This is a genomic window from Bacillus salitolerans, assembly GCF_042680805.1.
Lineage (GTDB): Bacteria > Bacillota > Bacilli > Bacillales > SA4 > Bacillus_CJ > Bacillus_CJ salitolerans.
Genome location: NZ_JBHUEM010000005.1, coordinates 1 through 56286 on the forward strand (window position 1 = coordinate 1; position 56286 = coordinate 56286).

At 34.5% G+C, this 56286-nt stretch carries 72 protein-coding genes and 1 pseudogene; 4 read left to right on the top strand and 69 right to left on the bottom strand.

Translation table 11 applies throughout. From position 1 onward, the window contains the following. Positions 1–188 precede the first annotated feature (188 nt). The 12 genes from ACFSCX_RS05805 to ACFSCX_RS05860 form a co-directional block, all read right to left on the bottom strand. Complete coding sequence (locus ACFSCX_RS05805) at positions 189–725, bottom strand: hypothetical protein (protein WP_377927221.1); 537 nt, start codon at positions 723–725, stop codon at positions 189–191. 77 nt (positions 726–802) lie between these two features. Further along, positions 803–1249 carry a hypothetical protein gene (locus ACFSCX_RS05810; RefSeq protein ID WP_377927222.1) on the bottom strand — a complete coding sequence of 149 codons (447 nt, stop codon included), beginning with the start codon at positions 1247–1249 and terminating at the stop codon, positions 803–805. A 12-nt stretch (positions 1250–1261) separates the two neighbouring features. Next, entirely contained in the window at positions 1262–2338 is a 1077-nt protein-coding gene (gene xerS / locus ACFSCX_RS05815; protein WP_377927223.1) for a tyrosine recombinase XerS, read from the bottom strand. A 305-nt stretch (positions 2339–2643) separates the two neighbouring features. Beyond that, the gene (locus tag ACFSCX_RS05820; RefSeq protein ID WP_377927224.1) at positions 2644–3603 is read right to left on the bottom strand and encodes a DUF3800 domain-containing protein; all 960 of its coding nucleotides are present in this window, start codon (positions 3601–3603) and stop codon (positions 2644–2646) included. Positions 3604–4915: 1312 nt separating this feature from the next. After that, positions 4916–5365 carry a hypothetical protein gene (locus tag ACFSCX_RS05825; protein WP_377927225.1) on the bottom strand — a complete coding sequence of 150 codons (450 nt, stop codon included), beginning with the start codon at positions 5363–5365 and terminating at the stop codon, positions 4916–4918. A 367-nt stretch (positions 5366–5732) separates the two neighbouring features. Then, on the bottom strand, positions 5733–5945 hold the full coding sequence (locus ACFSCX_RS05830) for a hypothetical protein (RefSeq protein ID WP_377927226.1): 213 nt from the start codon (positions 5943–5945) through the stop codon (positions 5733–5735). Between the two features lie 51 nt (positions 5946–5996). Continuing rightward, on the bottom strand, positions 5997–7196 hold the full coding sequence (locus tag ACFSCX_RS05835) for a hypothetical protein (protein WP_377927227.1): 1200 nt from the start codon (positions 7194–7196) through the stop codon (positions 5997–5999). A 151-nt stretch (positions 7197–7347) separates the two neighbouring features. Continuing rightward, entirely contained in the window at positions 7348–8229 is an 882-nt protein-coding gene (locus ACFSCX_RS05840; protein WP_377927228.1) for a phosphoadenosine phosphosulfate reductase domain-containing protein, read from the bottom strand. 121 nt (positions 8230–8350) lie between these two features. Beyond that, positions 8351–8788, bottom strand: a complete 438-nt coding sequence (locus ACFSCX_RS05845; protein WP_377927229.1) for a hypothetical protein — start codon at positions 8786–8788, stop codon at positions 8351–8353. Next, positions 8781–9191, bottom strand: coding sequence for a hypothetical protein (locus ACFSCX_RS05850; RefSeq protein ID WP_377927230.1), 411 nt, complete (start codon positions 9189–9191; stop codon positions 8781–8783). The genes ACFSCX_RS05845 and ACFSCX_RS05850 overlap by 8 nt, the downstream gene beginning before the upstream one ends. 51 nt (positions 9192–9242) lie before the next feature. Next, positions 9243–9506: a hypothetical protein gene (locus ACFSCX_RS05855; protein WP_377927231.1), complete on the bottom strand. Its 264-nt coding sequence runs from the start codon at positions 9504–9506 to the stop codon at positions 9243–9245. A 123-nt stretch (positions 9507–9629) separates the two neighbouring features. Continuing rightward, positions 9630–9839: a hypothetical protein gene (locus tag ACFSCX_RS05860; protein WP_377927232.1), complete on the bottom strand. Its 210-nt coding sequence runs from the start codon at positions 9837–9839 to the stop codon at positions 9630–9632. Between the two features lie 403 nt (positions 9840–10242). Between ACFSCX_RS05860 and ACFSCX_RS05865 the strand changes: the two genes are divergently transcribed. Continuing rightward, the gene (locus ACFSCX_RS05865) at positions 10243–10590 is read left to right on the top strand and encodes a hypothetical protein (RefSeq protein ID WP_377927233.1); all 348 of its coding nucleotides are present in this window, start codon (positions 10243–10245) and stop codon (positions 10588–10590) included. Positions 10591–10798: 208 nt separating this feature from the next. Here ACFSCX_RS05865 and ACFSCX_RS05870 read toward each other — a convergent pair whose 3' ends face one another. From ACFSCX_RS05870 to ACFSCX_RS05975, 22 genes are all read right to left on the bottom strand, one after another. Further along, positions 10799–11323, bottom strand: a complete 525-nt coding sequence (locus ACFSCX_RS05870) for a hypothetical protein (protein WP_377927234.1) — start codon at positions 11321–11323, stop codon at positions 10799–10801. Beyond that, entirely contained in the window at positions 11298–11558 is a 261-nt protein-coding gene (locus ACFSCX_RS05875; RefSeq protein WP_377927235.1) for a hypothetical protein, read from the bottom strand. The genes ACFSCX_RS05870 and ACFSCX_RS05875 overlap by 26 nt, the downstream gene beginning before the upstream one ends. 23 nt (positions 11559–11581) lie before the next feature. Next, complete coding sequence (locus ACFSCX_RS05880) at positions 11582–12409, bottom strand: hypothetical protein (RefSeq protein ID WP_377927236.1); 828 nt, start codon at positions 12407–12409, stop codon at positions 11582–11584. Positions 12410–12474: 65 nt separating this feature from the next. Further along, positions 12475–12714, bottom strand: a complete 240-nt coding sequence (locus ACFSCX_RS05885) for a hypothetical protein (RefSeq protein WP_377927237.1) — start codon at positions 12712–12714, stop codon at positions 12475–12477. A gap of 28 nt (positions 12715–12742) precedes the next feature. Then, the gene (locus tag ACFSCX_RS05890) at positions 12743–13597 is read right to left on the bottom strand and encodes a DNA methyltransferase (RefSeq protein WP_377927448.1); all 855 of its coding nucleotides are present in this window, start codon (positions 13595–13597) and stop codon (positions 12743–12745) included. After that, positions 13587–13781 (bottom strand): hypothetical protein, encoded by a 195-nt coding sequence (locus tag ACFSCX_RS05895; RefSeq protein WP_377927238.1) that lies wholly within the window; start codon positions 13779–13781, stop codon positions 13587–13589. Before ACFSCX_RS05895 ends, ACFSCX_RS05890 begins: the two co-directional genes overlap by 11 nt. A 57-nt stretch (positions 13782–13838) precedes the next feature. Further along, positions 13839–14459, bottom strand: coding sequence for a hypothetical protein (locus tag ACFSCX_RS05900; protein ID WP_377927239.1), 621 nt, complete (start codon positions 14457–14459; stop codon positions 13839–13841). Positions 14460–14480: 21 nt separating this feature from the next. Then, the gene (locus ACFSCX_RS05905) at positions 14481–14885 is read right to left on the bottom strand and encodes a hypothetical protein (protein ID WP_377927240.1); all 405 of its coding nucleotides are present in this window, start codon (positions 14883–14885) and stop codon (positions 14481–14483) included. Positions 14886–14998: 113 nt separating this feature from the next. Next, complete coding sequence (locus ACFSCX_RS05910; RefSeq protein WP_377927241.1) at positions 14999–15172, bottom strand: hypothetical protein; 174 nt, start codon at positions 15170–15172, stop codon at positions 14999–15001. Between the two features lie 244 nt (positions 15173–15416). Continuing rightward, a complete protein-coding gene (locus tag ACFSCX_RS05915) occupies positions 15417–15545 on the bottom strand; it encodes a hypothetical protein (RefSeq protein ID WP_377927242.1) in 129 nt (42 codons plus the stop codon). After that, positions 15538–15777 carry a hypothetical protein gene (locus ACFSCX_RS05920; RefSeq protein WP_377927243.1) on the bottom strand — a complete coding sequence of 80 codons (240 nt, stop codon included), beginning with the start codon at positions 15775–15777 and terminating at the stop codon, positions 15538–15540. Before ACFSCX_RS05920 ends, ACFSCX_RS05915 begins: the two co-directional genes overlap by 8 nt. A gap of 615 nt (positions 15778–16392) precedes the next feature. After that, positions 16393–17103 (bottom strand): hypothetical protein, encoded by a 711-nt coding sequence (locus tag ACFSCX_RS05925; protein WP_377927244.1) that lies wholly within the window; start codon positions 17101–17103, stop codon positions 16393–16395. 14 nt (positions 17104–17117) lie between these two features. Further along, positions 17118–17843: a hypothetical protein gene (locus tag ACFSCX_RS05930; RefSeq protein WP_377927245.1), complete on the bottom strand. Its 726-nt coding sequence runs from the start codon at positions 17841–17843 to the stop codon at positions 17118–17120. Between the two features lie 121 nt (positions 17844–17964). Beyond that, complete coding sequence (locus ACFSCX_RS05935; RefSeq protein WP_377927246.1) at positions 17965–18630, bottom strand: hypothetical protein; 666 nt, start codon at positions 18628–18630, stop codon at positions 17965–17967. An 11-nt stretch (positions 18631–18641) separates the two neighbouring features. Continuing rightward, a complete protein-coding gene (locus tag ACFSCX_RS05940; RefSeq protein WP_377927247.1) occupies positions 18642–19496 on the bottom strand; it encodes a hypothetical protein in 855 nt (284 codons plus the stop codon). Positions 19497–19510: 14 nt separating this feature from the next. Further along, the gene (locus tag ACFSCX_RS05945) at positions 19511–20473 is read right to left on the bottom strand and encodes a hypothetical protein (RefSeq protein WP_377927248.1); all 963 of its coding nucleotides are present in this window, start codon (positions 20471–20473) and stop codon (positions 19511–19513) included. 129 nt (positions 20474–20602) lie between these two features. Beyond that, positions 20603–26218, bottom strand: a complete 5616-nt coding sequence (locus ACFSCX_RS05950; RefSeq protein WP_377927249.1) for a fibronectin type III domain-containing protein — start codon at positions 26216–26218, stop codon at positions 20603–20605. A gap of 209 nt (positions 26219–26427) precedes the next feature. Then, positions 26428–27930 (bottom strand): hypothetical protein, encoded by a 1503-nt coding sequence (locus ACFSCX_RS05955; protein ID WP_377927250.1) that lies wholly within the window; start codon positions 27928–27930, stop codon positions 26428–26430. A gap of 79 nt (positions 27931–28009) precedes the next feature. Beyond that, positions 28010–29542 (bottom strand): CAP-associated domain-containing protein, encoded by a 1533-nt coding sequence (locus tag ACFSCX_RS05960; RefSeq protein ID WP_377927251.1) that lies wholly within the window; start codon positions 29540–29542, stop codon positions 28010–28012. 37 nt (positions 29543–29579) lie between these two features. Beyond that, complete coding sequence (locus tag ACFSCX_RS05965; RefSeq protein ID WP_377927252.1) at positions 29580–29954, bottom strand: hypothetical protein; 375 nt, start codon at positions 29952–29954, stop codon at positions 29580–29582. A gap of 86 nt (positions 29955–30040) precedes the next feature. Beyond that, positions 30041–30205: a hypothetical protein gene (locus ACFSCX_RS05970; RefSeq protein ID WP_377927253.1), complete on the bottom strand. Its 165-nt coding sequence runs from the start codon at positions 30203–30205 to the stop codon at positions 30041–30043. Between the two features lie 106 nt (positions 30206–30311). Beyond that, entirely contained in the window at positions 30312–30512 is a 201-nt protein-coding gene (locus ACFSCX_RS05975) for a hypothetical protein (RefSeq protein WP_377927255.1), read from the bottom strand. A gap of 276 nt (positions 30513–30788) precedes the next feature. On the opposite strand from ACFSCX_RS05975, the pseudogene ACFSCX_RS05980 reads away from it, so the two are divergent. Then, positions 30789–32023 (top strand): annotated as a pseudogene (locus ACFSCX_RS05980) (IS110 family RNA-guided transposase). Positions 32024–32217: 194 nt separating this feature from the next. Here ACFSCX_RS05980 and ACFSCX_RS05985 read toward each other — a convergent pair. The 21 genes from ACFSCX_RS05985 to ACFSCX_RS06085 form a co-directional block, all read right to left on the bottom strand. Beyond that, a complete protein-coding gene (locus ACFSCX_RS05985; RefSeq protein ID WP_377927256.1) occupies positions 32218–33198 on the bottom strand; it encodes a hypothetical protein in 981 nt (326 codons plus the stop codon). A 73-nt stretch (positions 33199–33271) separates the two neighbouring features. Next, positions 33272–34288, bottom strand: coding sequence for a hypothetical protein (locus ACFSCX_RS05990; protein ID WP_377927257.1), 1017 nt, complete (start codon positions 34286–34288; stop codon positions 33272–33274). 405 nt (positions 34289–34693) lie between these two features. Continuing rightward, entirely contained in the window at positions 34694–34930 is a 237-nt protein-coding gene (locus tag ACFSCX_RS05995) for a hypothetical protein (protein ID WP_377927258.1), read from the bottom strand. Between the two features lie 54 nt (positions 34931–34984). Continuing rightward, complete coding sequence (locus tag ACFSCX_RS06000) at positions 34985–35377, bottom strand: cysteine peptidase family C39 domain-containing protein (protein ID WP_377927449.1); 393 nt, start codon at positions 35375–35377, stop codon at positions 34985–34987. A 58-nt stretch (positions 35378–35435) separates the two neighbouring features. Further along, positions 35436–35828 (bottom strand): hypothetical protein, encoded by a 393-nt coding sequence (locus ACFSCX_RS06005; RefSeq protein ID WP_377927259.1) that lies wholly within the window; start codon positions 35826–35828, stop codon positions 35436–35438. After that, entirely contained in the window at positions 35828–36043 is a 216-nt protein-coding gene (locus tag ACFSCX_RS06010; protein WP_377927260.1) for a helix-turn-helix domain-containing protein, read from the bottom strand. The genes ACFSCX_RS06005 and ACFSCX_RS06010 overlap by 1 nt, the downstream gene beginning before the upstream one ends. 47 nt (positions 36044–36090) lie before the next feature. Continuing rightward, entirely contained in the window at positions 36091–36654 is a 564-nt protein-coding gene (locus ACFSCX_RS06015) for a hypothetical protein (protein ID WP_377927261.1), read from the bottom strand. Positions 36655–36767: 113 nt separating this feature from the next. Continuing rightward, on the bottom strand, positions 36768–37685 hold the full coding sequence (locus tag ACFSCX_RS06020; protein WP_377927262.1) for an ATP-dependent DNA helicase: 918 nt from the start codon (positions 37683–37685) through the stop codon (positions 36768–36770). Continuing rightward, on the bottom strand, positions 37664–37921 hold the full coding sequence (locus ACFSCX_RS06025; RefSeq protein ID WP_377927263.1) for an AAA family ATPase: 258 nt from the start codon (positions 37919–37921) through the stop codon (positions 37664–37666). The genes ACFSCX_RS06020 and ACFSCX_RS06025 overlap by 22 nt, the downstream gene beginning before the upstream one ends. Before the next feature lie 62 nt (positions 37922–37983). Next, positions 37984–38217, bottom strand: coding sequence for a hypothetical protein (locus ACFSCX_RS06030; RefSeq protein WP_377927264.1), 234 nt, complete (start codon positions 38215–38217; stop codon positions 37984–37986). A 37-nt stretch (positions 38218–38254) separates the two neighbouring features. Beyond that, positions 38255–39010, bottom strand: a complete 756-nt coding sequence (locus ACFSCX_RS06035) for an LPD28 domain-containing protein (protein ID WP_377927265.1) — start codon at positions 39008–39010, stop codon at positions 38255–38257. Beyond that, positions 39003–39278 carry a hypothetical protein gene (locus ACFSCX_RS06040; protein ID WP_377927266.1) on the bottom strand — a complete coding sequence of 92 codons (276 nt, stop codon included), beginning with the start codon at positions 39276–39278 and terminating at the stop codon, positions 39003–39005. Before ACFSCX_RS06040 ends, ACFSCX_RS06035 begins: the two co-directional genes overlap by 8 nt. 69 nt (positions 39279–39347) lie before the next feature. Next, positions 39348–39536, bottom strand: a complete 189-nt coding sequence (locus ACFSCX_RS06045; protein WP_377927267.1) for a hypothetical protein — start codon at positions 39534–39536, stop codon at positions 39348–39350. A 53-nt stretch (positions 39537–39589) separates the two neighbouring features. Next, a complete protein-coding gene (locus ACFSCX_RS06050) occupies positions 39590–39982 on the bottom strand; it encodes a DUF4257 domain-containing protein (RefSeq protein ID WP_377927269.1) in 393 nt (130 codons plus the stop codon). A gap of 254 nt (positions 39983–40236) precedes the next feature. Beyond that, positions 40237–40830 (bottom strand): hypothetical protein, encoded by a 594-nt coding sequence (locus ACFSCX_RS06055; RefSeq protein WP_377927270.1) that lies wholly within the window; start codon positions 40828–40830, stop codon positions 40237–40239. Further along, a complete protein-coding gene (locus ACFSCX_RS06060; protein ID WP_377927271.1) occupies positions 40793–41239 on the bottom strand; it encodes a hypothetical protein in 447 nt (148 codons plus the stop codon). Before ACFSCX_RS06060 ends, ACFSCX_RS06055 begins: the two co-directional genes overlap by 38 nt. 23 nt (positions 41240–41262) lie before the next feature. Continuing rightward, the gene (locus tag ACFSCX_RS06065) at positions 41263–41496 is read right to left on the bottom strand and encodes a hypothetical protein (RefSeq protein WP_377927272.1); all 234 of its coding nucleotides are present in this window, start codon (positions 41494–41496) and stop codon (positions 41263–41265) included. A 251-nt stretch (positions 41497–41747) separates the two neighbouring features. Beyond that, complete coding sequence (locus ACFSCX_RS06070; RefSeq protein WP_377927273.1) at positions 41748–42788, bottom strand: nucleotidyltransferase family protein; 1041 nt, start codon at positions 42786–42788, stop codon at positions 41748–41750. Further along, entirely contained in the window at positions 42748–43395 is a 648-nt protein-coding gene (locus ACFSCX_RS06075) for a Cap15 family cyclic dinucleotide receptor domain-containing protein (RefSeq protein ID WP_377927274.1), read from the bottom strand. Before ACFSCX_RS06075 ends, ACFSCX_RS06070 begins: the two co-directional genes overlap by 41 nt. Positions 43396–43741: 346 nt before the next feature. Further along, entirely contained in the window at positions 43742–44863 is a 1122-nt protein-coding gene (locus ACFSCX_RS06080; RefSeq protein WP_417281895.1) for a thermonuclease family protein, read from the bottom strand. Between the two features lie 210 nt (positions 44864–45073). After that, entirely contained in the window at positions 45074–45796 is a 723-nt protein-coding gene (locus ACFSCX_RS06085; RefSeq protein ID WP_377927276.1) for a restriction endonuclease, read from the bottom strand. A gap of 433 nt (positions 45797–46229) precedes the next feature. Here ACFSCX_RS06085 and ACFSCX_RS06090 point away from each other — a divergent pair, with 433 nt between their 5' ends. Further along, on the top strand, positions 46230–47108 hold the full coding sequence (locus tag ACFSCX_RS06090; protein ID WP_377927277.1) for an SMODS domain-containing nucleotidyltransferase: 879 nt from the start codon (positions 46230–46232) through the stop codon (positions 47106–47108). Then, a complete protein-coding gene (locus ACFSCX_RS06095) occupies positions 47086–47673 on the top strand; it encodes an SLATT domain-containing protein (protein ID WP_377927278.1) in 588 nt (195 codons plus the stop codon). The genes ACFSCX_RS06090 and ACFSCX_RS06095 overlap by 23 nt, the downstream gene beginning before the upstream one ends. A 287-nt stretch (positions 47674–47960) precedes the next feature. On the opposite strand, the gene ACFSCX_RS06100 is transcribed toward ACFSCX_RS06095, so the two are convergent. From ACFSCX_RS06100 to ACFSCX_RS06165, 14 genes are all read right to left on the bottom strand, one after another. Next, positions 47961–48140, bottom strand: coding sequence for a hypothetical protein (locus ACFSCX_RS06100; RefSeq protein WP_377927279.1), 180 nt, complete (start codon positions 48138–48140; stop codon positions 47961–47963). 17 nt (positions 48141–48157) lie between these two features. Then, positions 48158–48430 (bottom strand): hypothetical protein, encoded by a 273-nt coding sequence (locus tag ACFSCX_RS06105; protein WP_377927280.1) that lies wholly within the window; start codon positions 48428–48430, stop codon positions 48158–48160. Between the two features lie 77 nt (positions 48431–48507). Continuing rightward, entirely contained in the window at positions 48508–48723 is a 216-nt protein-coding gene (locus tag ACFSCX_RS06110) for a helix-turn-helix domain-containing protein (protein WP_377927282.1), read from the bottom strand. A gap of 353 nt (positions 48724–49076) precedes the next feature. Further along, complete coding sequence (locus ACFSCX_RS06115) at positions 49077–49859, bottom strand: thermonuclease family protein (RefSeq protein ID WP_377927283.1); 783 nt, start codon at positions 49857–49859, stop codon at positions 49077–49079. Continuing rightward, complete coding sequence (locus ACFSCX_RS06120) at positions 49786–50055, bottom strand: Spo0E family sporulation regulatory protein-aspartic acid phosphatase (protein WP_377927284.1); 270 nt, start codon at positions 50053–50055, stop codon at positions 49786–49788. Before ACFSCX_RS06120 ends, ACFSCX_RS06115 begins: the two co-directional genes overlap by 74 nt. A gap of 242 nt (positions 50056–50297) precedes the next feature. After that, positions 50298–50699 (bottom strand): hypothetical protein, encoded by a 402-nt coding sequence (locus ACFSCX_RS06125; RefSeq protein ID WP_377927285.1) that lies wholly within the window; start codon positions 50697–50699, stop codon positions 50298–50300. A gap of 589 nt (positions 50700–51288) precedes the next feature. Beyond that, positions 51289–52149 carry a hypothetical protein gene (locus ACFSCX_RS06130; protein WP_377927286.1) on the bottom strand — a complete coding sequence of 287 codons (861 nt, stop codon included), beginning with the start codon at positions 52147–52149 and terminating at the stop codon, positions 51289–51291. Positions 52150–52448: 299 nt separating this feature from the next. After that, on the bottom strand, positions 52449–53531 hold the full coding sequence (locus ACFSCX_RS06135; RefSeq protein WP_377927287.1) for a hypothetical protein: 1083 nt from the start codon (positions 53529–53531) through the stop codon (positions 52449–52451). 185 nt (positions 53532–53716) lie between these two features. Then, a complete protein-coding gene (locus tag ACFSCX_RS06140) occupies positions 53717–54046 on the bottom strand; it encodes a restriction endonuclease (RefSeq protein WP_377927288.1) in 330 nt (109 codons plus the stop codon). Then, positions 54046–54318: a hypothetical protein gene (locus tag ACFSCX_RS06145; RefSeq protein WP_377927289.1), complete on the bottom strand. Its 273-nt coding sequence runs from the start codon at positions 54316–54318 to the stop codon at positions 54046–54048. Before ACFSCX_RS06145 ends, ACFSCX_RS06140 begins: the two co-directional genes overlap by 1 nt. 60 nt (positions 54319–54378) lie before the next feature. Then, complete coding sequence (locus ACFSCX_RS06150; RefSeq protein WP_377927290.1) at positions 54379–54564, bottom strand: hypothetical protein; 186 nt, start codon at positions 54562–54564, stop codon at positions 54379–54381. Positions 54565–54640: 76 nt separating this feature from the next. Further along, entirely contained in the window at positions 54641–54859 is a 219-nt protein-coding gene (gene hfq, locus ACFSCX_RS06155) for an RNA chaperone Hfq (protein WP_377927291.1), read from the bottom strand. Continuing rightward, positions 54860–55858, bottom strand: coding sequence for a helix-turn-helix domain-containing protein (locus tag ACFSCX_RS06160; RefSeq protein ID WP_377927292.1), 999 nt, complete (start codon positions 55856–55858; stop codon positions 54860–54862). A gap of 58 nt (positions 55859–55916) precedes the next feature. After that, complete coding sequence (locus ACFSCX_RS06165; RefSeq protein WP_377927293.1) at positions 55917–56210, bottom strand: hypothetical protein; 294 nt, start codon at positions 56208–56210, stop codon at positions 55917–55919. Between the last annotated feature and the right edge of the window lie 76 nt (positions 56211–56286).

The following is a 56286-nucleotide window of genomic DNA, read 5'->3' on the forward strand; positions in this document are numbered from 1 at the left end:
ATTACTTGTTAGATAGGCTCTTTTTGTGTTTTTAGAAAATAACGTCGTGGGATCACATTTTGTATTAAAAAAATTTCCAATTAAGTGTGTCATTTATTTGAGCAAAAGCTGTGTCATTTTACTTGGCGGTCACAAATGGTCGTTTAAAGTGTAGAGTAGACATTAAAAACATATCATTTTTTGGGATTTTAATATAATTGTTTTACTTGAAAAGTACCACTCGCTTTGTATCTTAATAATACATTCTTGTTAACCAAGGGCAGAGCTTTAAAAAACAGGCATATGTCGCTTAATGATCCAACAAAATAATATACAAATAGACAACTTAAATAAATAAAAGAGTCTTCAAATAATAAATAGCAAGTGATCCAAATAATTCCCTGAACAACACTCGGGAAAATTACAATTATTAAAAATTGATTAGGTGTTAATGCTTTCAAAGGGATACAACGTCTCTTTTTAATCGAGACAAATGTTTTAATATTAAATATAAATCTTGCAGCAAAGTAATGTGAATACTCATGAACATAAGTTCCAGTTTTTAAAAGTAACAAAAACCACACTGTTTGTATTAGTAAAACATTCGTTTGCAATAAAAATGACTCCATCACCAAAGTCCAATTCAAGATCAAAAATAGAATTAAAGCAATAAAAAAAGATGCCTGAAAGTAGTTATTGTCAATTAGTCTTGGAGAACGAATAAAATTACTATTTTCTACATTCATTTACCAACCATCCCATTAAATTTTTCCGATTATAAAATGCTTAGCTAAAAAATGAGTCAATAATATATAGATTAATTTTAATGTTTTATCAGGCCAGGTGTAAAAATATCATCTAAGATTTTCTTATCATAGTTTAGTAATTCAACTAACAATTTTAATTTTCCATATTGAATGAGTTTTTCTTCATGTTCTAATGTATTCGTTACAGTATACTCAAATATCTCATTAAATTCATTTTGTAGTTTCGATTTTTTAATATAGGTATCATCAAATACATGAATGTAATGTTTTTTATTATGGCTGCTATTATAATTATCCGGTGCAAAAGCCGGAATTGAATTTATGAAAATTTGAATTTGTTCATCCGTAACCACTTCTAGTTTGCTAATACAAGTGGCACAGGTAACCTCTGATATTTCACCTATATACTGTCTATCTTCAACGGGTTTAAAGAAATCACACAAAGTAAATCCTGAATCAGTAATTAAATGAACACCTAAAAATCCATCGTCATGCAGCTTCATTCTAACCTCCTATTATTCATCTGCTTTATCAATACTTTCTTGAACTTCTGAATCAAAGATTTTTGCATAGATCATCGTTGTATTAGGGCTAGCATGATTTAATATTTTTTGTAAGATAGGGATACTGTTAACCTTTTTCATATGATTTGTAGCAAAACTATGTCGTAGTTTATGTGCTGTTACATCAGGCTTCCCGAAATAAAGGGCATACTTTTCAATCAACTTTTGCATCGCACGTTTTGTAAGAGGTTTACATTGACCTCCATAGGTACTTACAAATAAGGCATCTACACCTTTTGCTTTGTACCTAGTCTCACGAATTTCTAAGTAATTCAATAAATCTTGCTCTGCCCGTTTTGAATAAGAAATATATCTGAAATCATTTCCTTTTCGTAAAACCTTCATTTTTCTACCCACTTTATCGATATCATCGAGGGTAACATCAACCAATTCCCCAATTCGAAGTCCTGTACCGAGTAGAAGGGAGATAATAGCCGTATCTCGTTCTTTATTGTCTTTCCAATTGTTAAATAGGCGTTTGCTTTTAGATACTTCCTCTTTTATCCCAAACCCCTCAGCTACAAACTCTCGGAATATCTGGATCTCTTCTTCAATCAAGATATTATTTTGGATATTATCTATTCGAATGTCTTCACTAGAACTATTCTTTTGTAATTGTATCTGACTCATGACATTACGCTCTATATAAGGTCTACGAACTTTAGGAACATCCGTGACATTTAAAAATCGAAAAAGCGATTTAAGAGCAGAAATCTTTCGATTGATGGTAGCAGAAGAGAGGGGAATACCACGACCATTCTTTTGATTTTTTAACTGGAGAATAAACATATCTATTTCATCACGATCTAAATCGTTTAACGTCAAAACCTCAATATCTTTAACTGTCTTTGATTTGGATATTCCTTCAGCTATGAGCCAATTAAAGAAATCTTCAATGTCACTACTATATGCTAAAAGGGAAGAGGGGGCCATATGTGAGTTGGACTCAATGAATCGAATAACATAATAAGGGAGTCTCTCGATTTTTTGTTTAAGTAACTCTGCGTTCACGAGGTTTTGTGTCTTCAAGCTATCAACTCCAATCAATTCGACTAATTTCGACAACTGTTCACAGAAAACAGTTTATATGTACTAGTTTACATAATTTAATTATGGTGTATTAAGAAATAAAAACCCGTTTTTTATTATCTCTTACTTGAATATTAGCAAAACAAGACTCGACATAAGGTTCATTCATATTCCTTAAAATTCCCTTGTGAAAATCTGTATCTTCCTCAGAATTAAAGAATTCCGCATGGGAAGGGTGGTAATACCCTCATGAGAATAAAAGCCGTTTTGAACCTCTATAACCCATCCTGATTTATTCAGAACTATCACTCCATTTTTCTATTTCTACCACGTACTGTTCTTCGGCCAGTAGACATACTCTTTGATATAAATTTACGGTAACGACGAGTTGGAACACGCCTTGTAAAGTTTTCCTCTGGTTTTGCGTTCTCAAACTCTCTATGGTGAGAAGCGACAAAGAGGGTAAGATACTCAGCAAAATTGATCTCAGTAAGCTCTTTTTTACCGTTCCATTCGTAATATTTGATATTTGATAAGAACGTGTAAAAGTCTTGATTATGAAGCAAGGCAACGACTAGTTCATTTTTTCGATGCTTACTTTGAAGAGATTGCCGTTTTAGTTCTACATCCGAAATTCCAAAGGGTATTTGCACATTAGTAATAATAGTTCGTATAATTCCTAAGAGTAAATCAACTAACTCTAAGCCAATCCTTTTTCCTTTAGGCTCTAATTCACAATTAAGAACACTGTATTGCTCGCCACGATACAAGGATTGTGTGTTTAATTGCTCAATCATTCTTTGAGGAAGATTTAATTTTGTATACTTGGTAGCTTCTTCAATATAAATATTAGCTTTAATCCAGACATCAGAACCATAATTTCGCAGCAATCCATAGAAAATACGTTCTGGAAGTTTAGTGTAAATCATCAGATCCGAAAAGTCTTTACCATTAAACATTGTATTTCTTTCATTTAAGGTATGTGGATTATAATTAATGACATTCATCTTAGTGAATTTAGCATATCTAGAAAAAATATGGATGGTTTCAGTAATATCGTCACGTAATTTAGAATACCCTGCATAATCGGTCCAATGAAGCTTCATTTCTTTATTTCGTAATTTCTCTGATAGTCTATTAAACTCATATGTATTATAAATTCGTGTAGGGAATAAGAGTCCGCCCATCGTTGTAGGTTTGTCTTTATTCCGTCCACTTTCATCAAAGAATATATCCATCAATTCAACGTTAAAAACCTGTAGCATATAACACCTCATTTCAAATTATATAAATTATTATTAGTTAACCTTAAATAATCTTACTTAACTTCGGTTTACATTTTGCTCTTTTAGTAGTATTATAGAAATACGATAACCAACCCGTTCCTAGGAACGACTAATGTATCGAGGATCGATGAGTACCCGTCTCAAGGGACGATCAAAGTCATCCGACTAACTTTTAACACAATATTTTCATTAGGCAGCTGCTCGTTATGAGGAGCATTTTTTTTTGCTCTTTTTCTAATTTTACCATTATTTACTTGATTAGTAAATTAATTGTTCACAAAATTAATATTATGTGAACAATTATGAATGTTAATTTTTAGAGAAGGGATTACCCTTCTCTTGTAAGTGTTCACACGAATTATAGTTGTGACATATGTATTAAAGTAGTGATATGGATATTAAAGTAGTGATATGGATATTAAAGTTATGACATGCGAATTAAAGTAGTGATATGAATTAAAAGATATGAAATTGGTCCATATATCGAACACTTGAAGATGTTTTTAGAAGAATAAAAAGTAACAGATAGTCCTCGTATGTAGTTACAAGGACTATCTGCAGGAATATTATCAATCTAACCTTCCTTAAAAATGTTTATCTTTGGAGATGGATTGATGTCCCGTTGAATAAGTGAACACTATTTGAGATAATAAGGTGAGCTTTATATATTTTTAGGTTCTAATACCTTATTTACTCTCATAAGGATAGGAACAAGCGAATGTGGTTACGACACTTCGCCTAGACCTTTGATACTCTATACATTGGTCGGCTCATTTTTTTGCTACCTTTTAGGTGGCTTTTTTTATTAGTTTAAAACTTCAATCATGCTAACAACTAAGGTTAGAAGTAACACAACAAATGTCATAGCAGCAATAACAGTATTCAATTCTCCATTATGATTCTTCATCGTTTACTGGAATCCCCCTTATTAAAGATTCCAATGTATAGAAGTATGACCTTTATTAACTATATTCATATCAGGTGGAATATATTCCTACTATTATTCTAACATGTTAAAAATATATTTTACTGACAATAGTTTCAGTATTTACTTCCAATATGCTACCTGTATTTGTAGTTTTTTTAGAACAAAAAAAGAAAATCTCCATAGTCTGATAACCAAACTACGGAGATTCGTCATTAATTTTTGCTATTTGCCGTTTAATATGGTGGATCTGCTAATACAACATCTATTTTTGTACTAGTGGATTACATATTATCTTTTGAAGGTGAATTAAATTAACATTCATCTACTTTAATGTAACTTGTCAAATCATGGACAAATTTCATCTCAAAACCGTTCTACTAGTAATGAATCAATAGCAATCCGTTTTCTAAGACTTTCCATCGTAGGTGTTAACTCATCTGGATATGGATCTAATCCTTCAGGAATACCTAATTTCGACATTGAATCGAAATTGGCTAATGCTTGTACGCCTCTCCATAAAGAATGATGTTCATTGATGGCATTTACCGCTTTTGGAACAAATTCTTGTAACCAAAGGAAAGCTTGTTGTTTGGTTGTACCTGTAAAGGTGACTCGTAGTATGTTTTCTACTAAATTAATGGCATGTTTCTGCTTATCCGTAACTGGATTTAGTACGGTAGTCTTCTTCGCTTTGGGAACATGCTCTCTTAACCAAAGGAACGCTTCTTGTTTTGTATTCCCCTCGAATGTTATTTGTAGAACATTTTCTACGACATTAATTGCATTCTGCTGCTTATCCGTAATTGGATTCATCTCATACCTCCGTAAGTTTATTCATAAGCCTCTGAACTATTGGATAAGAATTTTCATAGATTTGTTCAAATAACCTCAAATCCTACCAATATTGCTTTAATCTCCTCCGTGTTAGACGGATTGAATCTTTTTGTAACGCCCCTTGCTGAAAAAGAAAGTTCCTTACCATTTTTTAAGAATGATATGACGAAACTAGCCCAACTTGGATGAAGTATTACTTTGTTCCCTTTAAGTTTCTTTTCTTACCATGTAAGAGTATGTGTATCTTCCGTTAACTCCGAAACAGCTTGTATTATTTGTGCCTGTGTCATTTTCATTTCTATATCCTCTTTTCTTAATTGAAATATATTTTTACTTACCAAATGACCTAATTCGATAGGATTTTCACATCTTTGGCCCGATACGTGTTTTTGGTGCCGTCGTCAAATTCAATATGAAATGCACGATATGTATATGGATGCCAAAAATCATTAAGGTAATACCCCGTAATCGTTCCTTTTTTGGTCATTCTTCTTTTCTTCACGTTTATTAGAAAATAGTCTGTTACTTCACAACGTTTTTCAATAATCGTATCCCTCATAACACTACACCTCTACTTATCTAGTTTTTATTCGCCCTCATAGTCATCTAATTATGCAATGTTTAACATATTCTCAAAGGATAGCTGCTTATCCATTTTTCTTTTCTCCAGACCAGATAAAAATTCAAGGTTTTGAGTCATAATGGATACGGTATCCATGTCCATGGGTGCTTCTACTCGATGTCCGCTTGGTACATATACTTTTCGGTCACCATTCTTTCTACAATTCAGAAAGGCTGTTGTGTCCGTCGAAAAGAACGGGTATTCCAGCAGCATTGAGTTAGCGCCCCCTAAGAAGTGGTAATTTCCTTGTGGGTACTTGGCAAAGATATGGTTCAACAAGTCTCGAACAAATTCTTGTCTGTTGCTTAAGAATGGAACCAGGCCACCTATTCCCACCACTTCATTACTAGGATCATTCACCAACTGCTCTAATTCCTCGAAACTATCAGTACATTGCCATACAGGATAGATTTTTGCATGAGGAACTAGTTGCCTTAACTTATTGAAATTCTTTTTAGTTTCAATTGGATTATGAATGACATCCAAATTAAAGAAACCGAGAATTCGTTTGTTATGACAATGTTCCTTGATGAAAGCAGCATATTCTTCTAAGGAGATATAATCGACTTCTCCATCTTCAAAGAGCTCCATTTGAAACGGTTCATGGAGTTGAATCGCATGATTCTGTTTAGTTTTCAGTAACTCTTTTCTTTTAAAGACGCTGAATGCCCCGCTATCGATCACGCAAAATAGATTTTCACTTTCTAATACCTGGTGAAAGTGTTTATCCTTTCGTATGTGAAAGTAGTTAAATAAAACGTACTTACCTGATACTTTTTTTAGTAGGGTTCGAATGAACGGATCTCTTTCAGTTCCGGAAGCATGGAATCTCACGCCTGTAAGTGTCAGCCGAAGTAAACCATTTTTTAACCTCTTTACATGTGCCGTCCCATTAAAACATTGAAAAAGGATTGCTAGCATGGCAGAAGTAAACTGCGTGTACGTCTCTAAATCCTTACGAATAGCTGTTCTTCTGTAAAAGATATAGGAAATGGCTTGTCGTAAACGGGTTCTGGATAATTTCCATGCTTTCGCACCTTTCATGGTTTTAATGGTAAGGTGGCACTTCGAGATCTCCACAACTGTATTTACGGCTCCAGTCACGGTATGGAAATACTCTTGTTTTTTTAGACTCCTCAAGAATTTTCTTTCTTGTTTTCTTGCGTCAATTTGAAATTCTTTGAACATACAACGTCCCTCTCTTTGTTTGATATAAATAAAGAGGTTACTGACTTTTTACGTCAATAACCTCTTCTTGTTCTACTCAAGCTCAATGGTTGTCTTATGATTAAATACATAACGATTTAGGAATATGTCAGTTATATATTTGTTTGTATCATTAGACAACAGATTGGCAGGGTAGTATATATTCATCGAACGATATTTGATCATAATCTCGCTCGGCTTTTGCTACATACTCCCTTAGTGTAATAGGTTTCCCTTTTTCAAACCTCATGGTGTGGCCCATTTCTTCTTCAAGTTTGCAAAGTGCTTCAAATTCTTCAGGAAATGCCTTAGAAACACTCAGCATTTCTTTTGGTGATAAGTAGAAACAGAATTTACAAGAGCATCTGCTCATATCGTATTTTGTGTAACACGGATGAGGTTCGATACCCGCATGTTCCATTAGTGTCCACACGTCCGTTTCGGTCAAATGGTGGATTGGTCTATACCAGTCAACAAATCTTCCTTTCGTAGGAGCATTTGCAGCGGGATATTCACGAAATACACCTTTTGACAAAATCTCCAAACGCCTTGAACTTTCTAAGGATCTTTCACCACTCAAGCAAAGGTAATGACCAGGACCTTTTTTTCGTACCCATTTCGCATAGACATCCCTTTTTAAAGAGGACGTACAATATTGGGCATTCGGTGCTGGAAACTTCCCTCTCTCCACAATTCTTTGTTTGAATCCTTTATCAGATGCAATCATCACTAATTCCAAGCCTAATTTTTCAGCTGCATAGGTAAGATAAGCATCTGTTTCGGGATAATCAAAATATGCCTCTTCGCTTTCCGGACCATCCACCCTCATATGAACAAACTTTACTTTATGTCTCGGTACTTTATATCCATAAAGCATTAAAAGGGCGAGGGCGATTGAATCTTTGCCTCCGCTCGTGTTGAAGTGAAACTCCGTAAAGCTTTCTAAAGGTGGCATTTCACTCGGTAATGGAATGGCTAATCTCTCTGCAAGCTTGATTAACTTGGCTCTGTTCATAACAATACCCGCTAATAGGTAAAGAAGGACGCACCCTCTCTACACTACTAGAGGGCGTTCCTCCCTTCACTATTGCGTTTTCTCATACTGATGTTTTATAACCACTTCTCCTCATACACCATTAACGTAAAAACTCTATCACTTTAAAAAGATGAATATTTCTGTTATTACAACCCTCTTCCCATACTTTACATTTCGGACATTGGATTGCATATACATCCCATAGATTTTCGTTACTGATATGTTGCTGATTACAAGTTAAACATTCTAAAATCATTTCCCCTTGCTTTTCCTCGGTAGTATTATCTAAAATCATTTCAACAGCAATAAAATAGCCTTTCATTAGCTGGTGAAAAAAGTCCAAGACATCAGCATTGTGAAAGTCTAAATGAATGACTTTCGCCTTTATGTTCTTTGCATTTTCTTCACCTAAGCTATCCATATACTCAACAAACATATCCATGCTTACTGTATGAGTAAAATCTTCCTGTTGAACGATAATTTCTTCGTCCTTCCATCCCTTTTCTTCAATGAAGGTTGTAAGCCACTCCTTAAACATTTGTAGCCCCTCCATCCTGATAAGACTCAGGGATATTTATTTTTGTATTGTCGGGTTGTTCAATATGAGTAAAGATGACCTCAATACCTAGATACTTCAAGATATTGTGTGTCGCTACTTCATCGTCAACATCAGAAAACCCTAGTTCCTCACATTGATCATAATACGATTCGTATTTCTCGTAGTTTTCTTCATCTTCCCAGTTATCAGAATGCATAAAAATCTCAAGTTTATCTGTGTCTTCATTCCAATGCTCTTGTAAGGTAGGAGAAAATTTGAGCTCACTATTTAATAAGAACTCATAAATGTGCTCTCTAACCTCACATGCTGATAAATCCGAAAATAGAGTAATGCCGTCCTTCATAATCTTAAATCTCACAAAATTTTCTATTAACATTACCATGTAACATGTCCTCCGATTCTTTTCTAATGTAGTTCACCAAACTTCTGAAGATTAATAGTTAGCTGCAAACTCCTTAAAGGCCCCCTGGAATTTCTCATATTGAGTAAAAGAAATAATATGATCAATTCCATAACGGTTACATTCTTTTAATGGTGTTCCACCTAACATTCCTTCCATTTGGTTAATATCTAAGGATTCATGGTGAACGAGCCAGTCCTCTAAGTTCTTATCCGACATCCAACTAACAGTAATCGATTCGAATTTGTGGTACGTTTCTGCTTCCTCGTTGCGCTTATATACAGCATATTCTTGCAAGATATAAGGCTCCGTTCCAGTTGACACATTAATTAAAAGTAATGAGCCATATTGGAAATACTGGTGAGGGATTTGAGACTCCTTAGTTAGCTTATGCACCAATTTTCTAATAGGTAATGTTCCTTATTCCTTCTCTGAAAATGGACCTTGATACGTCCATAAATCTTGTTCAGGGTGAATGACTTGAAATACATGTAACTCACCGTTACGGTCAACGACTACTTTACTACCTCTCTTTGTTTCAACAGCATTACATATAGCCTTCTCTGTACAATCTGTGAAGCCTAATTCTGTAAATGTTTGTCCTGTGAAAACCTTGTTTACTTCTACCATTTGAAAACACTCTCCCTATGTTTAATATCACGAAAAAAAGACCATTAGCTTTGCTAATCGCCTTTCATCATGCCACTCAATGTTTCCTTTCTTTCCCGATAAACACAAAAAAGGAGTCATTGGGAAAGAACATACTAAAAAATAGTATGATTCTAAGTCCATAGACTCCTGTGTTTACTCATTAACCCGCTAACTTATAAAAAATAAGTTGCCTAGAAAAAAGAAAAAGAAAAGAATTACATCTAAAATTATAGCATATTTTTACAATAATCCATAGATAATTTCAATTCAGTTTAAAATAACTTACCTCAATATGGAGTCATAAAACATAAAGTCTAAAATATGTATAATAAGATGAATGTAACAAGGTTTTGAAGAGAGTCTTTAAAAGAGGGACCAAACTTTGAAAAGATATTCGATTATTAGTGGGCTCTTATTAATGCTACTACTAGGTAGTTACCTAGTATATATGGTTTATATCAAACAACCAGTAGTTAAACCATCAGTAGTCTACCAACATAAATATGATGAAAAAGTTCACTTTAATATCAAATTTATTATATTAGAAAAGACTAATGATGTAGATGTACTACAAACTATTAAGATACAAGGTATTGATGTATTAGATGTACTAGTAGTAGAAGAGATTTCAAATAAAAAACCACGAGAAATCCTAATGTCAAAAATTGGGGAATTACCTTTAGAAGAGTTAGAAGAAGGTAAGGAATATTCCATTACTGATAACTGGTGAAAGTGAAATCAAAGATCAAATTCCTCCTATTACGTTAGAATTTAATAATCATAGTATGATTTTTGATTAAAAAATTAAAAGACAGGAAAAATATAAATTTCCTGTCTTTTTTTTCTATTTATATATGCTGATTCTTCTAAATACTTACGTTTCATAGTCTTCAATATCAGCTCGACCATAACTTGCATGGATTCACTAATAGCTTCTCTTACAGAAACAAACTTAATTGACCTAATGGCTGTTCATCAAGTTTGATATCCAATTCATCCTGAATAGGGTCTTGCTTTAGATTTTGGTCTGTTTGAGAGATATCTAAATTTTTCTCAATGGAGAAGTCCTCTTTACTAAAGCACCCGAGCCATTTGCCATCTAGTGAGTAAACGTAAAAATGAGTCCCGATGCTTAGATTGGTAGATTTTAAAATATAGGATTGACCTCTCTTAAGAGCCTTTCCTGTGGAATCAATTAAGCTGATACCGACTAGATCACCAATTGGCTCTACTGTTTTCCTTACCGGTGTCACGGACACTTTTTCTTCTGTAACAACCTTTTTCTCAATTACTACTTTTTGAGGGGGAGAAGAATGGTGTCGTTGATAACAACGGCAGTAGTCCTTAACCTCCGTGTCTTTTCCAGTAACATCATAGTAGCAATCTCCTTTTCCGAGGTTGCAATATTCCCAAAATCCACACGCAGATAAGGTTTGACTAAATCCTAGCGTAGTTAGACTCACGGTGTTTTTCCCCCTCTATTTTTGTTACTTTTTTTATTTCGTGTTCATGCATCTCTACAATTTTATAACGATCTCCATCTTCCCAGAAAATATAAGTACATGAATATGTCGCTTCATCAAATATCTCACCACGGTATAATAAGTTATGAACCTCTCCAATACTGTCTGTAATCTCATAATATGCATTAACTTCTTTTAATTTTTGAATTTCAAGTACGGTTCTATTTGTTTTCATGCTAAATACCACCTTTTGAATTTTTACTCTTCTTCAAACGATTCAAAGGCCTCAGCTAATCCAATGGCTTTCAAGTACTCATCCTCGATATGCCATGTGCAGTAAGGATCCGTAACCATGTGTAAATCGAGTTTCGTACAAGGGTTTGAAAAAGAACTCCATGCTTTCAAATTTTTGTTTTTCATTTCCTCTCGCAAGTCTGCTAAAATTTCAAGTTGATTTTCAGCTTCCTCTTGAAACCACTCGGCTTCCATAAAATCACCATCTCTTAAGGCAACCACAATCATATGCTTACAATATTCGAGGTAATAAACTACGCCCATTTCTTTTAATACGAGGTCTAAGGCAGCTTGATCGGTCTTGTAGCAAATAAGACCTTTACTACTCTTTTTAGGTTGCTTCACAAAGCCACTCTTCAAGTAACAATACCCTGGGTTATGATTATGCGTTGTTCCTACCTCTTCACTATCGATATAGGTAATGAAACCATCATGAGGGAGTTCACCGAATTCCTTCACCGTTGCAAACATGGCCATCTTGATTAATTCACTACTTAGCTGAGTAGATTCGTTCCTAAAAATGACATTTTCCCATGCATATCCATAAGAATCCTTACGCTTATACTTGCTCCGCCAACTCACCCAAACAGCTGTACAATCCGCATTTCGTAAAATGAGATTATCACCGGGCCGAGTCCAATGTGGACTACCTACTGTACCGTACTTTATACGGTTGTAATGCCGATCAGCTAACTTTCGGCAATCTTGATCTCCTTTGTATGAGACAATCCAAGAGCCGTATGTTCGGTCTGTCTGTACTTCAGCTAAATCAAGCATAGGTTGAATGTGCATCATAATTCCTCCCATTAGAAAGAGCAATTACCTCAACGTTCAAAGTAATTGCTCCGCTTCTTTTTCTATTCACAATCAGTTCCAAATAGTTTATTCCAACAATCTTCACATGTACCACTTATCAGCACTTCTCTAACCGATGCTTTTACGTGAGGGAACGCTACTTGTACGTGAGCTCCCTTTTTGTACAGCTGGACTTGTTCCTTTGTGACATTTGGAATGTCGATAATCTGATTGCAACATCTAGTGCTCACTTGAAATGTAATCGTTTTTTGAGTTGTTTTTACTCCCTTTGTCCTTATCATATATACCTCTCCCTTTATCAAATAGTTTTTATAAGAACGCTAATTGTTCTACTACTTTAGGTTTATTTAAAGACTTCTCTTCACGTTTTGGTTGTTCATCCATTAATTCCGTAAGCTTCAGGACATTTTTCGCACCTAAGCGGGATGCAATATTGACTATATTGGAATGGAGAATCTCAAATAGAATGCCAATCCGTTTTTTATAAAGGATAGATTCTCCACTAGATCCTGAACCCGCATATTGATCAATCACCACTTCACCAGGTAGGGTTATGGCTTCCAAAATCAGATTCCTTAGGCTCACTGGCTTTTCCGCTTGATGAATTCGTTCCTTTTTGCTTGGAGGCTGACAATCAAATTCTTTTATGTCTAATAGTGGTTCTTCCTCTTCACTGGTAAAGGCGGTCGGTAACATATAACTCGTACCGGACATTCTTGCATCCTTTTCACCTGATAAGATTTTTTTGGCATCAGGTCGTAGACTTCGTGCTTGCCTTCCTTTAGCAAAGAAACACACGTCCTCCACATTTTTTGATTTCCTTCCTGTATTGCTTACAACATTCCCTTTTTTCCATGGAATTTTTGTATAGTAATACAATCCTGCCTGTTCTGCCATCTTCTTTATTTGATAGAGATACTCAAAGTTAGAAGCATTTTCTTCGGGCAAAATTTCAACCAAAAAGTGACCTGGTTTTAAGACTCTCGCTTTTTCTTCAAAATCACTTAGTTCATAGCGAAAACAATCATAGTCACTTGTGAAATTCTGATTTCCACCTTTGTTAGACTTAGGATCTAGCCAAGGATGGTCTGAAATGATAGCATCCACGCTATTGTCCGAAAACAAACGCATTCCATCTTTACGACCATCCCCCTCAATGACCACGCAAGCCAATCCAATAAACGCCCCTAGCAATCTTTTTAAATAGTTTCCCAAGATTGTCATAGATTCGTCCTCGAATAGAGGATATCGGTTTGTCCTCAATGGCTTGCTGGATATCGGGTAGTGGCATTGGTTCACCTTTTGATGCTATAACCTCATAAATTCTCTCTGCTAATGTTTGATTCATTATTGTAACCTCTCCTTGTATTTAAAATAAGGGAAAACCTAAGCTCTCCCTTTCCCCCTAAACGAATACTTGTGTCGTTTTTAACTGTGTTAGAAGACGATTCACAACACGATATATCGTATAGTACATCTCATCTTCTGGTTCTCTAGGTAAATTTCCAGCTTGGTCTACGGAACAATCGATATGTGAAAAATGAAATGTATCATCCTTCATGTAACATTTGATAGGACCATAACTTCTCTCTTCGGTGATAAAAAGTTCGTATGTACCATATGGAATCAAACCTTTTTCATATAATGGATTTACAAGACAGAGTGCATCAAATTCTTCATGATCTTGCAACGGACCACCTATGCATTCACTAATCTGTTGTAGCCATTGCCAAATGAAAAAAACGTCCATCGCGGATTTAGTGAGTTGTATAGTTTCGTTAAATCGCACTTCAATCTCTCTTATTTTTTGTTCAGCTGTATCTCTCATTAAATAACCCTTATAGTAGTCTCGATATACAAGTACCATATCCATAAACTTCATGAATAAGGTGGAGGGATAATATTGAGCTCGTCGTTCTTCTTCCCAATCACGACTAAAATGTGACTTTATCCCTTCAACTGCCCATTGATGTGCTAGCTCTTTAAAATCGTGAAAGTTATCTACTTCAAAGATATTCTTTTGCATGTTAATACCTCCATTTACACATTAAAATAGTGTAGATTGCTTTCCTGGTGTGGAATAACAAACCTTTCCCTCAAAATGAACAATAGGTGCGTGTTCCACGATTTCTTTCGTTTCAGCATCTATAAAGTGTTCATTGGTATAAGGATTGTAATAAATGACTCGGCTCATTTCTTCAGTTCGAGGTTGATCTGCATGAACAAACTTCCCTCGCACAAAGGCATGAACCCGCTTCTTTTGTTCCTCCACTGTTTTTCGTCGTCCGGTCTGTTGCACAATAAATCGACAATCAGACAGTGTAACTTGATCAGCATGAGCTAATACTTTTCCACTCTTTGCCTCTCGAATGCTAAAACCACCATGATGTAGATTGCGATAACAATCCACCTGCATTCCGTTGGTTACCATTCTGTTTTTAAATGCTTCCATTCTCTCACTCTCCTGTTTTCATTAAAAAAGACCGAGAATATGTACAAGCGTACAATTTTCGGTCTCATCTCAAGGCAGAAGCCTTATTCATAATAAATTACTTTCTCTTGTGACTATGCAAAAAATACATTGATAGAAACAATGCTTGTAGCAATGACATATACAATGCAAAAGCCTAAATGCATAAGCCATCTGGAATTACCCTTCTTTCTTTCACTTTGCAAATATGCCCAATGATAGAAAAAGGCAACGAAGCAAAGAACAAACAGTAACTCAACAAGTTTCACACCTTCATCCTCCCTATTCGTTTAATTAAATAAAAAAAGCAGCCACGCGGAGTTTGATAAAAAAGAACAGACGAATGCCTGTGTCTTTAAAATCAGTCCACGGACTGCATTGTTTCATACATTAACCGCTAAATCCTGCATAGGATTTGCCAAGAAAAAAGAAAAGAATAAACTAACACCTTTATTATACTTTATTTTATTGATTTTAACTATGATAAATTACTATTTTTACCTTCAGTTTTGTTTATAATAAGGTTTTATTAACTATCATATTTGATGGAGCATCCTTTACTTTTGATACATTTTCAAACGAATATATAATGCCACTTGCAAGACATATGATAAAAGTACCGATAAGTACTCTCTTAAACATAATTTACCGCCCTTCTATGGAAGTGTTTTTTTGTATGTCCACTTAACCCATCGATGCTGTACTTGACTAATGTCACGTCACCAGTGTTCTGATGGTTCACAGTTCCACACAACAGAATTGAGTTCTTTCCATTAACTTCAGATAATATTTGAGTATCGATTGTTGTTATGTTTATAGTAGGTGTCACATTCGCTTTTTTAGCATATACAATATCTTGCCAGTCGTAAAACAAGTAATCTTAATTATCCTCCTCATAAACTATCCTCCTTTATGGCAATAATTTGTCTTGGTGGCCGCTTACCCCTTCGATTGAGTACTTGATTTGAAGTAAATCACCATTATCAGAATCTTGTACACTACCATTCAATTGAAGGTAGTTCTTTCCGCTGACCTCTGACAGTACTTGATTGTTAATAGTCGATAATATTATGGTAGGTTGTGCATTTTTTAGTTTCCTTTGAGAACAATATAACTATTGGTTGATGGAATTAATACATCTCCACTATAACCCCTATATATCATACTGGTTGTAGAACCACCTAGATTGTCATGTACAACAACTCAGTAATTATACATATTAAAATTTAAGTTAGTATCATTGATATATTCATTAAATGACCACTGGTACATATTTAAGTAATTCTGACCATTTAAATTAATGCTAGGATAGAAATTTAGAGCATAACTAGACCCACCATTAACATTCGGATAATCTAATAAGTACTCTTCCCACACTGTACTCGCTTCTACCTTCTTGACATGGTTATTATAAGAAAGTATTATAAAAACTCCAATCACCAACAAAATTAAAGATGTAATCTTATTAAACTTATTCATTACTCACCACCTATGGTAATACTTTACTTTGATAGCCCGTTGTGCCATCAATGCTGAATTTTACATTAATGGTGTCGCCAATATCTGTATCTAGTACATTACCATTCAATTGGAGTACATTTTTCCCGTTAACTTCTGATAAGATTTGATTATTAGAAGTTGTGAGATTGATAGTTGGTGTATTGTTTACTATCGAACCTTTAACATACCAATACCCATCCGAATGTTTTCCGTTATTAGGATAAGTTCCATCAACTCCTACAACATTAGACTGAACTAAAGTCCCTCTTCTTTCACCTGTACTAACACTTACTACCTTTTTATCAACATATATCCATCCACCAGAATTACCAGTTATTTTATAAAGAGTATTTTTGGAGAAGTTATTATCTACATAATAACTTCCAATGGGATACCACTGCATATTTGCGTAATCTCCACCTACTAAGGTTCCAGTTTCAATATACCTTCCTTGTACTGAGGCAAATGTGTAGCTAGAATATTTGTCGGAAGTCGTATAATTTGGATCACCTTCCATACCATCAAAGCCTCCGCCATTCATCCAACTACTTTCAGAATATATTTCATAGGATTGGACAGTGTATTTATTGTAATAATACTGTGTTCCAGCAGCATGAACATCCTTATCATTAATTGGAGTTACCTTAAGAACTCCAATCATAAAAAATATTAAACAAGTTTTCTTAAAAAAATTTTTCATTCACTATCATTCCTTTATGGCAATACTATATTTTGATAGCTGGCCAAACCATCAACGCTATATTTGATTAATAGACTATCACCACTGTTTTGATCCTTAACATTCCCGGTTAATTCAATCAAATTCTTTCCACTGATTTCTGAAAGAATTTGATTATTAGAGGTTGATAGAGATAATGTAGGTGCTGAATTTAAGTTAATTGTTCCTATTTCCGTAGCAACTACTTGGCTATAATTAGTACCATTTTGAGAAGTATATCCTCTACTTTCAAAATGAAAATTCAGACTACCATTTGATGTAGGAAACCATGTATTAGTATCGGGATACCATTCTGCCCACTTAGCTACTGAATTGTAGCTATTACCATTATTACCGGTGATTAAGGGTAAATAATTATTATTAAGTTTCGCAGTAAAAGTTGTGTTGAGGTAGGATTGAGAGCCTGCTCCGTAGGAACTGTAATTTAAAGTAACATACCCTGAAAATCTCACTTCGGTTACACCATTATCTACTCTCATATCAGTAATCTTTAAGTTGCCACTATATACTTGAGCTGAATGATTCCACGAATATTCGTTGTTCCATACCCCACTACTGGTTTTGTTAGCAGTTATTGTTATAGGTAATGAATTTACAGAAGTATAGGAAAATGCTTCAACATTTTTTATGTCAAAATATTTAGGCGTTATAATTACAACAGCTAACAATATAATAAAGATAGGTATTAATCTTTTTTTCATCTGTATCACCTTTCTTAAGCTATTAACCCTCATACCCTGTTTTAAGGCAATACCTTATTTTGATAGTTTACTAGACCGTCTATTGTGAATTTAACATTAATGCTGTCGCCAATATTTGAATCTAGAACACTACATTCAAATAGAGACCATTCTTTCCACTAACTTCCGATAGAATCGTATTGTTAGGTGTTAATAGATTGATTGATGGAGAAGTATTAAAAGTTAACACATATGGATCAGAGATAGTACCACTTCCACTTTCGACTTTTAAACCACTATGAAGTTGCATGATAACTCTAATCCCTTGTGAAACGTCACCAGAATCTACTGGGATTGAATCTCCACTAGAATTAGCAACGACATAGTAGTACGGATTATGATCTCTATAAGATGTCCACCAATAATAAGGATATTGTGATGAATTGATTTTTTTTAACTCAGTAGGAAGCCAAGACGTATAATTTGCATCTGGAATAAAGGAATTAATTACTGCTCCTGAATTACTAAAATTATTTTTAAAGTTTGTCCCTACACTAATGGCTGTATTTCGTGAACCCTCTCCAACGATATCTGTGAATACTTCCGTACCTTGATAAAACCTTGCAGTAATCCATTCATTAGTATTGTTTTTAATTTTTATGTAGTCTAACTGTTGTAAACTTGCTATTGGCGTTCCAATAGGAGCTCCAATGGCATTCGCAGTTTCAATATTTGTAAACCTACAAGCTAATAGAATTAACCCAAGCAATAATATGAAGCTGCTGAAAATTTTCTTGTTTTTCTTCACCTACTCACCACCTATGGCAATACTTTGTTTTGATGCGTTGGCAATCCATCAAGAGAATAACGGATATTAATTTGATCTCCCGCATCTGAATCAAGAAATGTCCCTTGTAATTGAAGGGCATTTCTTCCGTTTACCTCTGATAGAATTTGATTGTTACTTGTTGTCAGATTTAAAGTAGGAAATCTGTTTTTCTTTAATCGTTGTACGGTTACCTGTGTATTCTTAACAAAATAGTTTCCTGATGGAAGTACTTCGTCAAACATCATCCACTTTTCTCTATCATAATCAGGATTTTCTCTCCCGCTAACTTGATAGATCATTCCTACTACGGGTCCCCAAGGTCCTCCACTTTCTTCTCTGAATTGAGTGTAAACTGGTTCCCCGGAGGACCATGTAACTCTATATCTGTACCAATATTGGTCAGTATTAATAGGGAAATTGACATCTGGATTATACGTTCCAACCGTTTCCCATGTGTTACTCTTTTTTAGTCTTTGAATAGATATGGTTTGGTGAACAGACCAATAATTCGTTGAAGGTAGGTTTTCATCAATCATCATCCATTTATCTCTATTTGATGATGTATTTTCATAAGAGCCAATATTATAGATGGACCTATGTGTATTTCCCAAATCATCGTAAATATTAGTCGTTTTGACATCATATACATGTGTATCATCTGTAATTCTGAATCGATACCAATATTCATTCGTATCAAGAGCAAATTTGACATTTGGAGCATAATCATCTATGTATTCCCAATCCGAAGCACTTGCATTAACATTATTAAGTTGGATGTTAGCTATTTGAATAAAAAGACCTATTATGATGATTAGAGCACATAGAATCTTTCCTCTCCTATTCATAAAAATTTCACTCCTCACGGTAATTCCTTATTTTGATATCCACTAAGCCCATCAATTGTAATCTTGACTATTACGTTATCACCTACATTGTTATCTTTTATCTCTCCACTTAGTTCGAGAGTGTTCCTTCCTTCTACATTAGAAAGAATTAAATCGTTTGAGGGATTAGTAAGGTTGATAACAGGATCATCGTTATTATTCACTAGTACCGTAGTAGTGATTGGTGTCATAGCTTGGGTGTAGGAGTCACCTTTGGTTCGGACGTAGATCGTTTTCCTTCCATTGGTGGTCATAGTCGTATCCATTTCTACTTCCAATAAGTCATATTGAGAATTTAATGGACTATTATTTGTAATTATTCCGTTATGCCAGGTTGTATTATCGAAGCTATATTCAATGTTATAAACGTCTTGATCATCAATCATATGTTTTAGTTTTAAGACAACTTTATTGGCAGAGTCAGGTAAAGGTGTTTCATATAAGCTTACAGCTCCTGAACGCACTTGACCGTACCTCGGTCCTACAATATAGATATACATGGTATCATCTCTCGCTTGGGAAACTTGATAATTAAATTGTACGAGTTGACCTGCCTCTAGATATACACTACTACCATAATATTCTTGTTCGTAATTAAGGGGAGGACCATCATAAACCCATGTACCAATATTTAAAATATGAGCATAAGAAGGAGATGTCGTCCAAATCTGACCTACTCCCACATTCATAGTCCCTCCATATCTACTTAGACGACCAACACCAGAGTAATAACCACTTATCGGAACGGTAAAAGCAGAGGAACCACTTTCAGCACATGTACCTTTAGTAACACAGTTTACACTTTGATAAAAAGGGGTATTTTGATAGTAACTAACATAATCTAAATCTGGTGTTGCTGCCGATACTTCTTGAAAGTAAATTAAAACTCCCCCGATTAGAAGACATATGGACATCATTGTTCGTAGTAAAAATTTCATATATTTTCCCCCCTCTAAAATTCACTCTTATTTTAAAGAAAAGATTAAAATTGTTTGAATCTTTTCTTTAAAATAAGAGAAAAGATTCATATTAATACAAAGCCATCAATATGAATCTTTTTCTCAAGTTTACTTATTTACTGGAAAGTCATTTCTTAACTCGGAAAGTGTAAGGGTTTCATATAGAACCTTAGTCATTTGTGAACGTGTTAAGGACTCGTTCGGGCCAAATGTTCCGTCTGGTTTCCCTGACATAATACCTAGATTGAACAACATTTCCACATCATTTACTGCCCATTCTCCAATGTGTTGATGATCTTTAAACGAATTTTCAACGGATGAAGCTGCGTACATTTCTTGATTAAAACCAAGATACGTTAAGGTTCTAGCAAACATAGACGCTGCTTGAGTACGATTCACTGCTGCATTTGGCGCAAACGTGCCATTTGCTTTTCCTCGAACAATTCCTTCATCTGCTGCAGACATGAGTTCATTTACAAACCATTCTTCTCCTAAAACATCTTTGAATCGTCCATCGTATGCTTTGTTTACTAAGTCTAAGCTACGAGTTAGTAAAACTGCTAATTGTACACGAGACGTTGTTTCATTCGGACCAAATGTTCCATCTTGTCTTCCTTGTACAATAAAACGAGAAGCTAGATCTTCAATCTGATCTTTGTTCCATACCTTTTCGATATCTGAGAAGGTTGCATGGTTTTGAATAGTTGTAAACGTACCTGGTCTCTTCGCTTTTATTTTGATTTTGTTGTCCCCCACATAGAGGAATGGTATAGAACTGTAACTCTTATTCTCTGAAATTCTTGTTGCAACTGGATACTTATCCTTATACGGTGTGTGAATAACTTCTAGCTCAATATAGTCGCGCAAATGGTCAACATCACGTTTTCCAAGCTTACTTTCTGCCCATATCCCGACTGTATATTCAGGACTTAATGCCTTTGGTTTCGTACTTGGTTTAAACGTAATTTCGAATACAAGAGAGTGTCTATCTAATTCACTAGAGAGCTTATTAAAATCAATGCTATGGAATGGAATCGAAACATTTACATCCTTTAATTTCAGGACAACTTTTAAGTTACTATCCGTTTCTTTTTTCAGCATTTCTACTTGTTCTGGTGTGAAGACTACTCGGTAGCCATCTACAATTTCTTCAAGATACTTAGCATTTAACACTAATTCTTTCATCTTTGGTGTGCGGTTTTGTTTAATAATGTTTTCTAAGTTATCTTGTCTCAACTGAATAACAGCGATTTTTTTACCTTTTTCGTCAGTAAACGTAATTTCATCCTCTGTAATATTAACAATCACTCGTCCTGCTATATCATCAGGAATAGTTAGATTAAACCCAACAGGATCACTCCTTTTACCATCCTTCATCTCAAGTGTTAGTTCGTAATAATACGTTTCACCTGGTCTAACCCCTTTGTCATCGTAATAAGGGTTATTCCCTTTATAGATGTTTTCATGATTACGGTCTAGGTGGTATTCCTTCACGTTAGGAACGGGTTGCCAGATAATACTTACGTGTTCTTTCGAAATTACTTTAGAATTCTCTTCTTCTTTAAACGAAGGAGGCGTTACCTTCTCCTCAACTTTTGGTTGAGATGGTGTCGGACTCGGACTAGGGATCGGGCTTGGTGCTGGCGGTGGAGGTGGTGTATCGGTAGTCGCAGTTAGCGTTGTTACCGTACTCGTAACTCCTGTACTGTTTTCGGCCCAGACATTAAATGTATAGTTTGTGCTAGGGTTTAACCCTGTTACTTGAAATTGTGCGTTTTTCCCTCTATAAATCTCTGTGTTGGATTGATCTTCAATGACAATGACATCGTTACCTGTTTGTGTCCATGTAATCGTGATAGTGTCTGTTGTCTTAGGACCAACCGCAAAATTCATAGATTCAGATGGTAACGTTTCAAATCTTGGTGCGACAACCGCCTCTGAGTTTCCGCCTTCATTAAAGGATATGACCTTAATGTCACCATACTCCGTTGCTGTGTCTAAACCTGTTAAAGTCACTGTATCACCTGTCGTGACAGTCGTTAACAAGGTGTTACCATTATAGACTCCATAGCCATCACTTCCGGCTACTAAATCCCACTTTAAACCAACCGTTGTAGAAGTTGGAGCAGTTGAGATGACTAAATTTGTAACTGGATCTGTGATTGTATTAACGGTTATCGGTAATCTAGCACTCTCGCCTTCCGCACTATTTGTTGAAATTTCATAGAGATAAGCTGTCCCTGCATTAAGTCCTGTGTCTACAAAATCTGTATCACTTAATAACGGTCTAGCAATCTCAACACCATCTCGATATAGGATATACTCTATTCCATCCGTCACATTCGTTTGTGTAAGGTCAAACTTTACACTATTTTTTGTTACTTCAAGAATTGGTAAATCGTCAGGTGCTTTAGGCAAAGTCTTTTCTGTAAATTGCTGTACGGTACTCTTAATACCTGCGCTATTTTCTGCCCAAATATCAATACTATAAGTGGTTGATGGTGACAATCCTGTAATTTGAAAAGTAGGATCTTGACCACGATAGACTTCTGCCCCATCAACTTCAATTACAAATACATCGTTACCTGTAATAGACCATCCTAAATCAATCGTCTCATCGCCTTTGAATAGTACCGAAGGACTGAATGTTTCAGAAGGTAAGGTTTCAAAGGTTGGAAGTGCAATTTCTGCTCCCTCACCCGATGCATTGTATGGACGAATCGTCACATTATCATAGATTGTTGCTGTTAATAGCCCTGTTAAAGTAACCGTGTTCGTCGGAATATCGTCAACTAGATTTCCATCAATATAGATTCTGTATCCGTCCGATCCTGGGGTAGGGTCCCAATCATATGTTACGCCTGTTGGTGTCGGTTGACCGTCTAAAACAGGGTTCGATACAGCAGATGGAAGAGTTAGTACAGCAATGGAACGTGCTGGACCTTGACCACTTGCATTTTCCACGAAAATATCATAATTATAATTTGTTCCACCTGTTAATAAAGTGTCTGTGAATGTAGGTGTATCCACTGGTACTCTTCCCACCTCTGCTCCATCACGCATGATCACAAATTCAGTTCCTCTTGCAATGCCTGAACTTGATAAATCAAACTCTACTTCGGTCTCAGAAATCGTAGTTGGAATGATGGATGGTTGCTTTGGTTTAGTCAGAATTGTTACATCTGTTCCATTACTTACAATGTCATTTGCATTTTCAGCAAAGATCGTAAATTGATAGTTAGAAGCATCATCTAAACCAGTAATGGTCGCATAATTGTTTGTTCCTCGATACAATTCTGAACCATCTTGTGCTTCAATTACGTATTCGTCGGCACCATTCACAATATCAAACGTGATATCAGCCTCAAATGTATCAGGTGTTGCTACTACATTTGTTGGTGCTAACGTTTGGGTAATCCATGAGAATGCTGTCTTTGTACTTTGCCCTGTTGGATTTACCGCTCGGACAGTTATGTTGTAACCTGTACCAGCTGTAAGCCCTGTAAGGCTAGCATTATTTGATTGAACGGTTGCAACATCTAGACCTTCAAGCTCGACAATGTAGTCGGTAACTGTTGGTATGCTGTCCCAAGTGATATCAAGAGTTGTCTCACTATGAGAAGTCATAGCCACGTTATTCGGCTGATAAGGTTTTGTAAGGAATGTAGAAGATGTAATTCCACTGAATCCTGAACCGTTACCCGCTCTTACATCAACTGTATAGTTTTGAGCTCCAGTTAATCCTGTAACATTTAGAGAAGTACCACCTACGGTTTGTGTTGTTCCGTTGACAGAAATTTCGTACTGGCTTGCTCCAGGCATGGAATCCCATGAGATTGTTGACGTCGATTCTTCTATGGAAGAAACCGTTAAACCTGTTACATCGGCTGGTATTGTTAAGAAACTAGTCGTTGCCGGAGTTCCACTTCCACTTGCATTTTCTGCATAAACTTCAATGTTTTGTATTGAACCTTCTGTTAATCCGTTTAGGGTTGTTGAAGTTGAGCTACCACTATATGCCTGAATTCCTCCAACTTCGACAATGTAATTTGTCGCACTTGGTACACCATTCCAAGAAAGATCGGCTGTTGTTTGTGTTACGTTAGAGTGTGTTAAGCCTGTTACTTGCGAAGGTAACGTAAGAACGTTTAAGGAGCTGTACTCCCCTACTCCTGTTGCATTTTCAGCTGCAACTTCATAGGTGTAATTCGTTCCACCAGTTAGACCCAAATCTGAGAAGCTAGTACTATTTGAATTCATGATCTCAACGGCATCTCGATTTAATAGATAATTGATGGCTGATGGAACACTATTCCAAACTAAATCCACCTCAGTTTCATGGATTGTAACCGAAGTAAATCCTGTTGGATTTGCTGGTAAGGTTAAGTATTGCTGACTCTTAAAGGGCCCGTTACCACTTAAGTTTATCGCACTAACTAATACAGTATATCTTGTTCCTGGTTCTAGGTTTGGTATTCTTTGAGATGTTGCGCCTCCAGTTAGCTCTCTATATACTGCAGGAGAGATAGCGGGAGGACCTTTATGGATGCTTATTTCATAGTCAGTTGCACTATGCACCGGATCCCAACTAATATCTATTGTTGATGCCGATACCGAACTTATATTTACGTTTTCTGGTGCTGAAGGTACAGTTAGAATTGAAATTTGTGATGTGCTGCTTGTTCCTACATGATTATTTGCTTTTATGGTAAAGTCATAATTTGTTCCACCGGTCAGACCACCAAAGATAAAATAGTCTGTTGGATGTGAAACAGTACTAGATGTACCTAGAGTTACATTCTCAAGCGTATAGGTGTATCCATTTGTGTAACCTCCAACTAAGTCCCAATTCACTTCAACGCTTATATCATGATTAGAGAGGGTTCTAAAGTTAGTTGGTGCTTGTGGTAAATTTTGTAGTTGATACACATTGGAAACTGTCTGTACCGTATTCCCTGCATTATCCTTTAATAGTGCATGAATATAATATTCTCCTTCTGAAGGAAGGGTGACAGTTTCGATCATATTCGTTGCTGTATCCCATGTAGCAGGTGGAGTCGTACTTGTCGTTACTTTATACTTTCTTTCATTTACATCAACACCCGATAATGAATCACTAAATGTGATATCAACCGAGATAGAAGGTGTCGTCCACGGCTGTCCATTAGGACTAATTGAGATGACAGGATTTCCATTGTCATGTCGTAAAGTTTTGCTTACTACCGCTGATTCATTTCCACCTTGGTCAACGGATTTAGCAAAGATCGTTGTTGCTTGATTGGCTGGTACAGAACCCGCTAGAGGAGTGCTTCCATTTTGGAAAGAACTTTCTGTCCAAGTAGCACCATTGTCTAGTGAGAACATATACTTTAATTGAGTAATAGCATCTGTACTCCCGCTAACTGTAAAATTAGTGGAACTGTTTTGCCAGTTCTCCGTTGCGAGATTGATAGTCGGTGCAGAAGGTGGTGTTTTATCTACAGTAAATGTTCTAACTTGTTGAGTAGATACCCCCCCTTTATTGTCCTCTGCCCAGATTCTGATAGTATGATAGCCTTCTGGAATGCTAGAATCGATGGGTAAGTTGTAAGAAAACGGTTGATTTGTCCCATTTGCGGTTATAGCTGCTTCTGTTTTTTTGTAAAATAGATCGCTAGGTTGATAGAGAAAGTTAACAGCTACGAGTAAAAAACAAATTGTGATTTTTAGAGCTTTTCCGACCATTATTTACTCAATTCCTCCTTATTCATTTTTATTAGCAAGTGATAATAAATAACGAACACCTCCTGAGAAACGCAAAAAACCCCAGAGAAAGCCTATTTTAAGAAACTTAATAGACTCACTCTGGGGTATTCCCATCTCGTGATATATAATATTTGGTTATTTCTACCTATTTATTATACAAAATATTACGTAAAGTAACAATCCTTTTTTTAAATTTCTAATTCGGACTTGGTTTCTTTCGCAATATAATGTAGATATGACTTAAGAGGATAATGAACCAAACTCTCATTTTGAGCAAATTCTATCCCGTTCTTCTTTAGCAAAGTGATGAGCTCTTGAAAGGTCATCTCCTTACGCTTGATCTTGTTGAAATGTGTGAGAACAAGTTCCTTCCACACAAGAGGACTTCCCTTAATATAGGATTCCCCTTCTACATGATGATGTAAGATTCTTTCCTTCATTTTCTCTCGTTTTATTCGCTTAAGCTTTTCTTCTGCTGTTTCATAGGTTTCGACCTTAGAAGCATTACTTCTTCTACCTGGAGTTCCCCATTGACGTTCAACTCGGTCCTCCATCTCTTGTATTTGTTTATAGCGTTCTTCTTGAGTTTCTTCAAGTGATTTTGAGGATTGCGACAGTCTATCCCTTTTTGTCTCAAGATAGTCACGATACGCCTCCTCGTTTTTTTGCCTTATTTCTTCTCGTTCTTTCCGCCTAGCTTCTTCTAGTTTTTCATTCTTCTCTCTTTCAGCAGCTTCAATTTGTTCTTGTCGGACTAAGTATCGAATGTGTTCAGTCGTATCCATTTGAAGCTGTGTTTCATTTTCTCCATATAACTTAAATTCCATTTCTTCAAGTTCAATGGTAAGGGCTCGTTCTATCGGAATACGTATAGGTGCTGTAAGAAGTCTTGCGTTTTTAAAGTCTTGTTGAAGTAATCGAATAATAACAGCTTCTCTCTTAGTAGGATTCAAGTACGTTAAGCTGGTTGTGTCAGTATGAAAGTTTTCTTTGAGTAGGAAGAAGTGTTCCGATAATTCTTTTGGTAAGCCTTCTATATATCGTTTCCAGTGAAGATCATGTGCAGATGTCCGACTAGCTGATACTTCCGACGTAACTAGAGTGGTAAATAAGTGTCCTGGCTTATAAGCAAGCCAATCTTCATCGATAAAGAAAATGGGTTTGAACCCGTTTTGTGTATAGATGTTTTTACGTTGGCTAACATTTTTAGAATAGGCAGGGTTACTTCGTAGTCCTGTTAAATAATCAATGGCCCACGTTTCCCCATTACTATGTGTAATGATGTAGTCTGGAACAATAGAAAGAGTGGATTTATAGTGATATCCTTCTTCTATATTTATATGGAGAGGTTTTGCTTGACCTTCTAAAATCGTTCGTATAATGGTTTTACCCAAAGCGTGTTTCTTCGGTACTTCATGAGTACCAATTTTTCTCTCATACTTTCGGTAATTCTCACTATACGAACATTCTGATTGATCCCAGTGGCGAAAATAGAAGGTACGTTCCATCGGGAGAACCATCTCAACAGGGCTATTACAACATAAACAATGAAATGCTTGTTTCTTGGAGAAGGTTCGATAATCATTTTCAAGCTTTTCCTTTATCGCGCTCCGATCAAAACCGTCTTCTTCATATATTAAACGCTGTTCCTCAATGTTAATCTGTTTATTGTGTAAGATAGCGATGTTCAAGTATACTCCTCCCATTCTTTAAAAGGATAAAATTACGTAGTTTATCTAAGTGATAGGTTTTAATCTGAATAAAAGTTATTTACGGTCTTGTGATAAAGTTTTGGGTGAAATATGGCCATGTCCATTGCTCTTTTTCACCAAAATAAATGCCTACTCCAAGCCCCTCGTATATACCTCGCAGCATATTTTTTCGGTGTCCCGAGGAATTCATCCATGCTTCAATGACAAAGAGTGAATTGTAGTAACCAACGGCAATATTCTCTCCCACAGCACTAAATGGAATGTTAGCATTATCAATTCGGTGTGCAGGTGCTAGACCTTCCAAATTAATATGCTCAAAGTAATCCTTGATTGCCATATCTTTACTATGAGCACGAGCGACTTCCGCTACTTCTTCATCCCACTGTAATGTATGAAGGTTATGCTGCTTTCGGTAACTATTTGTCAGGTCAAATACCTGGTATTCATAGGATCGGTATAAGTCATCGGTTATGGTGCCGAAATGACCATTACGACCTTCTTCAATGTCTTTTCTAGCCAATAATAGAGATGTTAATGTATTGTCTTCATGTACATCATAGAAAAAGGTGATAAACGTGTCTTTCTCTAAAAATACATCATAATCACGTTCAGGATATAGTTCATCGTAACTGTCTCCTCTATGAATAGTTGATAAAGGTTCTGTTTCCATTGTAGCCCTAACCTCTGTCTGATTGGTCTGTAAGGAGATTCCATTTTTTGATTTGATTAAGTCTTGATTAGTATAAAGAAGGGCAACCTTATCCTGTCCGTCATATCCAACCATAAGAAAGTTTTCGTAATCATTTTGATAATAGGTGTACCATTTAAGACCATATTCATTGTCTGTAATTCGCTTAGGCTCTCCTAGCTGTTCTTCAACGAAAGATCGCTCATCGTTGATTTGAATCCCATTGATGACATAGACGTTTTGTGAACTGTTCTTATTTTCTTCCTCTATTACTTCATTACTCGTTACTATTTTTAGTGTTTTGTCTGTAAGTTCACTTTCAAGAAAGCGATACAAAAACACGACTCCTTGAGCTCTAGTTAGGGTTTCATTTGGTTTATAAGATTCATAGGTTAAAGGATAATGACCATTTGCATCAGCGTAACCTGTCGATAATTTATGTTCATATAACCATTGAACTGCAGCTTCTTCTGTCATTTCTGTTCCCGTAATACCTTCCGCTAATAGTAAAGCTGTGTCTCCACGTCTGATAGCTTGATCAAACTTTGAGGGATGATTGGATACACTTAATTGGTACTGATTGGCTAGTATGTATTGAGGAGTTGCCCAGTGTCCTAGATGACTAGAAAGGTCAATCATTTCCTGTAATTCTCCTGGAACAAAGTATCTTAAGTACATGGTGATGTATTGAGCTTCGGATAATTTGTTAAACGGTTTTAATAGATTTTCTTCCGAATAACCTTTCATGATCCCCTGTTCAACTGCCCATTTCACACCTTCTGACCAATACTGATTGTCTTGATAGTCCGTATAGTCGGTTGCATATAGTGGTGAGGCTTTTACTGTGGTTGTTATATGTAATGTTATTAATAGGACAATTAATCCCAAGAATATCTTTTTCATAGGTTACTCTCCTCCCAATGGATGTTGAAACATAAGGTTACAATACTACTGTGCTATTCAAATTTAACTTAATCTCTGCATCTCTTATATAAGTATCATTCATCCATTTCAGTGCCAGGTCAATGCTTGTAAACTGTTTGTCATTTATATATTCCCCGGACCGTTTAAACACCCAAATGATGGGTTTCCTTAAAAATCTGTTGATGATGTACACTTCGTAATTAGTATCTTTGGGTCTATCGATAATATAGCCTCTTTTATTTTTATTGATATTTATTGATGCTATCATTTGGGGAATTGTTCTGGAAATCGGTAAGGGAATAGTTTGCCCTTGACTTAATATTTGTACGTCATATACTCGTTCAAGGAATAGTTTTTGTTCAAGAATAGTAATAGTCGTCTCAAATTTCATCTAGGTATCTCTCCTCTTTGTCTGTATTATATTTAGGGTAGTTCGTTCTTATAATCTCAATCAGGAACTATGTACCTATTAGTTGGTTATTTATCGTTTGGTTCTTCAACAGGATTGTTCTTTAGATATGTTTCTGCCATTCCATTTAAGAAACATCTATAACAAATTTGTAGTTTATGTTCCTTAGTACCCGTAATCGCAAGAAAATCCGATTCACAACTCTTGCATTCAAGACTAACTGTTTTACTCATATTTCCCCTTCTTCCCCTTTATTTACTAGGCTTACTCTCAACAACGCAATATTGGGTTCACGTTAAGAAAGATTAATTTACACAATAAATGGACAGTAGAATCGTTTTAATCTTTAAGTCTACTTCTCTTTGCCTTGAATTTATCAGCAATAGTTATACCAATCGATATAGATACTGTCCCTATAAAAAGTATTTGAAACATTGGCATTTGAATTAATATAGCTAATAATTTTGCTGGATCTTGTTCGGTCAATATCGCAAAGAGAAAAATGGTTATTAATCCAATTCCACCTAATTTATACAACAAAATATATCACTTCCTTTCGTATTATAAGGTTAGCCAGAATGCTAAATATTTCTGGTTGACCTTTTTTTATATGGTCTTATTATAGCAGGAGCCAGGGTAGAACGTCCGCCCCCGTGGGACTTAGATCCCGTCAACTAAACCGTTCACCCCCTACTGTAGAAACATGTTTGAGGCTGGTTGGGACTGTCATGAGATCTCGTATAACAAGCGAAGCTATGATACTACTAGGAGGAATTAGGGGTTACTGGCAAATTAAACACTAGGAGGAGATTTATAATGAATCCAGTCGTTGGTCTGGATGTGTCAAAAGGAGAAAGTGATGTTCAGGCATTTTTAGACAAGGGAAAACCTTACCTCAAAAGCTTTAGTATCAAGCATGATCTTGATGGGTTAAAATCTTTACTTGAATTTCTGAAAGGTTTAAAAGATAAAACAGGTTTACAACCTTCGGTAGTATTAGAAGCTACGGGACATTACCATACACCAGTAGTTCAGTTTCTAGAGGAACATCAGTATTTATTAATCATCGTTAATCCTTTGATTTCTCATAGAGCCAAAAGTTCCAGTTTGCGAAAAGTAAAAACAGATGCCATTGATGCCTATCGTCTTTGTGAGCTTTACTACAAGGAGGATTTAGAGCCTTATAAGAAGCGAGGAATTCAACTCTTAAACCTTCGTAATCTAACAAGGCAACATGAGAATATAACAGGGATGTATGTTCAAACCAAGTTACAATTTCAAGCTGTGCTAGATCAAATATTCCCTGAATACAGAGGCGTTTTTGGTGACTTATATTCAGTTGTGTCTTTGCGAATTCTAGAAGAGTATCCAGCATCAGAAGATATTTTATCGGTTAGTGAAGTAGAGCTGGCTAATAGAATAAAGGAACTCTGTAAAAGTCGGTCAAAAAGATGGGGAGAAGAACAGTCTCAAAAACTAAGGGCAGCAGCTGCACGAAATCCATTTCAAAAGACACTATATCAAAGTCATTTAATGAGTCTTAGTATGTATATAACTATGCTTCTACAATACAAAGAGCATCTATCTGAGTTGGACGCTGAGATAGATACCCTCGCTAAAGATATTGAAGAATATAAGACTATCCAATCTATCCCTGGTATTGGAGAAAAGATCGCTGCAACAATCATCTCTGAAATTGGTGAAATAGATCGGTTTAATCACCCAAAAAAGCTTGTCGCATTCGCTGGAGTAGATCCAGAGGTTTTTGAGTCAGGGAAATTTAAGGCTACTCTCGTTCGTATAACAAAACGTGGTTCAAGTAGATTACGGCATGCCTTATATATGGCTGTTCGTTCAGGAATTCGTGATTGTCGCAAGCAGAAAACAACTGATGAAATAATCCCAAGAAATAAAAGATTAAGAGCGTTCTATATAAAAAGCGTGAAGAAGGCAAACTATATAAAGTAACCGTTATTGCTTGTGTAAATAAGCTCTTACATTGGATTTATGCTTTATTAAAAAACAGAACTACTTTCCAAGATATAGCCTAATTAAGATTTTTAACTAAATGAGACAAAACCTTCCAATGTTTAGTTAATGGAAGGTTATTTGGCATCCTTATTTTTAGTATATCACGGTAAAAATTATATTTTTATTGAAAAATATTGACAAACTATTAGCTGGTTTACTTTAAGAGCAAATTATTTATTATATTAACCTTAGATGAAGGTAAATATATATGAAATTACTTAATAAAGACTCTAATAAATGGAGTGTTATAAGAGTTACTTTTATAGTCACCATTTAATAATAGTTGTTTTTCAGAATATTGAAGATCTATGGATGGAATTGATTCGAGTAAATGAATATATCCAGTTGAAAGTTCAAACATTTTTAATTGAGTATTACTAGGTACAATTTCAGCATAGGAATAGGCGTTCTTAAGTATCTTGTTCTTTGATTCTACAATATGAATATATCCATTTGATGTAGATTTATATTGTGAATTTTTATATTGTGGCGCTTCTCCAATAAAGTTTACTCTTGAGAAAATAGATTGATAATCGATAATCATACTATCACTTACTAATAACCCAAAAATGTCTGTAAATTGTTCTTTCGGTGGTTCAATCCACTCAAATGATGAGATAACTGCATATGTATCCGAAAAGTTAAGTCTACTAATTGAAGTTGATATTTCAAGCAGGCCAGAGTTGTTAAAATGTTGACTATTTGAACAGACTAATCTACTTTCAATGCAATCATAATACAAACCTGGGTTTATTTTTTTGTTTAATTGTTCATTATACTCCTCTTCGGTCCCTTCTACTAGCATTAACTCATTTTTAATTAATTGTAGTTTATATAATTCTCTTTTTGTGCCTAATAAAACACCTTGTTTATTAGAAAACAGATTATATTCTTGTAAAGTAAAATCCTTAATCTGTTGTTTAGTAAAACCAATGGAAATAAAATTTAATATGTCCTTGTTTAAAACAGTTTCATTTCCTAAATTGTTATCTTGGAATGCAAGTGTAGTCTCTTCATTATATTTTTCTGCCATATGGTTAAATTCTTCGCTCGAAAACCCTTGAAAGTTTATTGATTTTATAGGTGTCTCATCGTGAATAGGTATATCATTTTGGCAGCCTGATAAAATACAAATTCCAATTAATAATAATACATATAAAGTATCATACTTTAATCTAATTGATATAGATACCATATTCTTTTCTCCTTAAATGGGAAAATGTAATAGCTTAGAGAGTACTATTCTCTCTAAGCTATATATTATTATACTATCTTGAAAAGGAAACAGCAGCATTAGGAGCTGTATTATCCTTTGTTGTATTATTGATGGCAAGTGCAACTGAATATGGGTAAGCAACTTCAAAACCGTATTCCCAAGATGTAGATACATGTGTATAATTTCCATATGCTGAAGATGCAGTATCATAAGTATTTTGCCAATAAAAATCAGCAAAAGTATATCCAGAATCCGAATATGCTTGAGTCCAATTTCCATTATACTGATACCATTCGGGGTGCATGTTAAATTTGTGATAATATCCTACTCCGTCACTCCTATCGGCTGCACCAAAATACGTGGTTTTTGATGTAGCATGATTTCCGTAAGTATCTTTATAGTTAGTTTGGTAACTTCCAAATGTTGTAGAATACTCAACTATTACGTTTTCTTTATGACCTGTTCCAAATACATCTGTATGTCGATCTGTTGGCATGGTTAACCATTCAAAATCTGTTATAATAGAATATTTAGAAGAATGTGTTACAGATACTGTTAATAAAATCCAGCCTTCAGATGAGTTTTCCCCACTACACGTTGTATCAGGGTCACAAAGAGATGCACTAACCTCATTAACTTCTACTTGGTTAATTAAATATTCTTCGTATGCCTCTTTAGTACTTTCTATATATTCTCCTGTTTCTCCATCAACTTTAACATAAGTAACACCAACATTTATTAATTCAGCATTTTTTCTGTCTTTTACATTTTCCCAATCAGTTAGGGTAAAGGAAGCAATTCTCTTCTTAGTAAACCCTAAGTTTGCAAGCTGTAAAATATCATTATTTTTTAGCTTTAATTTTGCAAAATCTTTATCTTTGAAGTGAATTTTACTATTTTCATGATGTTTTTCCTTAATTTCTTTAATATCTTCCTTACTAAATCCAAGTAATTCATACATTTCGCTTTTACTTAATTTCTTTTCTTCAGCAAATATTACTTGTCCAAATGACGAAAGAATTAATAGAGTAATAGTCAATACAGTTATTATTTTTTTTATCTTAAACATTTAATTTCCCCTTCTCAATTGTTATTAAATTTACATGTAAAAAAGTCTGAGTACTCTTAATAACAATATCACACAGCAGTGATTTCTAATATTGGGAAAATTTCTGCTCTATTTTCAAGCCTCCGCATTAAAAAATATTGATTATCTTTAAATACTATCTAGAAATTAATACAGTCAAAAACAATCAAATCATATAAAAAATTTTTAAAAGCACTTTGATTTCGCGTTATTTTAATAATTACCACATTATCACCATGTTTTTTTAGAGCGGGATTATACAGCAATATAAATATTTTAAATTTTCCCAACATCTTGGTTACTTTAATATAGATTCAAAAAGATAGGAGATTTCTTTTTGATGCATTTTCGAGGCAATTATTAAACCTCACTTTTGGTGGAGTAAGTTTACTCGCTTCCCCAACCTATTTTTTCATCTAAGTCATAATAAACGGTTTTAATATCATCGTCATTTACCCATACATTTACTGCTATACGTGACGTACATCTTTTTCCTTCGCTATATCTAACTGATTCTATACTATCAACTATAAAATGAGTATTTTCGCAATTAACAGCATCTTGTTCATTTTGATAACCTTTATTACATTTATCGCAAAACCAAGTAGTTATGGATTTAGGCATGTTAAATCTTCCTTTCGAAAAGCGACGTATATTCTAACCCTGTTCCTACTTTTTTTAATGCATGTTCCCCACTGCTATATAGTGCCTTATTCTCCATTGACCGCCAAATTTCATTTCATAATGAAGAATCATCTCTTTTTGGTCGTAAAAGATACCCTCACAACTGTCATAAAATCTATTGATATAATGGAGGATGAAATGACCATTTTTTCGTCCTTTACGCTCTATTCGCACAAGAGCAATTAAAGGTAATTGATATGCTTTTCGATTATCCACAAACTTTATATCGCTTGTTTCATAATTATATGATTTAAGAATCTTCCTAACATCATCCAACGTTGAAGTCGAATTATGTCCATACTTCTCTACAATTTCCGTTAATGACCTCTTCGTTATCATTGCCACACAACATTGACCACAACATTTTTCATTAGGATTTTGCTCAATTAAATCTTCATTAAATCACCCTTTTTATTACTACGCTTTTTAGGTCTCCCCCGATACATTAGCTTTTTTCATCGCGCCTCTTTACCTTTTCTATTATCTTATCAATTTTCTTTTTATTGATATAAACACCAACTGGCGTCATAGCTTTCGTAATCCTCCATTGAAGAAACTCAATTTCTTCTTTTTCTTCATCTGTCAGTAAATCACGGACTGTCGCACTCTCATTTGTGTCTTGAGGGTTATTAGATTCCATTGATTTCTTTTTCATTGATAGGATAGAAGGGTTTTCTTTATAATATCGAGCTTTCGCCGTAGCAATAATACGCCCCATTTCTTCGTAACAAGAATAAGTTGCTTTTTCGTCCTCTATATCCACTTCAAGAAGTGCATTTTGATAAAATTTCACAAGTTCGAGTTCATGTGTATGTAATATCTCTTTTAATGTTGGCATTATTCCACCCCTTTCTCCTTCCCATAAACATCATCTAATGCCTGTTTTGTTAGGATCCACACTCTACCTTCCTTTTTAACGAACCCTTTCTTGATATGCTCGTCGAACTTCCCATATCGGACGAGATCATCTTTCAAGGTACTATAAGGAATTCCTCTCTTCGTAGAAGCTGTACTTGCTGTATAGATATCTGAAAGCTTAAAGCGTTCTTCCAATGTTAGTTGCTCCTTTATATTCATTTAAAGACTTCATGTTATTCAAATCACCTTTTTAGTTCTTCTTCAAATATTTGAGATACATTGGAATCCTTCTTGAATTTCATATATTCATTATCAATGATATTTGAAGGCATTTCACTTCCTCTTCTAAATATGGAAAGGAATTTATTAATCAACTTTTTACTTTCTCTTTCTATCTCTGATTTTTCATGACATGCGTTGCAAATAACTCTATAATCACTTGGATGACATTCTAACATTACATACATAGAGGGAATATTTAAGTGTTTTGCTATGCATGTTCTATGTTGACCATCTGTGAATTCGTAATGACCGCAATCCCTTTTATGCGTTCTAATGGAATAGAGGTCCTCCTGGTAACTTTTACTGTTAAAATAGTCTTGATTAAGTAATTTATCAGCAAAGTCACGGCAATACATTACGCTGCTTTCTCCAAACTTCTTTTCTTCTTTATGTATCATTTCAGCCTTTTCTTTACTCATATATAATGAACAAACACCTTTTCTTAATTCATAACAATCATATCCATCCATTCGGTAACAAAACGAACAATTTGTTGGATCTATATTTATTAATTTGTAACCCAATTATTAATCCTCCTAGGTGGTAGTAGTATGATAGTATTATTATACGTCCATATAGACGTATTTGTAAACAAAAACACACCCATTTTTTTGAAAAATTAGGTGTGTTGGATTTATCATATTGCCAAAATAAGAGAAGTACGAGCTCTTGTAATCGCTGTGTAGAGCCATTTATGATGTTCTTGAGAATTCAAGACTTCATTTAAGACTAATACTTTATCCCAGCTAGAGCCTTGACTCTTATGTACGGTTAGACAATGGGCCAAGTCAATTACATTGTACAAACCGTATTCTTCTTTTTCTAGTTTTACTTCTTTTCCTTTAAATTGTTCTTTTATGACTAATAAATCATTAAAACAATCAAACTCATTCTCTGAAAAGTCAGGTTGTATTTCAAGCATAAAACAATCGCGTGTTACCTTTTCGTTTTTACCTGCATCTTTTACGATGTTTTTTACATAACCTGTCAGTCCATTTACTAAACTTACTCCAGCAGCTTGCTTACTCCAATCATTTTTTAAACAGATCATCTTCTCGCCTACTTCGGGTAATTCAGACTTATAGCCTAATCGATATCGTATGTCCTGATTATATTGATTTCTAGTTCGATTATAGCCACATAAGACTTGTTCTGCTCTTTGTGCGATATCAAGCATTTTAGAAGTAGGTAGTTCTTTCTTAGGTAATACTAATGCGTGCTTTCCGTATTTACCTGGTTCAATCCGTTTTCTTTCTCTTGCTAAGAAAGAAAGATGAATAATTGGATTACCTTCCGCCTGTCTATGAATTTGTGTCAATTGAAAGTCGGGGTTATCTAAGAGTCCGGTAGGCTCTCCAACAGGTGGAAGCTGTCCGTTATCACCGATAAATAGAATTTTTATATTCTCAAACGATAACAAGTGCCTTAGAATATCTTTACTGACCATACTTGCTTCGTCTACCACGATCAATTTAAGGTACTTTAAAGCCTTTGGGTCCTTGAGTTTGAAACCATCTTCGTCAAGATCATAAATCAGCTTATGATCGTAGAACACTCGTAGTCAGGTACACTTCTCTGAAGCACAAGTGCTGCTTTTCCAGTGAATGATACAAAAGCTACTTGATATTTAGGGAGTTTAAGCTCCTCAATAATATGTTTCGTCAAGAATGTCTTACCTGTTCCTGCAAAGCCAACCATGGTCACATAATGTTTGCTCTCTTTTGTAAACCATTTCTTTATCCCCTCAACAGCATGAGCCTGTTCTTTTGTTAAGTCTAGAGTCGTTTTCATGACCGATTCCTCCCATAGATTAAGAACGAGACAAGCATTTTCTACCCATCACGTTCTTTTCATTATTTATTTTGCTTCTCGTTTACAGCAATCTCATTAAAGATTTGTTCTACTCTTTTCGTATCTACTTCAGGAGTACGATTACTAGTAAAGACAAACTTTGTTTCTCCTTCGACCGTTTGTGTCTCGCTCTCATGTAAACCTTCAACATCAGCGTCCACAACGCGAACCTCTAACTCGCCATCTGAAATAATGTCATGAATGACTCCGCCTTCCATAAATAAAACTACTTTCATGCATTCCCTCTCCCATTGTTTATTCCAAAACGCTGAATTACCCTAAAAGAAATAAGAAGTAATCTCCTTTAATATGTTGTCCATTTAGACTTGGTGAGAAGATTTCACCATATCGATTATTCTCTTTGTAAGATTCTTGTAGATTCTTTACAAACTGCTCTTTTCCAATAGTTTGAGCAATCATAGAATGAAACGCTTCGTCTGTATCACATATTCCATTCATATCATTTTGCAAGTCAATATGAAGGTGTTTGGATAAGTCCTCTAAGGTAAGACCAGTTAATTGCAAGAGATACGAAATTTGAAATTGCCAGCCCATTCCACTCTGGAACAGATCTCCATATAGCCATTCATAGGCAATTTGGTCAATTTCATCTTTATGAAATATCAACCATTCTTCTTCATAACCAATTCTATTTTCCTTGTTAACAGAAAATCGGTTATCTGCCTTAACATTTATGCTGTTCACATGTAGTTGTAGGTGGTGAGCTAATACCTCTTGTTTTGAATGTATCAGTACATTTTGTCTCTCTTGATTCTCAAGTATCTTTAAAATTGCTTCTTCTTCATCACCGGATAAATCTATCCATTTATCATTGTTTTCATTGTATTCCTCAAGGGTCTTAATTGGTTCGTTCGTGACTACCGTCGCATAGTGATTCACTGTAACATGCTTTTCCAGTGTGAAATATTTACCACATTCACTATGTCGGATATTGTAGTAGTAATAACCCTCTTGTCTTTCTGCTTGACGGATCCTTTTACCCGTTACATAAACATATCTCTCATTCATTTTCTGTTCTCTCCTTTATTCGTTCAATTAGGTGAGCTTGGCTGCGTTCCTGGATTCCATCTAAATACACGCCTTTAGGATTGCCTGCCCATTTTAAGCCTCTGCCTCTGTTTATTACTTTCGTACTTGTGCTTTTGGTTTTTTGCTCAACTCTAAACTTCATACCCTGATATTCAATCGTCATCCGTTTAAAGTCATCACTCACTCTTATGATCTCTGCACCGTCTGTTTCCTCGATCCATTTTCTAACTTTTGTTAAATATGGCATTAGGGATCCTCCCAACTCTTCTTTGAAATAAAAACAGTTAGCAGGTGATTCCCTGCTAACTGTCCTATTTTAATTTGCTTCTCTTAACGTACTAAAGTAACGTTCTTTTGCTTGGTTTACCATCTTCTTTATTTTTTTCTTATGCCCTATAATGGCAAAGGGTGACTTAGAAAGAATGATCTTTCTTTGTAGTTGACGCACCAACAAACTCTCCTCTTCTGTCATAACATCAAAGACTGTTACAAGATTTCCTCTCACAATAATTACCTCCCAATTAAAATGTTTTTTGGATTTATGTAGAAGAGACGGTATTAACCAGTCTCCTCTTTGTTACCCTGTGCGCCCTCATCTTTCTTAGGTAGTTCCTCATCTAACATAGTTCTGGTCTCCTGAAGGGCATTGACCTTCAAATGAGAAGCGGCATCTTCTAATTTCTTAAATACGGTATCCTTTCCAAATGCTGCAACTGTAGATAAAAATATAAGACGAAGCCAACCTGCTGTATCAGAAACACTTGGGTCAACAATAGCAATTACAACCATTGCTGAAAGCGCACAGCCCATACAATCACCGAGAAAGCCTAAATCCCAACCTGTTTTAAGGTTTCTTGGTTTTTTCAACTTTCCGCCATTTTTCCGAGAGCTATCATAAACTCCCACGACACTTGCGATAACCATTCCGACTATCACTTTTGTTAAAAACATACGGCCTTCACCTCCTGTTTGAATGCTTTCTTTTTTTGGACAACAAAAAAAGCGTTCCAGGAATGAACTTTGCTAAACACATTGAAAAAAGTGTTTGTTAGTTCGTTCCATAGAACGCTTATGTTTGTTAATGAACCCGCTACCCTCATAAAATAAAGGATGCATAGAAAAAAGAAAGTAAAAAAACTATTACTCTTATTATACGTCTTTGTCTTTTAGACTGGCAATATATGACTGGGAGAATTTTAAGAGGTTTATTCTTCTAAGTATTGGAGAAACTTTTTCATTCCGTCTTGAACATCGCCTTTTAAGTAGTTGTACATGAAATCAAGGAATACAACTTCAAGTAAAGTTTCAACCGTATATTCATGTCGCTTATAGCGTGATAAGTTTCGTAAAAGCACTTCAGTACGTAAAACAAGAGGACGAGGGATATAAACCGTTATCATATGGTGCTTATCGCTTCTTTTCCTTGTATCGTGTTGATTTTTTTTAGATTCTACATGCTGCATCGCATCAGCAATTCTTCTAAAAATGTCGTCCCACCGATTATCCAGGTGCCGGATGTCTAAAATGAAATCTTGAAAGATGAAGAAAATAAGGTCCGCATGTGATACCTTGCCTAGATCATACTCACTGATCTCACTAACATCTTCAATGAGTATCTTCACATCCATGTATATATGAGTTGGTACTTTTACTACAAATTCTAGCTCCTTCTTTAACTCAAAGGACTCCAGCAATCGAGAAATGAAGCCTTGTTTAACCGTAGTTTGTTCTGCTAGCAGTTGATATTCTTCTGCTATTAAGTTATAACGACTGAATGGCTGCCTCGAAACTCCGGCCACTGTGCAATTCCTCCCATTCTAATTCTCTAATTAAGATCCTATGAACAGTACGACGAACAAATTTTTCTCCCCACTTTTCCTTTAAGACTAATAAGTCTTGGTATATACTTTGGGGAATTTTCACACTCACGAATAGTTCACTCTGTTCAGGGTAGACAATCTCAGGATATAGATCACCATCATAATTCTCGATTACTCCTACAACAAGCATCGTAGCATAATCAGTTGGGTACATATTGCGGTCCGTTGCAAGTAAAGAGGTTAATAGCTTGTGTTGCTTAGAGACTTTTACTTTTATATGTTTAAGCTTATCCCTCCTTATTTTTCGCTCCTTTGGGATTTTAGTTGATTTCCTTTGTTGTGTAGCTGAAAAACGAGGATTTAAGCTGTTTTTCCGTGATAGTACCATTATTTATCTCACATCCATTCCAGTTATCTCATGGTAATGAGGTTCTCAATGTCTTTGGGAGATAGCATAATCTTGCCACCTTCTAATCGAATCATGTTTCGTTTTGCTCGAGCCATGTATTCACGGAGAGCTGCTTTACAAAGTGGTGAAAAATCCATTGTAGATTGTTCGCAGTACTCAAAAAGTTCTTTTTCGATAGGATCTTCCATTGAGAAGCTGACGCTTTTTCTTTCACGTTTTTTTGGTTGTTTACTCATGTTAACTCCCCCCCAGCCTTGCAAATCTTTGTGTTTGTCAGACATCTTTCTATTTATATATGCTCTTAAATTAAAAGTATGAATAACTTATAGTATTAAAAGTGTACCTATGGAGTTTTGTAGTTTCCGAATCTTATCACAGAAATTTAGACATTTAGCATATAGACTAAGCACATTTACAGATGTTTTCACTGTCAAAGTAGTGAAAAAAAAGAAGCAGAGCTTTATGCTCTGCTTCGATTAAGTTATTACTATGCAATAATTTCTTTATTAACAGACCCACCAGTAATTTTTAAATCATCTAATAGATCTTCATAAATATTTATAAGTTCAACTAATAGCAAGGTCAAGTCAGCTTTAGTTGCCCCACCGTTCTGAAATATCTTTCTAGACCCGTCAGGTACAAACAAACTGTTCCTATGGCTATCTTGCTCATAAAGCGTACGTAAAAAAGCAATAGAGTTCGAAACTAGTCTTAATGGTGACCTACTAATTAAATAACTAGATTCTTGCATGTGATACATTATAGCAGTAATATCATAGCTACTTAAATTAATTTTATGTTCTGCATCTGCTTTTAGAGTTTTTAATAATCTAACAACCTTTTTAAAATTATAAGATGTATGAGTGTCTTTATCATCTAAAAGCTTGTTGTGATAAAAGGGAGTGTTGGCTATTCTGGTCTTTTCTTTATAATCTAGTACCATTACTCCTCTGTAATATTCTAGTTTTGTATTTTGATATTTTACAGTATCATACCAATTAGAGGGTACTACATCCACTTTTCTTCTTAGTGATCCACCTTGAAGACTGATTGATTTAGCTCCTTCATTATCAATACTTGCAGCAGGATATGCATTTTTTAATAATTCATAACTATCTTCTCTTAATTCGCATAAATCCTGTACTGGATTACCTTTATATGGTGAACTTGCTTTTAAAGGTGGTTCCAATGTTGTAAAACCTTGATGTAATGTCAAAATGTCAATATCACTATGGGCTTTTATGTGCGTATTGTTTGTCACTGAACCTTGATATCTAAACTCAATTTCATATCCTTTTTCTTTGAGCTTGGCCAATTGATTTTTTATTCTTTCTCCCTCACCCAATGTAATTTCAGTGGATCTCTTGTCCACGGGATTCATCGCACCGATAATATATTTAATGCTTGATTTTTCTTCTAGTTGTTCATAGGATTCGGTAAACATACCTATACTCTTTTCCAAAAGTACTTCATCTTGTCTTCTCTTTTTAAGCGATTCTAGTCTCTTCTGGTAATTGTTTTTGGCCATCTGGATTCCTCCTTTTCAAATACATTTCACCATACGATTGTCTATCTTTAGTATTATTAAAGTAGTAACCTTCTGCTGTTTGAGCATCTTCTCCAAAGGTTAAAACACAAAATCCTTCATGCTTTCTTAGATCAGTTTCAGTAGTTGCATTAGGCGTATTTGCATAGTGATAAGATAATTTAAACCCGTCTCCTGCATAATATTTTATTCCACCTGTGATACTCAACGATTTTGATTTGGAATTTTTCGTCTTTAAGGTAATAAGGACTTTATCCCATGTTTGTTTTATGATGACAGTACCTTCCCAATCAAAGTTCTTTTGTAAATCTATGTTCATTGATGAACCATTGCATTCCCATTCACCATTTAAATCAGGGAAGCTAAATATTTTTTGAAACAACTTAAATCTCCACAAGATGTGGTTGAATAATAGATATAACAACCCAAAGATACTCATGCTGCTAATAGGGATTGAAATTCCACCCCATATACTATTCAGATAATGATCTACAAAAAATGAGATAAATCCTGAAAGTGATGTTGATATAACTGCAAGTAAAAATAAAATATTCTTTCGTGGATGATTCACTACCGTATACTCGTGCATAATTACAACCTCCTATTAGAATGTTGTATTAATTATACATGATATTTAGGTAAATATGTCTTTATTTGTATTTTATTGCCAAAATACAAATAACTCCCCCCTGACTTTAGCCATCGACGAAGCCCCAAAATAAATTAACACTAACCACAGTATTAAATCTCACTTGATCTTTACACTTAAAATTCTCCCACCTTATTAAGTCCTATGAAATTTCAAGGTAATATCCTTAATATAAAATAGAAAAAGAGGTGCAACATGCTTTGCAAATTGCACCTCAAATTATAGGGACCATATTGTTTTCTCCTTATTAAGGAAAGGGGTAATTCAAACATATTGTGCATATAATTTATCTTTCACAAGCCCAATTATCCTTGTCTCGATCATGTTTAGAAGCATAAGCAGGATGATCTGATGGAACTCCATTTGGATAGACTTTTCTTAACTCCGTACAGTTTTTATATGATTCCTTTGTAGTACTACTCGTAGTTGAAGTTGAAGTACTAGTACTTGATTCTGTAGAAGAGTTAGTCTGTTTGCTTGTATTTGAACTACTTGTTGTATTACTAGATGTTGCCGTATCTAAATCTCCCTTAGTTGTTCCTTCTGTACCATATGCCCATAGTCCAGTTTCCTTATCGCGAGCTTCTCTAGCAAACTTTACAAAAATCTCACTATATTTAACATCAGGAGGATAAGTAGAAGGTTCAGCATAACCATTTATCACTAAGTCCGCGTTGAACATTTTAGTTCGTATTTCTTGTTCATCCATGTCATTTTCCGGTATAGCTAACCATGCAATACGTAAAATTCGATCATAGCGATCTTTATCTGAATGATCTTTTTGAATCCAAATTTGCTTACCTTCAATTTTCGATTTCGTATAATTACTTGCTTCTTTTCCATATTCTTCAGTTCTGGATGTAGATTCAGGTGTATTTACCCCTATTAATCTAACTTTTCTACCATCTGTAAGCTCAACAGTATCCCCGTCAATTATTCTCGCTACAGTTACTGCTTCTAGTCCTAAATTCTGAAGGTGTTCCTCTTCTTTCTTAGCAGCTTCCGCCTTTGCCTTTTCTTCTTCTTTAGCTTTCTCCTCAGCAGCTTTTTTCTCTGCTTCAGCCTTCGCTAATTTTTCGGCCTCTTCTTTAGCTTGTTGCTCCTTAGATTCAAGTTCCTTTTCAACTTCTGTATTTAGGACCTCTTCCTCTTTTATAGTGGTATTTACTTCCTCAGTTGGTTCAACAAAGACCATGGCCATTACAAAACTAAGTATTATCCCGACAGCAACAAACCACCCAGGTCTTGAAAAGGTAATTTTCCCTTTTCTTTTTTGAGATTGTTGATATATACCAAACACCAATACTATAAATCCTATCCATGCTAAAGGAGTAATAATTGCCATTAAAAGTGTAAATATAATTGCAAATATGCTTAAGATAAGTCTAACAATTTTCAAATGCTTCACCTCACCGATTTAAAATCTTTTGTTTTCATTTTCAAATTCTTTTTCCGAAAGAATTCCATCTTCCGGAGTTTGCCTAGTTTTGCTAAAGTCTCATATATTCTGTCTTACCCTAGTCATAGTAGGTTACCAATCACACAATTATCATTAAGCCAAGAGTAATTTTTATTATTTACTTTAACTGAAAAATTTGATTTACATCTTCATAACTTATCAACCTATCTTTTTTAACTTTTTTTTTCTCCATTTTCCAATTTTTTGATCAACAATTAATCCGTTCCAAATTTCCATTTTACTTTCTGTTGCAAATTCCAGTGCCTTATTTGTATAACTACTTGTTGTAATAAATAGTGTTCCAGGACATTTATAGGCTCTTTTTCCACCCATTAATTTGATTAAATCGTTATTTCCAACTGTATTAGAAGGGCTATAGTTTTTTATTTGTACGGCTATGTCTAATCCGTCCTTTGGGTCTGTAATGATTAAATCAACACCATGATCCCCACTTGGAGGGGTTTCCCTTGGTTTAAAACCTAAATCTTTAAAATAAAGGTAGCACAATCTTTCAAATTGAAAACCATCTAACTCAGAGAATTCTGAAGCTATTATTTGGGTATCAGTAAGATTCTTCTTTGTTTTCTTTAAGGTTGTACGTTCATTATTTTTTGAAATAGATGTTTTTTTGGGTGACTTATGCTGTTTATTTTGTGGAAGCCCGGTGTATGCATTTTTATTTCGATTTTCCTTCTTTCTTAAATCCGGTACGAATCCTTGTGCAAATACACTAGTGATAATTCCAGCTATAAAAATACCTCCTAATAGGTAAAGGTTAGTTATTCCATTCATTATTAGAATAATACCAATCATAATGATTGGAAACATTACAAGTGCATTAACGGTATTTTTTCTTTCCTGTCTTGAAGGCTTTCTTGCCATAATAAAAACCTCTTTCTATAACTACTGTTATGGTAAATAATTTTTTATCGATAAATTGTCTCGATTATATTATATTAATTTATATTTTCTTAACTTTCTATTAAAAAATGACAAAAAATCACAAATAATTTTTATTACATATATCCGTTTAATAAAAAAACTATTCTTGAAGAATAGCACCTTTTAGAGTTCAATTAGAGTCCATTAATCCTACTTTGGTTCACAAAATAACCCTTTAAATCTATAGGCTTTTCACATTTAACTTATTACTTAATACTTTAATGGGCCAGCTGTCTCATCCAAATATAAAGAGTTAGCTTAATAGTCATCCTTGTAATTGATATTCTCGAGTTATTTTAATTATTAATGATTGAAAGATTAATAGTATTATTTTACACTTATTGGTAACGTGTTGTTAAAGGAGGCTATAAACTTGTCAGTAAGAGACGATTTTTCTTCATTTTGTTCAAATTTAAGAATGAGTAGTGATACTGTCAGCAAAATACAATATCGCTATAAACAAATTACTAAGAGAATCAATAACGATTACTGGGGCAGTTCATCTGAGACATCACATAGTTTATATGTAGGCTCATATGGTCGAGGGACAGAAATATGGACCAGTGATATTGATATAATAGTTCAATTACCGTTTGAGGTTTATAAAAAATATGATAATTATAGTAGTAATGGTCAGTCCGCATTATTGCAAGAAGTAAAAACTGTATTAAAGAAGACATATAGTACTTCTCATTTAAAAGGTGACGGGCAAGTCATAGGAATTAATTTTACCGATGGTATAAATTTTGAAATTGTACCTGCTTTTATTAATAACGATAACAGCTATACATATGGAGATACTAACAATGGAGGTACATGGAAAACGACTGATCCAAGAAAAGAAATTAGTGCTATGGATAGTCGAAATAATACTACTAATAAAAATTTAAAACGACTTTGTAGAATGGCACGAGCCTGGAAAAGCAAATGTGATGTTCCAATGAGTGGAATCCTAATCGATACATTAGCCTATAAATTTATTAACGAATGGATATATAAAGAAAAATCCTACCTTTATTACGACTATATGAGCAGAGACTTCTTTGAGTTCCTTAAAAATATAGATAAGACTAAACTGTACTGGTTGGCGCCTGGGAGTAGTCGTTACGTCTGGAAGGATGGTAATTTTCAAAGTAAAGCTTCTACCGCATATAATCTTTCTCTTGAAGCCATTGAGCATGAGTCCCACGGTCGTCCTATATCTTCTAGACAAAAATGGAGGGAAATCTATGGATCGAAATTCCCAAGCTAGTCAAGGTTATAAGTTGGAATCACAAATTAGGGAAGCATATGGACGTGTAGTATATACATTTACATGTCATAATAAAATCGTTGAACGGCTTTTATTAAAAAATAACACTATTAAAATCTGGCAAATTATTTTATCAGCTTTGACATTTGGAAGTTTCTTAGGAACTATCTTATCTAGCGAGGTAATTGCAGGTTTAATCGGAGCTATCATTTCGATTGTTTTGTTGATACTAAATTCATATACTAAAAATTTTGATTTAGTTGAGACAGCTCAGTCACATCAAAAGTCTGCTGATGCATTATGGAAAATAAGAGAAGAATACGTTTCGTTACTTACAGATTTTGATTTACTTGAAGCAACGGTAATAATGGAACGAAGAGATGACTTACTAAACAGGACTGCAGAAATTTACGCTCAATCACCAAAGACAGACGCTAGAAGCTTTAAGGAAGCACAGAAGGCGTTAAAAACAAATGAAGAGCAGACCTTTTCAGAAAGAGAAATTGATGTAATGCTTCCAAATTCAATAAGGAGAGAAAAAAATAAAAATAACATCATTCATTGATAATTTTAATCCTCTTTATCCTTAATGCGTATAGTGAGCCTACATATCAAGAAATTTAGACATACTTCCTCCACTATCCGCCCCTATTGTTTAATTGTATTATTTTACAATCTTATTAAAAGTAAGATTAACATAAATTTACAACGAAAAATCACCTAGCTCTAAAAAGAGAAAGATGATTTTAAACATACTTTATTTTCTAAATGACCACACATTGTTTTATTTAAATGATCTATCTATATTACAAAACAAAATTACAAAAGTGGTATTTTCGATGATATACATCCTTAGATTGCAACTCTTTCATTCCACTCTATTTGAATATGTTCTAAAACAGTTTCTTTCACGACTTCATTGATATACTTACTTTGTTCATCAGCTGGTATGTCCTCTATTTCACGTTGATCTAACTTCACATTCACTTTTTTCTTCATTCCCGCAACAAATACGGTTACTTCTAATTCCATTTTGTCTCCCCCTAAACTTATGCAATTTGTTGTGAAACTAAACCATGAAGTGCTTCTTCGGTGATTGTATCGAGTAAAGGTTGTGAGTATAGTATTGTAATATCTTCATATCGCTGCTCTTTATGGTTATAAATGAGTAATTCAGATAGATTCCATTGAGTGTGTGATCTCTCTAGGTTCATTTTGGATTGAAAGGTCTCTGTTCCAGTGAATAAGGTAGCTTCAATTGAAATCACTTTCTGACGATTCTGAACGGTTTGTGCGACGATAACTGGATTCTTGATATACAAGTTTTCCCCTTCTTTCATTCATGGTTAGTACATGATATGCACACATCTATTCATATATGCGTAGAAAGGTATTTTTTTTACCAAAAATCTTCAATCCCTACACGTTCATCATATTGTCTTAATACTCGAACAAGCGATTTCGCCGTATGTAAGGATGGTTCCATATTCTTATCCGAGCAGAGCCGACTAATTTGAGCCTGGCTTATTTTTGATTTCTTGGCAATGTAGGTTTGTTTGATACCCCACTTATCTAGAAATTTGCCAAACTTGGTTTTTGATTTAATGCCAAACAAGTTTATCCTCTCCCATTCGACAAGTTTTTGATACCCATTATGGTCAAATGGACAGATTTTAAACACAAAAATATTCATTTATGTATAAAAATTATTCATGGATACATATTCGTTATGAATGTTCAAGTTATTGCCACGACTGGTTTCAAAGGTTGTACGAATATGCTATTGTGATAAATTCATAGTCTAATAGTCTAGTATTACAAGATTCATAATATCGAAATGGCTGAATACATTTGCTGTATGAATCCGACAGCGATTTATAAGGATTCATACAGCAGGGCCAAGTACCAAATAAATATCTCCTTTTTTAGACAAAAAAAGCTAGTTCCCAATTGAGAACTAACTCTTCATTATTTAAACACTGAATCTATGATACTTTTAATTCCATCTGTTATTCCCTTTTCAATTTGATCACCAATCAGCTGGTCTACAAGCTCCCCTCCCTGTGGACCGAGGGTATCATCTATATATCCTTCTACCTGGTGTTCAATGAGTTCTGAAGCAACTATCATCCCGTCTTTCGTTAAATCTCTTTCATAATTAGATGCAGCAACGGCTTCACTGTTATAACTTCCATCAGCATTTACATAGTACGGAATGGACCATACGCCTAGTTTCTGCTGCCTTCCGATTTTTTCTTGGCTCTTTAACCAATCCAAATGCGTTGTGTTAGGTGGGTAAACATAGCGAACTGTTGCTAACCCAGCTCGTAATAATAGATCCTGTAGTCGAGTTCCATCTTCTAAATAAATGTAGCATAGGTGACGATTATACTTATCAGTCCTCTCTCCTTTATCATATTCTAAGATGACTTTCTTTCCTTCAATCAATTGTTTTGTAAACGAAGAACTTTCTAATCCCCATGCCATTACTTCTTTTGTCGATTCAGGACTATCCACTAATAAAGCGCGGACCTTAAATTTGGCACCCTTTTCAGTAAGAACCTCATAAGTATCCCCGTCAATAACATAGAGTACTGTCGCATTAACTCTTTCAAGGCCGTTGTCATGTTGTAAGGTATCCTCTATTAAGGGGATCTCAATCGGAGAAGCGGGTATGTTATAGTCGCTGACAGAGCACCCCGTTATGGATAACACAAGAATGCAAAGTATCGTTGTTAATAATCGATTCATTTGTTGTCTCCTTTTCATGATTTGTTTTTGCTAAGGTTTTTTGATACTGTGACAAGTTGAGAAAATTATTAATCAACAGATCTAGTTCCTGGCTACAATGAATAGTCTTTATATGTGTAAACCCAAAGGTGGATGCAGCTTGATGCATTTCTTGTCTCTTTTTTTCAATCTGGCTGATTAAATATAATAGAGTCATGGTTACAACCTCCCTTAAAAATATAAAAAAGAATTCCCCGTAAGGCATACGAATTCTAAAATAATAGAATACATAACCTCGTGGGGAATTCCCATTTTCTGATTTTATAATATTGTCCATAGACACACGTTTACTAGTTACCCGCAGACCCATGTGGTCGCAAAGAAAATAAAAAAATAGTACATACTTATTATACAAAATTTTTCCAGAATTGCAAATATAGATAAATTTTTCTATATGCTCTAATGATTAGTAGTATGCAGAGGGTAACGAACATTAAGAACTAAACATTTAGATAAGTCACTGTAATAGTAGTCAAGTTCTACTTGACTTCCTTTAAACATTTTTTTTAACAGTTCTAAATCCTCGTCTGATAAATAATCGCTAAAAAATGGACGTCTACATCCATGTCTTAACACTCCATAATAGTTGTTGATTTTCATTTCATAACTTTTATTCGGGTTTTGCTTAGCTAAATTTTTATAGTTTTCTAACTGGTTCAGTGCTCTATTTAAGTATTTAACTTTAGTATCTTTATCTAGCTGCTGTTTTACATCTTTTCTAAAAATTTTAATGTAAAAAGTGAAAAGTAAAGACGTAACACAATATGCCAATAATAATATTCCTATTATTTTCAATAACATAAAAAACACCACCTTTTGTAATATACCAGAGTTAAATAATTATATTTTTCAATTCTGATTGTCAACTGAGTGCTCCTTGAGTAAAGAATAGACTCCTACTAAAAATACAGCAATAAACATAATACTTATGACGATGCCTATCTATAGGCTATTCATTACGGAATAGCCTATTAACATACATATGAAGATCAAAAATAATACTGAAAAGAGTGGGTACGATTAAATGAAGAGTAGTAACTTAAAGCAAAGGGTATAGTAGTTCTCAACTGATCTACTTTGTCAAAAGAAGTTTGTTTTTTTAAAAACTTAGTTATGAATAAACCTAGACAAGCATAAAAGTATAATATTCTTAACTAGGAGGTAAGTATTGTAAAATTTTCCCAATGGGTAAGCTTGAAGAATTTCAACCTCTAATCAAAGAGAACATTGAAATTGGAATTTACATCGATCTACCGATAGTAAGTAATTAGTTTTTGGAATACAATATCTTAGTTTTACTTTAAATAAATACATAGGAACGTCTCTTGAGATATGAGCTTTCCATTAAATTATACTCTATTAAGTAATCTTTACTATCAGTATATTTTATCTAGTTATTTTTAATTATTTCTTCCTCATAAGTGGTCTTTAGCATTTTCATTTTTAGATTTGAAAGATCTAATACGTTAATTACATCTTCATCATACTTTATTACCCCCCTATTTATAATTCGTGAATACGCATCGTTAGGGTCATGTAATAATAGAGAGTACGATCCTTCTAAACTTTTAAATGTACTATTCTGATTTTCTACTTCTCTTACAATAATATCGTTACCATTCAGACTTTTGTAATCATTAATTTTGAGATTTTGTGTATTCCTTAATTGTACTATACTTCCAAGCGGATCACTAAACATCTCAATATCTGAAAAAGTATACATAAAGTTTAAACTCGAATTCAATACGTCACTAGATTTAACATTATCTGGTGTTACAAAAATATCAATTCTTCTGTCAGTATTTGTGTTTAAATCAAAAAAATGATATTTTAGTTGGCTGTTATCTGAAGGATAGTTACTCTCTTCTAATGTAGACAGATTAATATTACCTGGAATAAATATACTACAAATTGGTAGTCCAAATGGTTCTTTTATATTTACACTTCCGGTATGTCCAACCTTAGCAAGATAATTTTTGTTTTTACCCGTTTGGTTCTTAGCATGAATTATAGGTGTATTTACGTTATTATTTTTAATTTTATAATAGCCATGCCAACTAATTGCGTTTATTTGATCATTTGGCAACTTATAATGCTCATAAAAATTCCCAAAAACAACATTATCAAAAAATCCATTTTTAAATCCATTAATCATAATATCAGCTTGTCCCTGTTTACTATTCCTAGCTTTTTTAATTGTAAAATTTAAGATAGTTATATTATTCTTCCTTATTATTAATTTATCTGTCATTTCCACACCTCTTAATTTGATTATTAGTTGTTAATCAGTACAAAGCTAAATTACTTTTATAACATCATCAATTGAATAAGTTTGTTCCTTTAGTCCAGTATTAAGGAACTTTTTCCAATGGTTATCATCCCTAACAATTAATTTTAGCCTTTCGAAAGAAACAGGATCAAACTCAGCATAGTTTAACCATTTGTGTCCATTTTCATTTAAGGAAAAACATTGGATAATCCCTCCCACAGATTTATCACTATCAGGTGTAGGTTAAACCTTTCCTCAAAAATTGCATTAAATACACTATCTTAAGATAAATCAGCCCCACCTACAATTTTATTAATTTCTTCAATTAATTCTTTTGTAGAATCAAATGCAAGGCTAGCATCATTGTCAGTTACATTTTGGTATGCATTATGTACGATTTTATTTCTTAATTCATATGCATTAACATGCCAATCATTGTATGTCTTACTTCCTTTAATATTCTTTTTAAATATGTCATAAAAAAAACGAAACAAGTCATCCTTTATACTACCTTCATAAATTGCAGTAAGATAAAACTTGGGCTTTCCATTTTTCCCTCTCCCAGCTAGTTCAGTTATAGATCTTCTATTACATTCATAGATTAGTAAGTTCTTCAAAAAAATCTCTAAGGCGGTTCCTATTTGAATAATTGAAATATCATACCGGCCATAAATCTGACCGTTTTCTTTAGCATCTAACAACAACATTTCATGCATTGAAATTTCTTGACCACTTTTTAGTAGTGCGTTAAATGTGTCTAATTGGTCTCGCTCGGGGACCCTTTTCTCAAATACTTTTGGAATACCCGACAATTCAAAATCATATTTAAATATTTTAAAGTCTCCTTCAATACCATCATTAGAAATAACGCAGTTATCAGAAGTTTGAATCTCTATTACTGGACAATTCGAAATATTAATCTTAGGAACATCATTCTCATTTAATACTCGACGATAATTATTAATAAAATATTTGATAGTATCAAAAAAGTAAGATTTTAACTCCGTAATAACTCCCTCATCCAAAGAATACTCATTTCCTTTTAACAATGAAAACACACATATTTGTGTGTAATGGGTGGGCTCTATTACTCCACCACTATAAATTCCCTTTTCATTGTCAAAACGTATAAATCTAGCATCTTGCATAACACCTTGGTTATTATCAACACTAAATTTATATATATGACTATCCTTTTTATTTAACCAATTATAATTATCCCTATTGTAGGATTGTAATAAATTCCCCTTAATTACTTCGGTATTAATAAAAACTGATCGGTTTCTATAATTAAAATGAAAACCCTCGCTTGGTAGTGAGAGGTATATTTCAAAGACGTACTTAAACATTATAACTTTTTGCAATTATTCTCCTCCTTATATTGAAATCTCCTATTGGGAATTTTTTCACTTGCTAAACTAAAACCCAAGAGAAATGGTAATTAAATTCAAGAAATCTATTTATCATATTGAGTATAGTTATATAGTCAGCCTGTATCCTTTTAAAGGATAGCATTGACCTTATTGACAAGTTCTTTAAAAAATAAGTATTAAGTAAAAAATGGATAACTAACACTTGCCTTTTTCATCCATTTGACTATCTTCTCTTCCACCATTAAGCCATTCCATATTTCCATTCTTGTTTGTGTAGCATATTCAATTGCCTTTGATGTATAGCTAGTAGTTGTAATAAATAAAGTAGCTGGACATTTATAAAACCTTTTACCCGCTTCAAGCTTTAATAACGGTCCGTTGCCAACGGATTCAGAAGAATAGTTTTTACATTGTACTGCAATTCTTAATCCATCTTTGGGATCAGTTATGACTAGATCTAATGAAAGATTGTGACTTTCTGTATATAGTTTCTTCGTGATGCGCATTAAAACAAATCAGTTCGCCAATTCGAAAACCAAGATTCAGCTCGATATTGTGCTTCTTTAAGTGATTGGCATTTCTTAAATACAGCAACTTTAACTGGTCTAGGAAGGTTATCTTTAACTCCGTCAATTTTCCGCGTCCTTATAGCCATGTGTAAACGCCATTCGTTAGGGTTAGACTCTGGATTAGATAATATAAGCCGTAGAGAGTAACCGACATCTGCAACGGTTCCTGGCTTAAAACGTGAATCGGACATGTACCAAGGAATGCTCATTCTCTTTTTCCTCCTTACTGCACTTTCTGTGTCAGATCCGCAACGTATTACGTAGTAAATTTATTTACTTTTAACCTCTCCTACTCCAACTTGTCCAATGTAGTCACATGTACGACAAATATAAAAAGAAGGCATACTGTACATGTTGAACTCATGGGCGAGTAGACTAACTGTATCGTGTCCATCAGGACAACGAGTACCCTCTGCTTTTTGTACTACATAGTCGGATTTATCTTGTATTGGCATTTTACTACCCCTTTACATTAGATTTATTGAGTATAATGTGTCGAATGTTCACTTTTTAAATATTTAACTTCTAAAACTATAGCTCTAATTTTTTTGAAGGAATTATTGTAGATACTGCGTGTTTATAGAACATCTGCTGCTTTCCGTTGACACTTAAAATAATTACGAAATTATCAAAAGCTATTACTTGACCTGGTGTTTGGAATCCATTTTTAGTGATGATGGTTACATTAATTTTTGATTTTCTTGCCTCATTTAATAGTACATCTTGAACATTAACAGTAGTTCTTGCCATTTACTCCCCATCTTTCTCTCTGAATTCTTCTAAGACTGAGATCACAAATTCTTCCATTGATGTGTTGTTTCTTTCTGCATTTCTACGAACCCATTCTTTAAGTTCCTCTTGAACGTATAGTTGTATGTTTTCAAAGGCGGTATCGATCAAAATCCCTTGTTCGTTTGGTATAAGCTTTCCTTCTTTTATATCACCCTTTAACAAGCTGACAATATCCTCAAAAAACGGTGTCGTGTCTTTAGGAAGGAGAAATGTTTTTACCTCAATGTCAATATAGTTTGATGTTACATTGAGTCGAATGTTTTTAGGACCTGCATGTAGATAAAACAACTCAATAGCTTGGTATACGAGTGCCTTTATATCAAATGGTCGTACAAAGCGGAACTTTGCATGTCCTTTTTTGGTTATATAATTCTTCTCAAAATCAATAGGGAAAACACGATAGAATCCTGAATTTTCTATGTCCTTCACAGATATTTCAATGACTTCGCCATTCTGATTAACTAGAGTATCCTCATCCATAATTCGGACTATATCTCCTGACGTATCATGAATAAAGGACTGAAATAAACAAATCCTCTCGCCTAAAATAAAATTTCGCTTTGATTTCTCTTTTCGTCTTGTCATGAAATAGTCAGATTTCATGAAGGAAGATAACTCTTTCTCTGAAATTATATTCACTTCTTTGCCACGAATCTTCTTTTTATCAGCATTTAATAGCCCTTGTTCCAGGTAAAAGTGAACAGTAGCGGGAGTCACACCTAACTTTTCGGCAGCTTTCGTAGTAGTAAAACCGTCTACATTAGGTTGTCTTTTTTTAGCTAATGCTTCTACATCTTCTAACTTAAAAAGCTTTGTTTGACGCATTTTCCATTTGTGATCAAATACTGGTGTAAGGACTCCATCTTGGATATATTTATACATGGTTGGCATTGAGACACCTAATATTTTTGCAGCTTCTTTGGTTGTTACGGTTACATTTTCACTTTTCTCATTCATTCTGACTCACCAAACCTATGATATTTATAGAAAATCTATATTTTTACTATAAACTATACTAGGAAAGCAAGTCTAGAGCTCTATCAGGATGAAGGCGATAATCAACTTGGATTTCGTTTAATTCTTCCTGTGCCTGTGCTATTAATCCTTTTGCTTGTTTAGAATCACATGTATATAATAAACCCTCGATTTCATATCCACTTTCTGTTTCTTGGTAGTAGAAAAATCGATCATCGACTCCCCATCCTACCATTGGCAATAATATTTGGTACATCCCTTTTTCGAGCCTCTTTTGATAGTATTGATGAAATGTTTCTAAAGACTTTGATTCAACAGTAATAGTTCCTTTCATTAGCGTTCCTCCTTAGTAAATTTCTTGCAAATACAGTTTTCTAATTTTCTATCTAGTAATCAATCATCAATCAATC

What these genes read in the sequence shown, in the direction of transcription:
- ACFSCX_RS05805 (WP_377927221.1), bottom strand. Translation starts at nt 725, where the DNA reads ATGAATGTAGAAAATAGTAATTTTATTCGTTCTCCAAGACTAATTGAC.
- ACFSCX_RS05810 (WP_377927222.1), bottom strand. Translation starts at nt 1,249, where the DNA reads ATGAAGCTGCATGACGATGGATTTTTAGGTGTTCATTTAATTACTGAT.
- ACFSCX_RS05820 (WP_377927224.1), bottom strand. Translation starts at nt 3,603, where the DNA reads ATGCTACAGGTTTTTAACGTTGAATTGATGGATATATTCTTTGATGAA.
- ACFSCX_RS05825 (WP_377927225.1), bottom strand. Translation starts at nt 5,365, where the DNA reads ATGAATCCAATTACGGATAAGCAGCAGAATGCAATTAATGTCGTAGAA.
- ACFSCX_RS05830 (WP_377927226.1), bottom strand. Translation starts at nt 5,945, where the DNA reads ATGAGGGATACGATTATTGAAAAACGTTGTGAAGTAACAGACTATTTT.
- ACFSCX_RS05835 (WP_377927227.1), bottom strand. Translation starts at nt 7,196, where the DNA reads ATGTTCAAAGAATTTCAAATTGACGCAAGAAAACAAGAAAGAAAATTC.
- ACFSCX_RS05840 (WP_377927228.1), bottom strand. Translation starts at nt 8,229, where the DNA reads ATGAACAGAGCCAAGTTAATCAAGCTTGCAGAGAGATTAGCCATTCCA.
- ACFSCX_RS05845 (WP_377927229.1), bottom strand. Translation starts at nt 8,788, where the DNA reads ATGTTTAAGGAGTGGCTTACAACCTTCATTGAAGAAAAGGGATGGAAG.
- ACFSCX_RS05850 (WP_377927230.1), bottom strand. Translation starts at nt 9,191, where the DNA reads ATGGTAATGTTAATAGAAAATTTTGTGAGATTTAAGATTATGAAGGAC.
- ACFSCX_RS05860 (WP_377927232.1), bottom strand. Translation starts at nt 9,839, where the DNA reads ATGGTAGAAGTAAACAAGGTTTTCACAGGACAAACATTTACAGAATTA.
- ACFSCX_RS05875 (WP_377927235.1), bottom strand. Translation starts at nt 11,558, where the DNA reads ATGAAAACAAATAGAACCGTACTTGAAATTCAAAAATTAAAAGAAGTT.
- ACFSCX_RS05880 (WP_377927236.1), bottom strand. Translation starts at nt 12,409, where the DNA reads ATGCACATTCAACCTATGCTTGATTTAGCTGAAGTACAGACAGACCGA.
- ACFSCX_RS05885 (WP_377927237.1), bottom strand. Translation starts at nt 12,714, where the DNA reads ATGATAAGGACAAAGGGAGTAAAAACAACTCAAAAAACGATTACATTT.
- ACFSCX_RS05895 (WP_377927238.1), bottom strand. Translation starts at nt 13,781, where the DNA reads ATGAATCAAACATTAGCAGAGAGAATTTATGAGGTTATAGCATCAAAA.
- ACFSCX_RS05900 (WP_377927239.1), bottom strand. Translation starts at nt 14,459, where the DNA reads ATGCAAAAGAATATCTTTGAAGTAGATAACTTTCACGATTTTAAAGAG.
- ACFSCX_RS05905 (WP_377927240.1), bottom strand. Translation starts at nt 14,885, where the DNA reads ATGGAAGCATTTAAAAACAGAATGGTAACCAACGGAATGCAGGTGGAT.
- ACFSCX_RS05915 (WP_377927242.1), bottom strand. Translation starts at nt 15,545, where the DNA reads ATGTTTAAGAGAGTACTTATCGGTACTTTTATCATATGTCTTGCAAGT.
- ACFSCX_RS05925 (WP_377927244.1), bottom strand. Translation starts at nt 17,103, where the DNA reads ATGAAAAATTTTTTTAAGAAAACTTGTTTAATATTTTTTATGATTGGA.
- ACFSCX_RS05930 (WP_377927245.1), bottom strand. Translation starts at nt 17,843, where the DNA reads ATGAAAAAAAGATTAATACCTATCTTTATTATATTGTTAGCTGTTGTA.
- ACFSCX_RS05940 (WP_377927247.1), bottom strand. Translation starts at nt 19,496, where the DNA reads ATGAATAGGAGAGGAAAGATTCTATGTGCTCTAATCATCATAATAGGT.
- ACFSCX_RS05945 (WP_377927248.1), bottom strand. Translation starts at nt 20,473, where the DNA reads ATGAAATTTTTACTACGAACAATGATGTCCATATGTCTTCTAATCGGG.
- ACFSCX_RS05950 (WP_377927249.1), bottom strand. Translation starts at nt 26,218, where the DNA reads ATGGTCGGAAAAGCTCTAAAAATCACAATTTGTTTTTTACTCGTAGCT.
- ACFSCX_RS05960 (WP_377927251.1), bottom strand. Translation starts at nt 29,542, where the DNA reads ATGAAAAAGATATTCTTGGGATTAATTGTCCTATTAATAACATTACAT.
- ACFSCX_RS05965 (WP_377927252.1), bottom strand. Translation starts at nt 29,954, where the DNA reads ATGAAATTTGAGACGACTATTACTATTCTTGAACAAAAACTATTCCTT.
- ACFSCX_RS05970 (WP_377927253.1), bottom strand. Translation starts at nt 30,205, where the DNA reads ATGAGTAAAACAGTTAGTCTTGAATGCAAGAGTTGTGAATCGGATTTT.
- ACFSCX_RS05985 (WP_377927256.1), bottom strand. Translation starts at nt 33,198, where the DNA reads ATGGTATCTATATCAATTAGATTAAAGTATGATACTTTATATGTATTA.
- ACFSCX_RS05990 (WP_377927257.1), bottom strand. Translation starts at nt 34,288, where the DNA reads ATGTTTAAGATAAAAAAAATAATAACTGTATTGACTATTACTCTATTA.
- ACFSCX_RS05995 (WP_377927258.1), bottom strand. Translation starts at nt 34,930, where the DNA reads ATGCCTAAATCCATAACTACTTGGTTTTGCGATAAATGTAATAAAGGT.
- ACFSCX_RS06005 (WP_377927259.1), bottom strand. Translation starts at nt 35,828, where the DNA reads ATGCCAACATTAAAAGAGATATTACATACACATGAACTCGAACTTGTG.
- ACFSCX_RS06025 (WP_377927263.1), bottom strand. Translation starts at nt 37,921, where the DNA reads ATGAAAACGACTCTAGACTTAACAAAAGAACAGGCTCATGCTGTTGAG.
- ACFSCX_RS06030 (WP_377927264.1), bottom strand. Translation starts at nt 38,217, where the DNA reads ATGAAAGTAGTTTTATTTATGGAAGGCGGAGTCATTCATGACATTATT.
- ACFSCX_RS06035 (WP_377927265.1), bottom strand. Translation starts at nt 39,010, where the DNA reads ATGAATGAGAGATATGTTTATGTAACGGGTAAAAGGATCCGTCAAGCA.
- ACFSCX_RS06040 (WP_377927266.1), bottom strand. Translation starts at nt 39,278, where the DNA reads ATGCCATATTTAACAAAAGTTAGAAAATGGATCGAGGAAACAGACGGT.
- ACFSCX_RS06050 (WP_377927269.1), bottom strand. Translation starts at nt 39,982, where the DNA reads ATGTTTTTAACAAAAGTGATAGTCGGAATGGTTATCGCAAGTGTCGTG.
- ACFSCX_RS06060 (WP_377927271.1), bottom strand. Translation starts at nt 41,239, where the DNA reads ATGGTACTATCACGGAAAAACAGCTTAAATCCTCGTTTTTCAGCTACA.
- ACFSCX_RS06065 (WP_377927272.1), bottom strand. Translation starts at nt 41,496, where the DNA reads ATGAGTAAACAACCAAAAAAACGTGAAAGAAAAAGCGTCAGCTTCTCA.
- ACFSCX_RS06070 (WP_377927273.1), bottom strand. Translation starts at nt 42,788, where the DNA reads ATGGCCAAAAACAATTACCAGAAGAGACTAGAATCGCTTAAAAAGAGA.
- ACFSCX_RS06075 (WP_377927274.1), bottom strand. Translation starts at nt 43,395, where the DNA reads ATGCACGAGTATACGGTAGTGAATCATCCACGAAAGAATATTTTATTT.
- ACFSCX_RS06085 (WP_377927276.1), bottom strand. Translation starts at nt 45,796, where the DNA reads ATGGCAAGAAAGCCTTCAAGACAGGAAAGAAAAAATACCGTTAATGCA.
- ACFSCX_RS06095 (WP_377927278.1), top strand. Translation starts at nt 47,086, where the DNA reads ATGGATCGAAATTCCCAAGCTAGTCAAGGTTATAAGTTGGAATCACAA.
- ACFSCX_RS06100 (WP_377927279.1), bottom strand. Translation starts at nt 48,140, where the DNA reads ATGGAATTAGAAGTAACCGTATTTGTTGCGGGAATGAAGAAAAAAGTG.
- ACFSCX_RS06115 (WP_377927283.1), bottom strand. Translation starts at nt 49,859, where the DNA reads ATGAATCGATTATTAACAACGATACTTTGCATTCTTGTGTTATCCATA.
- ACFSCX_RS06120 (WP_377927284.1), bottom strand. Translation starts at nt 50,055, where the DNA reads ATGACTCTATTATATTTAATCAGCCAGATTGAAAAAAAGAGACAAGAA.
- ACFSCX_RS06125 (WP_377927285.1), bottom strand. Translation starts at nt 50,699, where the DNA reads ATGTTATTGAAAATAATAGGAATATTATTATTGGCATATTGTGTTACG.
- ACFSCX_RS06130 (WP_377927286.1), bottom strand. Translation starts at nt 52,149, where the DNA reads ATGACAGATAAATTAATAATAAGGAAGAATAATATAACTATCTTAAAT.
- ACFSCX_RS06140 (WP_377927288.1), bottom strand. Translation starts at nt 54,046, where the DNA reads ATGCGCATCACGAAGAAACTATATACAGAAAGTCACAATCTTTCATTA.
- ACFSCX_RS06145 (WP_377927289.1), bottom strand. Translation starts at nt 54,318, where the DNA reads ATGAGCATTCCTTGGTACATGTCCGATTCACGTTTTAAGCCAGGAACC.
- ACFSCX_RS06150 (WP_377927290.1), bottom strand. Translation starts at nt 54,564, where the DNA reads ATGCCAATACAAGATAAATCCGACTATGTAGTACAAAAAGCAGAGGGT.
- hfq (WP_377927291.1), bottom strand. Translation starts at nt 54,859, where the DNA reads ATGGCAAGAACTACTGTTAATGTTCAAGATGTACTATTAAATGAGGCA.
- ACFSCX_RS06160 (WP_377927292.1), bottom strand. Translation starts at nt 55,858, where the DNA reads ATGAATGAGAAAAGTGAAAATGTAACCGTAACAACCAAAGAAGCTGCA.
- ACFSCX_RS06165 (WP_377927293.1), bottom strand. Translation starts at nt 56,210, where the DNA reads ATGAAAGGAACTATTACTGTTGAATCAAAGTCTTTAGAAACATTTCAT.